The sequence below is a fragment of the Geodermatophilus sp. URMC 65 genome, from assembly GCF_053502545.1.
On sequence record NZ_CP199954.1, the window covers coordinates 1,536,700 to 1,591,945 of the forward strand.

The following is a 55,246-nucleotide window of genomic DNA, read 5'->3' on the forward strand; positions in this document are numbered from 1 at the left end:
CGGCCAGTTCGGTGGGGACGAGCGGGTGCCAGCGGTAGAGCAGGTCGAACTCGATCGACATCCAGTTCTGCCGGTACCACTTCTCCCGGACGCCGATCCCCGGCTCCACGAACAGCTTGAAGTGGAACGGGGTGATGTGGTTGATGTAGTCCTCGATCACGATCTTGAGCAGGATGACGATCAGTGTGTTGCGAGCCGTCTGGAAGAGGCGCTCGTCGTCCCAGTCGGGGTGTTCCTCCGCGATGAGGTCGGCGAGGCGGTTGTGCTCGCGGAGGAACAGCGTGCTGAGCATCACGAAGCCGTAGTGGATGTTGCCCCGCGGGATGCCGAGGGCGAACAGGTTCCGCCCCGGCGCCCCCGTCAGGTCCAGCCCCACGGCCTTCCGGTCGAGCTCGGGGGAGGAGAGCGGGAGGTCCTTGAACTCCGGCTTGACCTGCCCGTCCGGGCCGAAGTAGTAGGGCGGGAACTCGCCGCCGTTGATCTGCTGGCTCTTGAGCCGCCCGCAGCAGTGGGTGCGCAGCAGGTCGGTCACGTCCTCGGTCTGGCCGTAGAGCTGGCTCAGGTCGATCTCGTGGGTGGAGGTGTTCCGCGTCACGTCGTTGGGGTCCGTGCGGAGGAACCCGTCGACGAACCACTGGGCGAAGTGCGAGAACAGCAGGGTCGACTTCGCCGACTCCCGCGGCTCCTTCCTGCAGAACAGCTCCGCGACCGACGCCTCCGGCTCCAGCCGATGCTGCAGCCGGTTGTCCGGCGGCAGGTGCCGGGCGCTGTACGTGCGGTCGGTGAGCGACTCCCACGACGTGTACGGGGTCTTCGTGCTCAGGATGTTCGGCCGCGTGTGCATCTTGTAGACCAGCCGGTTGATGAGCACCCGGTTGGTCGCCGACCGGACCCCGGGCAGCCATCGCAGCAGCGTCCACAGGGGCTCCAGATGGGTCACCGCCCAGAGTTCGGAGCCGTTGCGCCAGCCGTTCGTGCGCCAGTACGACCAGTTCGCTGCGGTCGCGGGAGCCGCCGGAACGCTCATCGCCTCAGTCCTCCACTCGTTGCCACGGCTGAAGTCGACTCCTGATCTCGAACGGAGACCGTCCTCGCACGCGGGTCCACGGAGTCTTCGAGTGTGGCGTCACCAGGCCGTCACCGGGTCGTCACCGTGTCCGCGTAGCGCACCGGGGCGGCCACTGCACCGTCCTCTGCCATGGAGGCGTCACCGCGGTCACCCCTGAGCTGGTCGACCAGGCGGCCCGGCGTCGCAGACGCGGGCGCGCGCGGCGGCGGTGCAGTACCGGCAGCGCGCGAACGAGCCGGCACTGGTCGGTCAGGGATCGACGTAGCGGTCGCGCTCGACGAGGAACTGGCCGGTGGCGGTGTTGGCGTCGACGAACTCCGGCAGCAGCGGGATGCGCACCGTCACGGTCACGCAGACGGAGAACTCCTCCCCACGCGCCAGCGTCGGCGCATAGCCACCCGCCGCGTCGCAGCCGGCACCGGCCGCGGCGTAGGCCACGCGGACGTCGGTGGCCTGCACCGACTGGTCGGCCACCGCCAACCGGGCCGCGGCCTCCGCTCGGGCGGCGCCGGTGACCGGATCCGGTGCGGTGCCCATCGCCCGCCCGGCCTCCCTGGCCGCGGCGGTCGAGGCGAACACTCCGCGCTGCACCGCCGAGAACCCGGCCACGATGTAGACCAGCGGCACGAACACCACGATCGCGATGAACGTGAACTCCACCAGCGCCGACCCGCGCTCCCCGGCGACCATGCCCAGCCGGGCCCGCAGCCACCTCACGCGCCCTCCTCGCTCGCGCTCGTCGGCCGCGTTCGGTGGACCTGCCCTGTCCATGGTGAGCTCGCAAGCTCGCTCACGGTGCCTCCTCCACCGCCCGGCCGGTGACCTCGACCGGCAGCAGCGCGCCCAGCCCGGCCAGCAGCGTGGGCACCGCGCCTGCGCAGCGGACCACCACCAGCGTCAGCCCGCTGGCGTCGACCTCCTGCACCGAGCTGCACACCAGCCCCTCGGCGGTCCGCGGCGAGGTCGCCCGCGTCACCACCGCCACCGTGCGGTCGGCACCGGCCGATGCGGGCACGTCGGCGTTCGCCGCGAACCGGGCGCCCTCCTGCGCGCTGGCGGTCACCACGTTGCGCACGTGCACGTACACCGCCACCTGCAGCACCGCCAGCAGCAGCACCACGACCAGCACCGACACGAACACGAACTCGACGACCGCAGCCCCCCGCTCGCCGCCGTCTGGTGAGGTGATGGAACGGCCCCGTCCCGGGGCCCGCCGCGAGCGGAGCGAGGGGTGGGGAGGACGGGGTCCTTCGTCAGCCACCGGCCGTGACGGAGGCCAGGGCGTTGGTGACCGCGGCGACGATCGCCTCGCGGAACGGGATGAGGATGGCCAGCACCAGCGCCGCCGTCATCACCGTGATCATCACCCAGCCCGGCACGTCACCGCGCTCGGGATCGTCCCCTCGCAGGCGGTCGGTCAGTGCGGCCAGCGCCGCCAGGACCCCCGTGAAGCTCGGCATGCTGCGTCCTTCCTGTCGTGTCCGCGGGCTCATCGCGCCAGCGAGACGATGCTGATCAAGCCGGGGTAGAGCGCGAACAGGACGGTCACCGGCAGCACCAGGAAGACGACCGGCACCATCATCGCGATCTCCTTGCGGCCGCCGGCCTCGAGCAGCCGGCGCTTGCCGGCCTCCCGGACGTCGGCCGCCTGCGACCGCAACACCTCCGCCAGCGGGGTGCCCCGCTCGAGGGCCACGAGCAGGCCGTCGACGAAGCGGGCCAGCGGGTCCAGTGAGGTGCGGTCGGCGAGGTGCTGGAGCGCGTCGGCCAGCGGCACGCCCGCGCGCGCCCGGCCCAGTGCCGCACCCAGCTCGCCGGCGAGCTCGCCGCCCGACAGCCGGGTCACCCGGGCGATCGCCGCGGTCGGGCTCTCCCCCGCCGTCACCGCCAGCGCCAGCAGCTCGGCGACCACGGGGAACTCCGCCAGCAGCAGCTCCTCCCGCCGCTGCACCTGCTGGGTCAGCCACCAGTCGCGGCCGAGGACGCCACCGACCAGCCCGGCCACGCACAGCAGCGCCACCGACAGCACGTTGACGTCCCCGGCCAGCAGGGAGCCGACCGTCGCCAGCAGCGCCGCGCCGAGCAGCCCGAGGCCGCCCCACACCACCTGCTCGACCCGGAAGTCCTCCACACCCGCGTCGCTGCCCAGCGCCTCCAGCCGCCGGCGCACCGCCGTCCGGCCGCCCAGCACCCGGTCGACGAAGCGGGCACCGTCGGCGACCACCGGGCCGAACAGCCGCCGGACGGCGGTGAGCAGCCCGGCCTCGGTCGCCGTGCCCAGCAGCCGGGACGGCGGCGGGGTGTCGTGCACGTAGGGCGCCAGCCGGTCGACCAGACGCACCGAGCGGAACGGCGGCGCGAAGGTGACCACGAGCAGCACGCCGGCCGCCGCGGCCAGCCCCAGCAGCATCCCCGCCAGCGAGGCACTCACTGCAGCACCCGCACGTCCTGCGGCAGCCGGCCGATCCGCAGCATCAGCCGGTACGAGGCCAGGCAGACCGCCGCACCACCCAGCAGGATCGCCGTCCCCAGCGGCGAGTCGTAGGCCTCCAGCGTCGCCGACTGGGTGGCCAGCAGGAGCAGCACCACCCACGGCGCGGCGACGGCCAGCCGCGCGGCCTGCACCACCCAGCCCTGCCGCGTCTCCAGCTCCGCGCGGGCACGGGCGTCCTCGCGCAGGAAGGAGGCCAGGGTGCGCAGCACGCGGCCCAGATCGCTGCCGCCGACCTCGCGCGCCACCCGCAGCGTCTCGACGATCCGGTCGCCGACCGGGTCGGCCAGGTCGTCCTTGAGCCGGTCGAGGCAGTCGCCGAACCGGCCGCTGGAGCGGTACTCGGCGGCGAACCGGGAGAATGGCGGGCGCAGCACCTCCGGCCCGCGGGTCGACAGGGCCGACAGCGCCTCGGGCAGCGAGAGCCCGGCCCGCACGGCGGAGACGAGGTTGTCGACGACCTCCGGCCAGACCTCGCGCAGGTCCGCCCGCCGCTTGACCGCCAGCCGGCGCACCTGGACGACGGGCAGGGCGGCGGCGAAGGCGCCGAAGAGCAGGCTCACCGTGACCGTGCCGGTGGTGAGCAGGACGACGACCGTGGCCAGCAATCCCAGCCCGGCCTGCAGGGCGGTCAGCTGGGCGGCGTTGATGCCCGTCAGCCCTGCCGCGGCCAACTGCTGCTGCCGCCGCGACGGCCTCCGGATGCGGTTCCGTCGCTGCGGGGCGCGCGGGCCGCTGCGCCAGATCAGCAGCAGGCCGACACCGAGCAGCAACCCGAGCAGGGCGCCGGTCACGGCGCCTCCTCGCTGGCGCTCGTCAGCCCCGTGCCCGACGGTGCTGTGTCCATGCGTGACCTCGCATGCTCGGTCACGCCCGCCACCGCGCGTCGTCGAGCAGGGCGGGCAGGTCGAAGCCGTGGGCGGCGAAGCGCTCGGGGTGCGGCGGGTAGCCGGTGCCGCGGACCAGCCGGCCCTCGCGGGTGGTGAAGACGTCGGCGAGCTCGACGACGCCGTCCTCGGCGCGACCCGGGACGGCGACGACCTCGCGCACCCGGCGCCGTCCGTCGGGGTCGCTGCCCACGTGCACGACCAGGTCGACGCTGGCGGCCACCGTGGGGACGACGAACGCGTGGCCGATGTTCTCCCCGGCCAGCAGCGGCAGGGTGCACATCTTCGTGACCGCCTCGCGGGCGCTGTTGGCGTGCAGCGTGCACATGCCCGGCAGCCCGGAGTTCAGCGCGATCAGCAGGTCCAGGCACTCCTCCTGCCGCACCTCGCCGACCACGATGCGGGAGGGCCGCATCCGCAGCGCCTCCTTCACCAGCCGGCGCAACGGGATCTCCCCGGCGCCCTCGAGGTTGGGCTGGCGGGTCTGCATCGCCACCACGTCGGGCAGCGGCACGCGGAGCTCGAAGACCTCCTCGCAGGTGATCACCCGCTCCCGCGCCGGGATCGCCGCGCACAGGCAGTTCAACAAGGTGGTCTTCCCGGCCTGGGTGCCGCCGGCGACCAGCACGTTGAGACCGGAGACCACGGCGGCCTCGAGGAACCGTGCGGCCTGCGGGGTCAGCGTGCCCAGCGCCACCAGCTCGTCGAGGGAGTGCGCCTGCAGCACGAACTTGCGGATGTTGACCGCCATGTGCCGCCGGGTGATGTCGGGGATCACCACGTGCAGCCGCGACCCGTCGGGCATCATCGCGTCGACGAACGGCGTGGACATGTCGATCCGCCGCCCCGAGGTGCGCAGCATCCGCTCCACCAGGTCGGCCAGCTCCCCGGGCGCCAGGATCGTCGTGGTCAGCTCCGACCGGCCGCGCCGCGCCACGAACACCCGGCCCGGCTCGTTGACCCAGACCTCCTCGACCTCCGGGTCGTCCAGCCAGCGCTGCAGCGGCCCGAACCCGGCCACCCGGCCCAGCACGTCACGCACCACCGCGTCCGGGTCACCGATCGGCGGCAGCGCCGAGGTCAGCGACCGCTCGGAGTAGTCGGCCACCACATCGCGCACCAGCAGCCGCACCGGACCGGGGTCGGTGAACGGGTCCAGCCCGCGGCGGCGGATCAGCTCCCGCACCTCGCCGTCGACGACCTCCAGTGCACTGGTCGGCACGGCACCCCCGTCGTCACACCCGGTCAGGACGACGACGGACAGTAGGCCGACGAGCCGGTCCCCGGGCCGGTGTCGCCACGATCTGTGGACGACGGACGCGCAGGCCCACCCGGACGGGTGTCACACCCCGTCCCCCGGCCGCCTGAGGGGTCGTCCCCGCAACCTCGACCGCTGCTTCCTCCTGTGAGCACCGGTGGAGCACGCACGGAGCACGTCTCCTCGCCCGCCACGTGCGGGACGGGCGTGGCTCGGTCCCCGACGAGGGGGCTGGGACGCTCGCCCCCCGCCCCGCATGGTGGGCAGGGGCCGAGGACGCGCAGCCTGGTGTCGGGCGCGGCGGACGGTCAGGTGAGCGGGCTACGGCGACGGGCCGGCTGTCGGCTCTCCGGTAGCGCCGCGGGCGACGGAACCGCCGATCCGCTCCGAGTACTCGACCATCGAGGGCAGCCCGTGCCGGAAGACCGTCGTTCGGTCCAGCGCCGCGGCGTCAGGCCCGAGACGATGCCGGGCAGCCAGGCGCCCGCGAGGAGTCGCCCTCCCTTCCCGCGGGAGGTCCGTGCGGGAGCACCAGCAGGGGGCCGCGACGGTCACCCGCTGCCGCGCAGCGGTGGGCCGAGAGGGCTGAGGACGGGTCCTGGGGCACCCACGACGGCTAGCCTGCCGGCGTGCCCGACTGGGAGGACGTCCGCGCACTCGCCCTCGCTCTCCCCGAGGTCGGCGAGCGGACCTCGCGCGGTCGCCTCGAGTGGCGGGTGCGCGATCGGCTGTTCGTCTGGGAGCGGCCATTGCGCCGGGCCGACCTCGCCCACCTCGGTGACCGGGCACCGGACGCGCCACCGCTGGGCGCGTGGGTGCCCGACCTCGGCGCGAAGGAGGCGCTCCTGACCGACGACCCGGACACCTACCTGACGACGCCGCACTTCGACGGCCACCCGATCGTGCTCGCCCGACTCGACCGCATCGACCCCGGCGAGCTCGAGGGGCTGGTCACCGAGGCGTGGCTGGCCCGGGCGCCCCGGCGGGTGGCGCGCGCGTGGCTCGACGACGCTCCACCGGCCCGGTGAAGCCGCCGACGGCAGGCGCCGGTCGGCTGTACCGCTCCCGGTATGACCTGGAGTTCGCCGAGGACTTCACCGGCACGGAGGTCGACCCGAGCCGTTGGGTGACCCACTACCTCCCTCACTGGACCACTCCCGAGCGGTCGGCGGCCCGGTACGACCCGCTCCCCGGGGTGCTCCGGCTGCGGATCGACGCCGACCAGCCCGCCTGGCGCCCCGACGACGGCGAGCTGCGGGTGTCGAACCTCCAGACCGGGTCCTTCTCCGGCGGGGTGGGCTCCGACCGCGGGACCCACCGCCACCGACCCGACCTCTCGGTCGCGACCGCCGTCCCCACCCGCCGGCTGTACACACCCAGCAGCGGGCTGGTCGAGGCACGGCTGCGGGCGACCCCCGACCCGACCTGCATGCTCGCGGCGTGGCTCGTGGGTCTGGAGGAGGCCGCACCGGACCAGTCCGGCGAGATCTGCATCGCCGAGCTGTACGGCTCCGCCGTCGGCCCGAGCGGCTCCACGGTGCACCTGGGCATCAAGGCCCACCACGACCCCCGGCTCGAGACGGACATGGCCGACGTCGCCCTCGACCTCGACGCCACCGACTGGCATTCCTACGCCGCGGCGTGGGACGCCGGTGAGACGCGGTTCTACGTCGACGATCAGCTCGTCCGGGTGGTCCCGCAGGGCCTCGCCTACCCGCTGGTGCTCATGGTCGACCTGTTCGAGTTCCCTGAGGGGGCCGACCGGGACCCGGCCGCCTACCCGAAGGTCGCCGAGGTCGGCCCCGTCCGCGGGTATCGACCGAGAGCCGATCGGTAGGGACGACGGGCCCACCCCGCCGACCTCCACCCCTGCCCGCATGGTGGACAGGGGCCGAGGACGCGCAACCCGGTGTCAGGCGCGGCGGACCGTCAGGTGCGGCGGCTGGGCCAGCGTCCGGGCCACCACGCAGTAGCGCTCGGTGAGCTGGCCCAGCTTCGCGAGGGTGGCGTCGTCGGCGTCGGTGTCCAGCTCGGCGTCCACGGTGATCGTGCCCATCCCGACCGGTGCCTCCATGGAGACGCCGAGCGTCCCGCGGGCGTCCATCTGGCCGCGCGCGGTCAGCCGGGCCGAGCGGATCTCGACCCCCATCGACGTGGCCACGCTGCGCATCGTCACCCCGGCGCACGCCAGGAGCGCCTGCAGCAGCATGTCGCCGGAGCAGGCGTCGCTGCCGTCGCCGCCGGTCGAGGTGTGCAGCCCGGCGCGGGCGGGGCCGGCCCAGGTCTGCACGGTGCAGGTGACGCCCGGGTCCGCGAAGGCGGCCTCGGCGTGCATGCTCACGCACGCCGATGCCGGGTCGTCGCGGTACTGCTGCTTGAGCGGTGCCTGCAGGTCCCGCAGCGCTGCGGCGTCCATCCCGGCCTCCCCAGTCGTCGAGGCCCCATGCTCGCGGCCGTGAGGGGCACCCGCCACGCGGGAGGACGGCTCAGTCGCCGGCAGCCTCGTCCAGGACGTCGCACAGGTCCACGACGTCGGCCTCGAGCTGCAGGCCGTCCACGGCCGTGGACTCCCCGGTCGCGGGATCGACCGTCAGGCGCAGCAGGATCGTGCCCTCCTCGACGTACATGAGGTGCGGCAGGCCGGCCTCGTCGGCCGCCGCCCGCTCGACGTCGTTGCCGGCCCAGAGCACCGCGGGCCCGTCGACCTCGAAGACCACCTGGGTGCCGTCGGACGTCACCAGGTCCCAGCTGCGACCGGAGACGTCCAGCTCGTCGACGGTGGCGCCGTCGGACTGCCGGGTGAGGTCGACCGTCCGGCCGCCGCGGAACTCGAGGAAGGTGCTGCCGTCGTCCAGGACCTGCTGCCGCAGCTCCGCCTCGCGGACGTCGCCGGCGGCGACCGTGACCACCGATCCGCAGGCCTCCACGTCGACCGCCTCGTAGAACTCCTCCGGGACGGGGACCCACCCCTCGTCGTCACCGGGTGGCTGGGCGTCCGCCGCAGAGGCCACGCCTCCGGACAGGACCATCACCGCCGCCGCCGTTCCCACCAGGACTCGTCGCACCGCGACCACCTCCTCGCCGAGTCGGCTCCTCGGCGGCGGAGGGTAGGGAGGGACGCGGCGGCCCGCGCGGGTCCTAGGGCGGTGGTGTGCGGGTACCCCCGCGTTCCGTCCCCGACCGTGCGGCGGCGGCTACCCGCCGGTGCCGGTCGTCGGTGCCCGCTGCCGGCGAGGACGGGGCCCGCGTCGCACGACCGCTCCTTCGGGGGGGGCGACCCCGGGGGGACAGCGTCCGGCCGGTCGGGGGGAGGCATCCCGTCGATCGGGGGACGGCTCCATCCAGCGGCGGAGTCCTCGGCCAGATGCTGGTCACGCAGGAACGGAACGGCACTCCGATCCGCTGCGGAAGGAGTGTCGACGCGGGCGATCAGCGATCGCTCCGCACATCTCCCACCACGAGCAGGGCCGATCCTGCCCTGCCCCGGAAGACCTGGAGGAACCATGGCCCTCTCCAAGCGACACCTGGTCCTGGCCGCCACCGCGACCACCCTGGGCATCGGCGGCGTGCTGCTGCCGGGCGCGAGCGCGATGGCTGCCACGCCCGAGCAGAGCGTCGCCGTCACGGCGCCGGCGACCGACAGCACCAGCACGACGACCGAGGCCCCCTCCGCGCAGCCGGACACCATCTGCTACGAGGAGTGGTACGTGGACGCCTACGGGAACTACTACTACTGGGTCTGCTGGTGAGGGGTCTCCCGGCCGTGGATGCCCGGGCGGCGTAGCCCCTGGCTGAGGCGGCCGGCCCGGGGACGGCTGCGACCCACGGGACGACCGGAAGGGTGCACCCGGTGCTCGTGCTCTGCGTGCGTCGCACGCAGAGCACGAGCACCGGCGGGCGGCAGCCGCAACGGTCCGGCACCCCTCCCTCAGCGGGAGCGGCCCGCCCGGCGCCACTCCTGCGGCGGGACGCCGTGCGCGGCGCGGAACCGCCGGATCAGGTAACCCGCATCGGCGTAGCCCACCCGGCCGGCCACCGCCTGCACCGTCAGGTCGGTCTCGGCGAGCAGCCGCCGGGCCTCGGCGAGCCGCCGCTCCGTGATCCACTGCTGCACCGTCCGCCCCGTGCGCCGGCCGACCACCGTCGTCAGGTGCCCGGCCGACAGCCCCACCGCGTCGGCCACCTCGCGCAACGAGATCGGTTCGGCGTACCGCCGCTCGATGACGTCGAAGACCGCGGCCAGCAGCGGGTCGTCGCGCAGCCGCAGGGAGCCCGGGACATCGGCCGCCAACCGGGCCAGCTCCACGAGCACCAGGGTCAGCCGGGCCAGCGCGGCCTCGGCGTACCCCTCCCGCCGCTCCTCCAGCTCGCGGTCGAGCTCGGCGAACCGTCGTGACCACGCAGGCCGGTCCGCCTCGGGCACCGACAGCCGCTGGACACCCCCGGCCCGGTGGCCGACGAACGGGAACAGCAGCGGGTGGGCCCGCCAGGACCCGAACGAGCCCGGGCTGCGCCGCTCCACCGCGTCCGGCGGGAAGAGGGCCGACCACACCACGGCCTCGGCGGCGTCCCCGCTCCACTCCGGGGTCACCACCTCCCCCGGTGCGACCACGAGGAGGTCCCCGGTCGTGACCTCCCACCACCGGCCGTCCAGGCACAGCCGCCCGGTGCCCCGCTCGACCAGGCTCAGCACGAGGAAGTCGTGCGCGTGCGCCCCGTGCAGCCGACCATCGACGGGCCCCTGGGTCCCGTCGTGGCGGGTGACGGTCACCGGTGGCCGCCCCGCGACCCGCTCGTACCCGTAGACCGGCGCACCGTCGACCCGGCGCCCGGACAGCGGCCGGCCGACGGGTCGCCGAGTTCCCGAAGATGGTCCCATCCCGACCGATGTACCGCCCTTGTCGTCCAGGTGCCAGCCGTCGAGAGTAGCGATGACGGCCAGAAGATCGTCCAGGACGAAGGGATCGGCATGGGTGGCACGACCGGCAGCACGGGCGCGCGGACGGCGGTGACCGGCGGCGAGCGCAGTTTCCTCCCCGGGACGAGGCACGAGTGGCTGCTGCCGCTCTACGACCCGCTGAACCGGCTGCTCGGCGTCCGGCAGATCCGCCGGCGGCTGCTCGACCAGGCCGGCCTCCGGCCCGGCCAGCGCGTCCTGGAGATCGGCTGCGGCACCGGCGACCTGCTGCTCGCGGCGAAGCGGGCCCAACCCGCGGCGGCCGTCGTCGGACTCGACCCCGACCTCGCCGCACTGGCCCGCGCCCACCGCAAGGCCCGCCGCCGCGGACTGGCCGTCCAGCTCGACCGTGGCTACGCCGACGAGCTGCCCTACGCCGACGACAGCGTGGACGTCGTCCTCTCGTCGTTCATGCTCCACCACGTGCCGGCCGACCAGCGGGAACCGGCGATGCGCGAGGTGCTCCGGGTGCTGCGGCCCGGGGGTGCGCTGCACCTGGTGGACGTCGGCGGGGAGGACGGCGCGGCCCACGGCCGGGGGCACCGCCACCGGCTGACCGGGGAGCACGCCGTCGACGACGTCCCGGGCCTGCTCCGCCGGGCCGGCTTCGCCGAGGTCGAGGAGACCCGCTCCGACGTCCACCGCTGGATCGGCCGGTACACCTCCTACCGCGCGACCGCCTGAGCCCGCCGGCGCGGGACCGGCGACCCCCCGGTCAGCGGCCGGCCAGCTCCACGACCGCGTCGACGAGGGCGTCGCCGTCCAGCAGCACGCGGTCGTTGTGGTCGGCGCCGGGGACCTCCACCAGCCGGTGCAGGCCGGCCGCCGCCGTGGCGACGGCGCGGCTCTGCGCCGGCGGGACGATCGAGTCGGCTCCCCCCAGCACCACCGTGGTCGGCACCCGGATCGCCGCGACCCGCTCCGCCACCGGGTACCGGTCGCGCAGCAGCGCGCGGACCGGCAGGAACGGGTAGTGCTCGGCGCCCACGGCGGCGAGGTCGACGAACGGCGAGCGCAGCACCAGCGCGGCCGGTGGGTGCTGGGTCGCCAGCTCGGTGACGACGGCGGCGCCCAGGCTCTCGCCGAAGTAGAGCAACCGGTCCGGCGGCACCCCGGCCTCCTCCAGCAGGTGGGCGCGGGCGGCGCGCACGTCCCGCGCCAGCCCCTCCTCGCTCGGACTGCCGGGGTTGCCGCCGTAGCCGCGGTAGTCGAACAGCAGCACCGCCAGCCCGCGCCCGGCCAGCGCCGCGGCCAGCGGCGCCCGCAGCCCGCGGTGCCCGCCGTTGCCGTTGGCCACCAGCACGGCGGCCGCCTCCGCGTCGCGGCCGGGCAGGAACCAGGCCCCGAGCCGCAGCCCGTCGGAGGTCTGCAGGACGACGTCCCTCCCACCGGGCAGCACCGCGGCCGCCGCGGGGACCGGGCCGTCGTCGGGGAAGTAGACGAGCCGCCGCTGCAGCCCCCACAGCAGACCGGTCAGCACGGCCAGGACGACGGCGACGACGAGCCCCGCGCGGACCAGGCGCCGCACCGGGCCCCGCGCGGCCACCTCACCTGCGGCCGGGCAGCACCGCGTCGACCAGGTGCGGACCCGGGGCGGCCAGCGCGGCGCGCAGCTGCTGGGCTAGCTCCTCGGCGGTCGTGGCCCGGGTCGCGGGCACGCCCATGCCGGTGGCCAGCGCGACGAAGTCCAGCGACGGCCCGCCCAGGTGCAGCAGCTCGCCGGCGCGCTTGCCGTCCTCGGCCGCCCCCACCCGCGACAGCTCGTGCTCCAGGATCGCGTAGGAGCCGTTGTCGCAGACGACGACGGTGACGTCGAGCTGCTCGCGGGCCATCGTCCACAGCGCCTGGATCGTGTACATCGCGCTGCCGTCGGCCTGCAGCGCGAGCACCGGCCGGTCCGGGCAGGCCACCGCGGCGCCCACGGCCATGGGCAGCCCGTCGCCGATCGCGCCGCCGGTCAGCGCCAGCCAGTCGTGCCGCGGCGCCCCGGCGGTCAGCTCCGCCAGCCCGACGCCGGAGGTCAGCACCTCGTCGACCACGACCGCCCGCTCCGGCAGCAGCGCCCCGACGACGGCCGACATCGCCCGCGGGGTCAGCTGGCCGGTCGGCAGCTCGGGCCGCGAGGCCTCCAGCACCTCGGCTCGCGCGTCCGGTGCCGCGACCTCGGCCAGCACCCGCACCGCCGCGACGCCGTCCTCCCCCGGCGCGGACAGCACGTGCACCGTGCAGTCCTCGGGCACCGGCGTCCCGGGCACGCCCGGGTAGCCGAAGAAGTGCACCGGCGACGCAGCCCCGGCCAGCACCAGGTGGCGGGTGCCGGCCAGCGCGGCGATCGCCATCTCCGGCGGGTAGGGCAGCTTGGGGAGGTCGGGCAGACCGGCACCGCGCACCGCCCGCGCCGAGAACGTCTCGGCCATCAGCCGCGCGCCGGTGCCCGCGGCGACCTGCCCGGCGGCCAGCAGCGCCTCCTCGCTGGCGACGACGTCCCCGCCGAGGAACAGCACGGTGGGCTCGCCGGAGTGCAGCACCGCGGCCACGTCGTCCACCACCGACGGCGGAACCTGCGGAGCCGGGCGCACCGGCTGCGGCGCGGCCGGCTCGGCGCCGTCCTCCCACGAGACGTCGGCGGGCAGCACCAGCGTGGCGATCCCGCGCCGGGCCGACTCGGCGACCGCCTCGGCGGCGTCGGCGGCGACGTCGGCCGGGGACAGCGAGCGGCGCAGCCAGCCCGACACCGCGCCGGCCAGGGCGTCGAGGTCGGACTCCAGCGGCGCGTCCAGCCGCTTGTGCGAGCGGGCGTGGTCGCCGACCACGTTGACCACCGGCGCGCGGCCGCGGCGGGCGTTGTGCAGGTTGGCCAGGCCGTTGCCCAGCCCGGGGCCCAGGTGCAGCAGCGTGGCCGCCGGCTTCCCGGCCATGCGCGCGTAGCCGTCGGCGGCGCCGGTCGCGACGCCCTCGAACAGCGTGAGCACGCCGCGCATCTCGGGGACGTCGTCGAGCGCCGCGACGAAGTGCATCTCCGACGTGCCGGGGTTGGCGAAGCAGACGTCGACGCCGGCGCCGACGAGGGTCCGGATGAGTGCGTGTGCGCCGTTCACCGGGTGGCGTGCACCTCGTCCACCTCGTAGTGCGTCATGGTCGCGCCGCCGGTGGCGAAGTTGGCGACGTCGTCGGCGGCCGCCTTGCCCTCCGAGGAGTTGAACGCGGCACCCATCTCCTGCTCCGACTCGAAGTCCAGCTCGGCCACCAGGTACGGCGCGGGCTGCGACGGGTCCAGCGGCTGCGGCGAGCCGATGGTGTACCGGACCAGGCCGGGCATCTTCGTGGCCAGCGGGATGTGCGTGTCGCGGTAGTACGCGTCGAACGCCGCCGGGTCGTCGGGCTGCCCGTAGCTGACGACGAGTCTGTGCACCATCTACCGACCTCCGCACACGCCGGGCTCCGCTGCCCGGGACCGCCTCCACCCTGTCAGGACAGGACGACCTCCCGCCACCGCGGGGCCCCGACCTCAGAAGGTGAGCACCAGCCGTCCGCGGACGCCGCCGCGCGCCAGCCGCCGGTGCGCCTCGGCGGCCTGCTCGGCGGGCAGCACGTCGGCCACGCGCAGGGTCAGCACGCCGTCCTCGGCCTGCTGGCGCAACCGGTCCAGCGCCGCCCGGTCCTCCGCCACCCGCCGCACCAGCGTGGGGTGCACCCGCAGGCCGCGCTCGCCGGTGCCCCGGTAGCCGCGCACGGTCGCCACCGCGCCGCCGTCGCGCACCGCGGGCAGCACCAGCGCGTCCTGCACCGCGCCGTCGGCCAGCCCGTCGACGCCCTCGGGGAAGTGCTCGCGGATCCGCGCGGCGACGTCGTCCCCCCGGCGGACGACCACGTCGGCACCCAGGTCGCGCACCAGCTGCTCGTCGGCCTCGGACGCGTCGGCTACCACGGTCAGCCCGTCCGCCGTGCCCAGCTGGACGACGTAACCGCCGAACGCACCGGCCGCGCCGGTCACCGCCAGCACCTGGCCCGGCTGCAGCCCCATGAGGTCCAGCGCCAGCCGCGCCGTGAGCCCGTTCATCGGGAGGGTCGAGGCCTCGGCGTCGGAGCTGCCGGCCGGCATGCGGACCACCGAGCCGGCCGGCAGCACCAGGTCCTCGCGGTAGGCGCCGTGCGCGCCCGAGGGGACGACGACCGCCATCACCCGGTCGCCCACCTGCAGGTCGGTGTCGGTGTCCGGGCCGATCTCGGCGAGCACCCCGGCGGCGTCCATCCCCGGCACGTAGGGGAACTGCTGCACCGGGTCGCGCCCGGCGTAGGCGCCCTCGCGCAGGTGCGTGTCGGTCGGGCTGACCGCCGCCGCGGTCACCCGCAGCCGCACCTGCCCCGGCCCCAGCGGTTCCGGCGGGACGTCGACGACGTGCAGGGCCTCCGGCCCACCGAACTCGGTCACCCCGACAGCTCTCATGCCGGAGAGCCAAGCCGACGCCGGCCGGCCCTGTTCGCGCGGGGGCCACCGGCGTGTCGGGAATGGTGGCCGCGGGCACATCGCTGAACACCCAGAGCACCGCACGCCCGCCCCCGACCCGAGAGGCCGAGCATGCCCACGCTGCTGCCGTCCCACCCCGTCTCGCTCGACCCGGCCCCGCGCCGGCGGCGTCGCCTCCGCCCGAAGCTGGTGGCGGCGGGGATCGGCCTGGCGCTGCTCGTGCCCGCCGGCTTCCAGGTGGCCGACTGGCTGCCCGACCAGCCGTTCGGCCAGGACGTCGTCGACACCAGCACCCCTCCGCTGCTGCTGGCCCTCGACGACCTCTCCGAGTACCACGCCGCGACCGGCACCTTCCAGGTCGTCGTCGAGCGCGAGGTGGACACCCGCTACGTCCCCTCGGTGATCAGCGGCGAGGCGGTGAGCTTCCTGGCGACCGGCACCGCCGACGCCTACGTCGACTTCGCGGGCCTGGACGCCGGCCGGGTCACCCTCTCCCCCGACGGCACGTCGGCGACCATCGCCCTGCCCGCCCCGCGGCTGGGCGAGGTGCGCATCGACCCGGGTGCGAGCCGCGTGCTCGACCGCGACCGCGGGCTGGTCGAGCGGGTCGGGGACGCCCTCGGCGACAACCCGGTCGACGACAGCGAGCTGTACGCGCTGGCCGAGGACCGGCTGGCCACCGCGGCCGCGCAGAGCGACCTGCGCGAGCGCGCCGAGGCCAACACCCGCGACATGCTGACCGGCCTGGCCCGCTCGCTGGGCGTCCAGCAGGTCGAGGTCACCTTCGACGAGCCGGCCGACGAGGAGGGCTGAGAGAGGACCTCGTCCCCCTCACCGTGGAAGGCCCCGTCCTCCCCACCCTTCGCAGGCTCAGGGCGGTGCCCGGAACGGGGCCGCGGTCGTGCAGGGGGCCGTCCTCAGCGCTTGAGCGCGTACTCCTTGAGCAGGCCCCGGCTGATGATCGTCTTCTGGATCTCGCTGGTGCCCTCGCCGATGAGCAGGAACGGCGCCTCGCGCATGAGCCGCTCGATCTCGTACTCCTTGGAGTAGCCGTAGCCGCCGTGGATCCGGAAGGACGCGGTGGTCACCTCGGCGCAGTACTCGCTGGCCAGCAGCTTGGCCATGCCGGCCTCGACGTCGTTGCGCGAGCCTGCGTCCTTGAGCCGGGCGGCCTTGACCATCAGCGCGTGCGCGGCCTCGACCTTGGTCGCCATCTCCGCGAGCTGGAACGCGATCGCCTGGTGCTGGGCGATCGGCTTGCCGAAGGTCTCCCGCTGCTGGGCGTAGGCGATGGCCAGCTCGAAGGCGCGGATCGAGATGCCGCACGCGCGCGCGGCGACGTTGACCCGGCCGACCTCGACGCCGTCCATCATCTGGGCGAAGCCCCGCCCGGGCACCCCGCCGAGGACGGCGTCGGCGCCGATCCGGAAGCCGTCGAACACCAGCTCGGTGGTGTCGACGCCCTTGTAGCCCATCTTGTCGATCTTGCCGGGGATGGTGAGCCCGGGGACGACCTCGCCGAAGCCGGCCGGCTTCTCGACCAGGAAGGTCGTCAGGTTCTGGTGCGCCTTCTCCGCGCCCTCGTCGGTGCGCACCAGCGCGGCGACCAGGGTCGAAGACCCGCCGTTGGTCAGCCACATCTTCTGGCCGTCGATGACGTAGCCGTCGCCGTCCCGCCGGGCCCGGGTGCGGATGCCCGCGACGTCGGAGCCCAGCCCCGGCTCGGACATCGAGAACGCGCCGCGGACCTCCCCGGTGGCCATGCGCGGCAGCAGGCGTTCCTTCTGCTCCTGCGTGCCGTGCTGGAGGAGCATGTACGCGACGATGAAGTGCGTGTTGATGACGCCGGAGACGCTCATCCACCCGCGGGCGATCTCCTCGACCACCAGCGCGTAGGTCAGCAGCGACTCCCCCAGACCGCCGTGCTCCTCGGGGATCATCAGCCCGAAGATGCCCAGCTCCTTCAAGCCCTCGACGATCTCGGTCGGGTAGGCGTCGGCGTGCTCGAGCTCCTGAGCGTGCGGGATGATCTCCTTGTCGACGAAGGCCCTGACCGTCGACAGGATCTCCTGCTGGATGTCGGTCAGGTCGGCGGTCTGCGCCAGGCGGGTCATCGCGTCGCTCCTCCGGGGACTCCGGTGTCCGGGTTACCGGTGAGTATGGGACAGGCGCCCGACGGCATCCGTGTGTGCCTGCTCACCCTCCGGCGCCCCACGCGTCTAGCGTTCGCACGACCAGTCCCGACCGCCGGAGGACGACGATGACGCAGGACGACGCCCACCGCGCCGGCCCCGACCCCACGCCGTCCCCCGGCGGTGAGGCCCCGCGGCAGCCCGGCCACCCGCCGCTGCCCTCCTACGGTGCGCCCGGCTCCGCGGGTGCCGGCGCGACCGCTGAGCACGGGGCTGCCGGCGAGCCCGGGTACGGCGCACAGCCCGGGTTCGGCGGTCCGCCGGGGTACGGTGGCCAGCCGCCCTACGGCCAGCCCGCGTACGGGCCGCCGCCCGGGTACGGCGGCCCGCCCGGCTACGGCGTGCCCGGCTACGGGTTCCCGCCGGGCTACGGCTACCCGCGGCCCACCAACACGCTGGCGATCCTGTCGCTGGTGATGGCGTTCGTCTTCAGCCCGGTCGGGCTGGTGCTCGGGATCGTGGCCCGCCGGCAGATCCGCCAGACCGGCGAGCAGGGCGACGGCCTGGCGCTGGCCGGGATCATCGTGGGCGGCATCGGCACCGCGCTGGCCGTGCTCGGCTTCCTGTTCTTCTTCCTCGCACTGGCCGCGGCCGGCTCGTCCGGCGCCTTCGCGCCCTGAGAGGGGGCCCCGCGCGTACGAGGGGGTCCTGCCTCAGGACTCCGGCGGGGTGAAGGTCGAGGTGCGCTGCAACCCGGCGGCGCGGCCCTTGCCGGCGATGACCAGCGCCATCTTGCGGCTGGCCTCGTCGATCATCTCGTCGCCGAGCATCGCCGAGCCCTTCTTGCCGCCGGCCTCCGAGGTCGCCCAGTCGTAGGCGTCGAGGATCAGCTCGGCGTGGTCGTAGTCCTCCTGGGACGGCGAGTAGATCTCGTTGGCCGCGTCGACCTGGCCCGGGTGCAGCACCCACTTGCCGTCGAACCCGAGGACGGCCGACCGCTTGGCGACCTCGCGGAACGCGTCCACGTCGCGCACCTGCAGGAACGGGCCGTCGATGGCCTGCACGCCGCGGGCGCGGGCGGCCATGAGGATCTGCATCAAGATGTAGTGGAACGGGTCGCCGGCGTAGTCCGGGTGCAGCGCGCCGACCACGAGTGACTTCATGTTGATGCTGGCCATGAAGTCGGCCGGGCCGAAGATGATCGTCTCGATCCGCGGGCTGGCGAACGCGATCTGGTTGACGTTGATGAGGCCCTGCGCGGTCTCGATCTGCGCCTCGATGCCGATCCGGCCGACCTCCAGGCCGTTGGCCTTCTCGAGCTGGGTCAGCAGCATGTCCAGCGCCTGCACCTGGGCGGCGTCGGCCACCTTCGGCAGCATGATGCAGTCGAGGTTCGCGCCGGCGCCGCCGACGACCTCGAGGACGTCGGTGAAGGTCCACTCCGTGGTCCAGTCGTTGACCCGGACGGTGCGGATCTTCTCCCCCCAGCCGCCCTCGTTGAGCGCCGCGACGATGTTCTTGCGGGCACCGGGCTTGGCCAGCGGCGCGCACGCGTCCTCCAGGTCGAGGAACACCTGGTCGGCGCCCAGCCCCTTGGCCTTCTCCAGGAACCGCGGGTTGCTGCCGGGGACGGCCAGGTTGGAACGACGGGATCGGAGCTCGGCCACGGTGCCTCCGCTGTGAGGGGTCGGTGTGCTACCGGAGAGTAGCGACGGGCTCGGGACGGCCTCAGGTGCCCGGCTCGGCCAGGCCCGCCGGACGGCTGGCCCGCACCACCAGGCCGACGCCGACGACGACCAGCGCCACCCCGGGCAGCGCGAGCAGCGGCGGCACCTGCTGCAGCAGCACCAGCGCGAACAGCAGCGCACCGGGCACCTCGATTAGGATCACCAGGCTGACCATCGTCGGGCCGACCGAGGACAGCAGCAGGTTGAACAGCGTGTGCCCGAGCAGCTGGGCGCAGACGGTGATGGCGGCGATGAGCACCCAGTCGCGGACGGCGAAGCCGACGAGCGGGTTGCCGACGGCGACCGCGGCCACCGCGATCGCCACCGCGCACACCGAGTAGCAGACCACCGCGTACGCCGAGGTCGACAGCCGCTGCCGCGCCCGCGCCCCGGCCAACACGTACCCGCCGGCGCAGAGCGCGCCGAGCAGCGCCAGCCCGTCACCGGCGAGGGCCTCCAGGCTCACCGTCACGTCCACGCCGGCGATCAGCGCGGCGCCGAGGACCGCGAGCACCAGGCCCGCCCACGTCGCCGCGGGCAGCCGCACCCCGCTGACCCGGGCGGCCAGCGCCGTCCAGACCGGGGTGGTGGTGACCAGCGCGGTGGAGGCGGCGACCGTCGTCATCGACAGGCTGGGCAGCCAGGCGGCGAAGTGCGCGGCGAGGAAGAGCCCGGCGACCACCGAGCTGGTCAGGTCTCTCGGCCGCAACCCGGCCAGCGCCGACCGCTCGCGCAGCAGCAGCACCGGCAGCAGGACCGCCGCGCCGCCGAGGTTGCGCCAGAAGGCCAGCGCCAGCATCGGCGCGGCCAGCAGCGTGGTCAGCGGCGCCGAGAGCGAGATGCCGATGACCGCGACCGCCATGATCCCGACGTCCCGCCCGCCGGGCCGGTGCAGCGCCCAGGCGCCGGCCCCGGCCCCGTCCAGAGGCTCGCGCCGAGCGGAGCGAGGCGTGAGGGGAACGGGGCCCTTCACCGTCAAGGGACCCGGATGCGGCCGCGGGCGACCGGCACCACCGCGCCGCGGACGGTCGCCGCGACCGCGCGGCCGGCGGAGGCGGTGACCGTGCAGGACAGCACCGAGGGCCGCCCCATCGCCTCACCCTGGTGCACGACGTAGGACGACGTCCCCTCGGGCGCGAGCAGGCCGGTGGCGACCAGCCAGACGCCGGCACCCAGGGCGGCCGAGCCGGTGGCCGGGTCCTCGCCCCAGGCCAGGTCGGCGGCGAAGACGCGGGCGCGGGCGGTGGCGGTCGCGCCGTCCCAGGAGAGCACCGAGACGCCCTCCCCCACGCCGTGCTCGCCGAGCAGTGCGGGGTCCGGCGCGGCGTCGTCCACCACCTCGGGGCGGACGGCGAGGAAGGCGAAGGGCAGGCCGCAGCCGGCGAGGTGCGCCGGCAGACCCACGGCGTCGGCGCCGGCCAACCCCAGGGCCTCGGCGAGCGCGGCCGGGTCGGGGCCGTCCTCGAGGGTGGGGCGGCCGCCGGACAGCGTCGCGCCGTCGTCGTCGACGACCACGTCGAGGACGCCGGCGCCGCACTCCTGGCGCAGCGTGCCGGCGGGCAGCCGACCCGCGCGGACCAGCGCGGACGCCGCCCCCACGCTCGGGTGCCCGGCGAAGGGCAGCTCGGCGTAGGGGGTGAAGATGCGCACCCGATAGCTGGCGCCCGGTTCGGTCGGCGCCGACAGGAACGACGTCTCGGACAGGTGGAACTCGTTGGCCAGGGCCTGGCACTGCTCGGTGGAGAGCCCGTCGGCGTCGAACACCACGGCCAGCGGGTTGCCGGCGAAGGCGCGCGGCGCGAAGACGTCGACGACCTCGTAGTCCAGCTCTCCGGGGGCGGCCACGGCTCGACGGTAGCCTCAGGACCCGTGACGACGGCGACCAGGGCGTACGTCTCCCGGCTCGCCGGGCTGCCCGTCTTCGACCCCAACGGCGACCGCGTCGGCAAGGTCCGGGACGTGGTCGTGGCGCTGCGCGTGGGGACGGCGGCGCCGCGCGTGCTGGGCCTGGTCGTGGAGGTGGTCGCCCGCCGCCGCATCTTCGTGCCGATGGGGCGGGTGACCGCGCTGGACCCCGGGGCGGTGGTGCTCTCGACCGGCACGCTGAACCTCAAGCGCTTCGAGCAGCGGCGCGGGGAGACCCTGGTGCTCGGCGAGCTGCTGGACCGCCGGGTGCAGATCGCGGAGTCCGGCCGGCCGGCCACCGTCGTCGACGCCGGCATCGAGCAGACCCGCACCGGTGACTGGGTGCTCTCCCGGCTCGCCGTCCAGGAGCCGGGCCGGCTGGGCCGGCGCGGGCAGCTGCACCAGCTGGCCTGGGACGAGGTGACCGGGCTGGCCCTGCCGCAGACCGGGCAGGGCGCCGAGACGCTGATCGCCACCTACCGCGAGCTCAACGCCGCCGACGTCGCCCACGCGCTGCAGGACCTGCCGATCAAGCGACGCCACGAGGTCGCCGAGGCCCTCGACGACGAGCGGCTGGCCGACGTGCTCGGCGAGCTGCCCGAGGCCGACCAGATCACCATCCTCGGCACGCTGGAGGAGAAGCGGGCGGCAGACGTCCTGGAGGTCATGGACCCCGACGACGCCGCGGACCTGCTGGCCGAGCTGTCCAACGTGGACCGCAACCGGCTGCTGGAGCTCATGGAGCCCGACGAGGCCGAGCCGGTGCGCCAGCTGCTGCAGTACTCCGAGGACACCGCCGGCGGGATCATGACCAGCGAGCCGGTGATCCTCACCCCGGACGCCACGATCGCCGAGGCGCTGGCGCGGGTACGCGAGCCCGAGCTGTCCCCGGCGCTGGCCAGCCAGGTGTACGTCTGCCGACCGCCGTCGGCCACCCCGACCGGCCGCTACCTGGGCCTGGCGCACATCCAGCGGCTGCTGCGCGAGCCGCCGTCCACCCTGGTCAGCGGGGTGCTCGACGACCTGGAGCCGCTGCGGCCCGAGGCGCCGCTGGCCGAGGTCACCCGCTACTTCGCCACCTACAACCTGGTCGCGGCGCCGGTCGTCGACGCCCAGGGCCGGCTGGTCGGCGCGGTGAGCGTGGACGACATCCTCGACCACCTGCTGCCCGAGGACTGGCGGGAGCGGGCGCGCCGTGGCTGACAGCCGGCGGCTCGACGTCCCTCGTGGCGCGGCCCGCGGCCTCGGGAGCTACCTGCGGCTGGACCCCGACGCGGTCGGCCGGTTCGCCGAGGCGATCGCGCGGTTCCTGGGCACCGGGCGCTTCCTCGCCGTCCAGACGGTCATCGTCATCGTCTGGATCGCCCTCAACGTCTTCGCCGTCCGGCTGCAGTGGGACCCCTATCCGTTCATCCTGCTCAACCTGGCCTTCTCCACCCAGGCCGCCTACGCCGCGCCGCTGATCCTGCTGGCCCAGAACCGGCAGGCCGACCGCGACCGGGTGCAGGCAGAGGAGGACCGCGCGCGGGCGGCGCAGACCCGCGCCGACACCGAGTACCTGGCCCGCGAGCTGGCCGCGCTGCGGGTCGCCATCGGCGAGCTGGCGACCCGCGACTTCATCCGCGGCGAGCTCAACCGGCTGACCGAGGAGAGCCCGGAGGACGCCGAGCGGCGGGAGCGGAAGGCCAGGAGGAAGCGGGAGGCCGCGGCCCGCGAGGCGACCGGCTGAAGCAGGACCACGGCCCCCTTGCAGGGTCCCGCCGCGAGCTCGCGAGCGGTGGGGGCGGAGGGTCCTCCCTCAGCCGGCGAGGCGCGCGGCGGCCCGGTCCAGCCGGCTGGTCACCTGGCGGGCGCCCGTGGCGGCGGCCAGCCCCTGCACCGGCAGGTCGACGTAGATGCTCTCGGCGCGGGCGACCTGGTAGGTCTCGTGCCAGACCCCGACCGCACCGGGGACGCGGCGGGCGCGCCGGTTGAAGGCGGTCCACGCGGGGCGGTGCCGGGCCTCGGGGGCCATGGCGTAGCGGTAGACGTCCTCGACGCTGCGCCAGTACTGGACCAGCACCGGCCCGCGCCAGCCCAGCGTCATGCGGTAGCCGAGGAAGCCCGAGTCGGGGTCCCGCGCGAGCTCGGCCAGCATCGGGCCCATGGCGGCCAGGGTGGGCAGCCAGGCGTCGGGGCGGTGCAACGCGTTGATGCGCATCCCGATCAGGAAGACGGTCAGGTCCCCCTCGTGGGTGTGGGTCCAGCGACCCCGGGCGATGCGTGCCATGACGTCCTCCTGGTTGGATAGTGTCGCTACCCAACACTAGGGAGTGTCACTATCCAGTGTCGAGGGGGATGCGTGCAGATCTCTGAACTGGCCCGCCGGGCCGGCGTCCCGGTCGCGACCGTGAAGTACTACCTGCGTGAGGGGCTCGTGCCGGCGGGCGAGCTGACCGGTGCGACCCGGGCGCGGTACGGCGAGGAGCACCTGGAGCGGCTGCGGCTGGTCCGCGCCCTGCTCGGGCCCGGTGGGCTGTCGATCGCCCGGGCCCGCGCGGTGCTGGCCGCCGTCGACAGCCCGGACACCTCGGTGCACGCGGCCCTGGGCGCCGCCCACCGGGCACTGCCCGGCGTGGGCCCCGAAGGGCCGGCCGACCCGGAGCAGGCCCGCGCCGTCCTGCGACGCCAGGGGTGGCGGGTGGCCGAGGACTCCCCCGCCCTCGGCGCGCTGGCCGCCGCTCTCGAGGCACTGCGCGCCGCCGGCGCCACCGCGGCCGACGAGCTGCTGGACCGCTACGCCGAGGCCGCCGGCCGGATCGGCGAGCGGGACGTCGCCGACGTGCCGACCGGCTCCGTGGCCGAGGCCGTCCGCTTCGTGGTGGTGAACACGGTGCTGCTCGAGCCGGTGCTGCTGGCGCTGCGTCGGCTGGCCCAGGAGGACGCCTCCCGCCGCCGCTTCCCGAACGACTGCTGAGCGGTCAGCCGAGCAGCGCGGCCAGGACGGCGAGACCACGGCCGGGCGGCCGGGCCGCCAGCCGCGCCGGGCGCCCGGCGAGGGCGTGCACGGCGCGCGGCTAGGGTTGTCGGTCCTCCTCTCTACGGTCTCCCCCCGAGGAGGACCTCACGTCCGGCGCCGACCCGTCGTCCACCGGGCATGGGGACGTGATGATGAGCAGGACGCACACCGTGGTGCCGTCGCCGATCGGTCCGCTGACCGTCGTCCGGGACGAGGACGGCGCGCTCGTGCGGCTGGCGATGTCGCCTCCGGGCGCGCTCGAGGCGGGAGCGATCGGCGAACGGGCCGACGCGGGGTTCGAGGACGTCGCGCGCCAGCTCGCCGAGTACTTCGCCGGCGAGCGGACCGCCTTCCACCTGCCCGTGCGGCCCGTCGGCAGCCCCTTCGAGCTGGCCGTGTGGGACCAGCTGACCCGCATCCCGTACGGCGAGACCCGCTCCTACGGGTACGTCGCCGAGGCGGTCGGCGAGCCGGGCGGCGCCCAGGCCGTCGGCGCGGCGAACGGGCGGAACCCGATCGCGGTCGTGGTGCCCTGCCACCGGGTGATCGGCGCCGACGGCAGGCTCGTCGGGTTCGGCGGGGGGCTCCCCCGCAAGCGCTTCCTGCTCGACCTGGAGCAGCGCGCGGACCGGCTGTTCTGACGTGGGGCGGCGCGTTAGCGGGTGAGCGATACCGGGCGATCGTGGCCGGCCCCCTGCAGGATCCCGCCGCGGGCCTGCGAGGAGCGGCGGTCAGGGAGGTCCTCCCTCAGCCGGCGAGGACGTGCACCAGCGCGCCGGTCGCCCCGGCCAGCACCAGGACGACGATGAACGGCGCCCGCAGCGCCAGTGCGAGCGCGGCGACGGCCAGCCCGGCCAGCCGCCCGTCGACCACCAGCGCCGGCCCGGACGTGGCCGCCTGGACGGCGACCAGCGCGGCCAGCAGCGCCGCGGGGACGAACTCCACGACGCGGGTCACCCACGGCCGCTCGACCCAGGCGGCCGGCACCGACAGCCCGGCCAGCTTGAGCAGGTAGCAGCCCGCGGCCGCGACGAGGACCACCGTCCACAGCGTCCCGCTGCTCACGAGTCCTCCTCGCCGGCGCTCGCCGGCCGCGTCCGCGGGGCCGCTCCGTCCCCGGGCGGGCTCGGGACCTCGCCCGCCTCCGGCCGCGGCCGCCCGGCCAGCGCCACCGCGACGACGGCGGCGACCACCTGCACCCCGGCCGGCACCACCGGCGTGAGCAGCAGCGCGACGACCGCGCCGCCGAGGGCGACGCGCCGCTGCACCGGGGCCTCGGGGGAACCGCGCCGCAGCCGCGGCCACAGCAGCGCCAGGAAGGCGGCGGGGACGACGGCGTCCAGCGCGGCCTGCGCCGTCCCCCCGAGCCCGGAGGCACCGAGCGCGCCGAGGACCGTCGTCAGGTTCCAGCCGAGGTAGATCGTCGCGCTGGTGGCCCAGAACGCCAGCCGGCCCAGCTCGCGGTCGGGCGCGGCGACGGCCATCGCTGTGGTCTCGTCGATCACCCAGTGCGCCGCGCCGACCCGGCGGAACACGCCCCTGGGGGCGAGCAGCGGGGCCAGCCGGACGCCGTAGACCGTGTTGCGGGTGCCCAGCAGCAGCGCGCTGCCGATCGCGGCGAGCCCGCTGCCCCCCGCACCGAGGACGCCGACCAGCGCGAACTGCGAGGCGCCGGTGAACATGAGCGCCGAGAGCACGAGCGCCTGCCAGACGTCGAGGCCGGCGGCGTCCGCGGCGGCGCCGAAGGCCACCCCGTACAGGCCCACCGCCAGGCCCAGCCCGACGGCGTCGCGGAGGGTGGCGGTGCGGGCGGCGGACACCCCAGCGAGGCTAGCCAGGCGGTCCGCGCCCTCCCGCATCCCCCGGACGGGAGACGGACGGCGTCCCGGGAGCACAGCCGCGGACCACGGGTCCCGATCAGGTCTCGTGCCCGCTCACCTTCCGTCCGACGTCCCGCCGCGGCGTCACCGGCCCGTCCTGGCCGACGACCGGCTGACCCGTGCGCGGCGGGAGTCGGCGCTGTGGGTGTCCGGGCTGGCGGTCGTCGTCGCTCCCGCCTGGTCCGGCTTCGACCTGCTGCTCGAGCCGCAGGCGCGCGGGCGTTCCTCGTCGTCCGGCTCGCCGGCGTCGTCCCCATGCTGGGGGCGCTCTGGGTGCTGTGGCGCCGCCCCCTGGGTCGCCGCCGGCCCGAGCTGCTGGCCTGCTCCGCGCTGGCCACCGTGCAGATCGAGGTCGCCTGGATGGTCCCGCGGGTCGAGCACGTGGAGTTCTACCTGCTCGGCTTCACCCTGGCGATCTACGCCAGCGGCTGCCTGTTGGTCACTCGGCCGCTGTGGACCGGCGTCCTGGTCGCCGTGTCCTGGTCGGCGCTCGGTGTCGCCGTCCTCACGACCCCACGTCGATGCGGGCAGAGGACCTGCTCGCGGCCGCCATCTACCTCGCCACCGCGTCGCTCATCGGGGTGGTCGCCCACGACCAGCGGCACCGGCTGACGACCCGGGAGTCCACCGTCCGCGTCCGGCTCGAGCAGGAACGGGAACGCACGCGGGCGCTGCTGGCCCGGCTCGAGCGGCTCAGCACGAGGACCCGCTCACCGGCCTGGCCAACCGCCGCCGGTGGGGACGCCGAGCTGGTGGCGGCCTGCGCCGCAGGCCGGGCGGCCGGGACGTCGGTGGCCGTCCTCCTCGTCGACGTCGACCGCTTCAAGGAGGTCAACGACCGGCACGGCCACGGCGGTGGGGACGAGGCACTGCGGCTGATCGCCGACGCGCTCACCTCCCGCGCACCGCCGCCCTCGCGCTGGACCCGTCCGGCGGGGGCCCGGGTTCGCTGACCCTGTCCCTGGGCGTCGCCGTCGCCTCGGGGCGGGACGCGGTGCCCGAGCGGCTCACCGTCGAGGCCGACGCGCACCTCTACCGCGCCAGGGCCACCCGCAACGCCGTCTGCGCAGGTCTGTGGACGTCGGCGCCCGTCGGGGCTGCGTAGCAGATCACCCTCCGGACGGCGGCCGGGCCGGATGACGGCCGTACAGTTGCAGCAGGCCCGTGAACGCAGGTCACCGCCGCTCCTCGGCGGACCGGACCGGATCCCCCGTCGAAGGAGACAGACGCACACCATGTCCGCCCCGCTGACCGGCGCGCCGGCGCTCGACGCCGTCAACGCCGCACTGGCCACCGTCCAGGACCCGGAGATCAACCGGCCGCTCCCCGAGCTCGGCATGGTCAAGGACGTCCGGATCGCCGAGGACGGCACCGTCCGGGTCGAGGTCTACCTGACCGTCGCCGGCTGCCCGATGCGCGAGACGATCACCAACCGGGTCACCCAGGCCGTCTCCGCCGTCCCCGGTGTCACCTCGGTGCAGGTGGGCCTGGACGTGATGAACGACGAGCAGCGCGCCGAGCTGCGCCGCACGGTGCGGGGCACCGACGCGGCCGACCCGGTGATCCCGTTCTCCCAGCCCGGTTCGCTGACCCGCGTCTACGCCGTCGCCTCGGGCAAGGGCGGCGTGGGCAAGTCGTCGGTCACGGTCAACCTGGCGGCGGCACTGGCCAGGCGTGGCCTGTCCGTGGGTGTGGTGGACGCCGACATCTACGGCCACTCGGTGCCGCGGATGCTCGGGGTCGACGACAAGCCCACCCAGGTCGACAACATGATCATGCCGCCGCAGGCCTACGGCGTGAAGGTCATCTCGATCGGCATGTTCACCCCGGGCAACACCCCGGTCGTGTGGCGCGGGCCGATGCTGCACCGCGCGCTGCAGCAGTTCCTCGCCGACGTGTGGTGGGGCGACCTCGACGTCCTGCTGCTGGACCTGCCGCCCGGCACCGGTGACGTGGCGATCTCCATCGCCCAGCTGCTGCCGAACGCCGAGATCCTCGTGGTCACCACGCCGCAGCTGGCCGCCGCCGAGGTCGCCGAGCGGGCCGGCGCGATCGCCACCCAGACCCACCAGCAGGTGGTCGGCGTCATCGAGAACATGTCGTGGCTGGAGCTGCCCGACGGCTCCCGCATGGAGGTCTTCGGCTCCGGCGGCGGCGAGGCGGTCTCCGACGCGCTCACCCGCACGCTCGGTGCGCGCGTGCCGCTGCTGGGCCAGATCCCGCTGGACACCCGGGTCCGCGAGGCCGGGGACGCCGGTGCGCCGGTCGTGCTCGCCGACCCCGACACCCCCGCCGCCCAGGCGCTGGGGAAGATCGCCGACGGCCTGGCCACCCGCCAGCGCGGCCTGTCGGGCATGTCGTTGGGGCTCACGCCCGTCCGCCACTGAGCCGACCTGCACGGAGGCCGGTGTCCCGTCGGGACACCGGCCTCCGTGCGTCTGTGGGACTAGGTCGCGTCGGGGTCGAACGGGGGCGGGGCGGAGTGGTCGCGGGTGCGGGCGGCAGCGGCCGCCACCGTGGTCGCGGCCGTGGCCCCGGAGGCACGCGGCGGCGCGTCGTCGTCGGCGAACAGCTGGTTCCGGATGAAGGTCCGCGGGTGGTACTGGCGCAGGTCGAGGTCGCGCAGCTTGGCGAGGTCGTCGCCCAGGGACTCGTCGACCTGGGCCCGCACGCCGGTGACCGCCTCACGCACCTTCTTCAGCCCGGCGGCGGCGTCCTTGGCCAGGTCCGGGAGCCGGTCGGGCCCGAAGATGAACAGCGCGGCGAGGGCGAGGACGACGATCTCGCCCCAGCCGATCGAGTCGAACACGCGCCGCTCCCCTCCTCGTGCGCCCGGTCCGGCCGTCGCGCGGGTCCAGCGTAGGCGGCGCGCCCGCCGCGGTCAGTGCCCCGATCTGAGGGGAACCGCCGGCAGCGCCCGACCCGGCCCCGTCCGGAGGCTCGCCGCGAGCTTGCGAGCGGTGAGGAGGACGGGGTCCTCCTCAGGCCTCGTCGAGCGTCGCCTGGACCGTCGTCGAGGAGCCGCCCCGCACCAGCTCGAGGCCGACCGTCTCCCCCGGGTCGTGGGCGTCGATGGCCACGACCAGCTCCTCGGAGCTGCCGACCGGCTCGCCGTCGACGGCGATGACGACGTCCTGCTCCCGGATGCCCGCCTCGGCCGCCGCGCTGCCCGGCTCGACGTTGACCACCAGCGCGCCGTCCCGCGTGCCGTCGGTGACCGAGCGGGCGTTCACGCCGAGGGAGGCGTGCACCGCCCGGCCCTGGGAGATGAGCTGCTCGGAGATGTCGCGCACGGTGTCGACCGGGATGGCGAAGCCGAGGCCGACGCTGCCGCCGCCGAGCGAGGCGATCGCGGTGTTGATGCCGATGACCTCGCCGGCGCCGTTGACCAGCGCGCCGCCGGAGTTGCCCGGGTTGATCGGGGCGTCGGTCTGCACCGCGCTGATCACGGCGTTGGTGTCGCTGCCCTCGCCGGCCAGCCGGACCGGCCGGTCCAGCGCGCTGACGATGCCGCTGGTCACCGTGCTGGCCAGGCCGAGCGGTGAGCCGATCGCGACGACCGGGTCGCCGACGACGACGCCGTCGGACCTGCCCAGCGCGGCGGTGAGCAGGCCGGGCTTCTCCACCTTGAGGACGGCGAGGTCGCTGGCCGGGTCGCGGCCGACGATGCGCGCCGCCGACCCGCTGCCGTCGGAGAAGACCGCGCGGATCTCGGCGCCCTCGACTCCGTCGGCACCGGAGATGACGTGGTTGTTGGTGACGATGTAGCCGTTCTCGCCCTCGATGACGACCCCGGAGCCGGTGGCACCGGCCTCGCCGATGCGGACCTCGACCGAGACGACGGCCGGGGTGACCCGCGAGGCGATGTCGGACACCGAGCCCGGCTCGCGGGCGATCCCCTCGTCGGTCTCGCTGAGCTGCGTGCCCGGCGCCAGCAACGGCGACTCGTCGGCGGTGCGGGTCAGCCAGTAGCCGGCGGCACCGCCGACCAGCCCGGTCAGCAGCACCGCGAGCAGGGCGAGGACCGTCAGCCGGATCGACACGTCGGCCAGCCGCAGCCGCCGGCGCCCCTTGGCGTCGACGACGACGGGGCCGGTCTGCTGCTCGGGCTCCTCGAACACGGCCGGGCCGGTGAGGCCGGCCGGGGCGTGCGGGTCGCGCCACGGGTCGGAGCGGGCGTCGGACTTCCACCACGGGCCGGTGGCGGTGCGCCGCCGTCCGGGCCGGCCGCCGGGCGGCTCCTGCAGGCCGCCCTGACCGGGCGCCGGGGCGAAGGCGCGCAGCACCGCCTCGGGCGGCGGGGGCGGCAGCGGGCGGGCCGGCGGGACCGGCCGGTCGCCGGCGAAGCCGCCCTGCACGGCGGCGGGCCGCCCGAAGGCGGCCTGCTGGGCGGGGGTGGGCGCAGGGGTCCGCGCCGGCGCGGGCTGCGGGCGGGACGGCGGGTCGAAGCCGCCGACGCCGTCCCGCGGCCGGGCGAAGGCCTCGTCGGGCGCGGTCGGCTCGGGGCGGCCGTCCCCGTCGGGCGTGCGGGGGACGTCGGGGCTCAGCGGGTCCTCCCCGGACGGGGTGCCGGCGCGGCTGGTCAGGGCGTCCCGCCCGGGGCCGTGGTGGGTGCGACGCCGCCGGTGCCGACGGTCGTGGCGCGGACAACCGGCGGGACGATCTCGGTGCGCTCCTCGAACGAGCCGCGGGCCACCGAGTCCGGTGGCGTGTGGGCACCGTCGGAGCTGTCGGTCGGCAGGTTCAGCGCGAGGGCGGTCACCCCGACGCCGAGGACGCCCAGCACGCCGACGAAGCCGCGGCGCAGCCAGCGGGCGTGCCCGGGCCGGTCGCTGGCGGCCGGGGCCGGGGCCAGCGGCACCGACCACGAGCCGGTGGCGCCGCTGACGGTGAGCTGGCCGGGGTCGGCGCTCATCGCGCCGAGCCCCCCACCGGTGCCCGGCACGTCGGCGGTGAAGGGGATGGCGCACAGCCGGGACAGCAGGTCGCCGGGGACGGCGACGTCGGACGAGGCGTGCAGCGCCTCCTTGGCCTCCCGCTGCGCCTGCACCGCCATCCGGCACTGGGCGCAGCCGGCCAGGTGGCGGGCCGCCCGGGCGGCCGGACCGCCGCCCAGCTCGCCGTCGACGAGAGCGGCGACGGCCTCCTGGGCCAGGTGGCTCTCCGGGATGTTCACCCCGCGCTCCCCTCCGCGACGGCGTCCTGGCTGCTCACCGGCCGGCGCGGGGCCAGGTGCGCGAGCGCCTCGCGCAGCTGGACGCGGCCGCGGTGGATGCGGCTGCGCACCGTGCCGAGCTTGATGCCCAGGGTCGCCGCGATCTCCTCGTAGGTCAGTCCCTCGATGTCGCAGAGGACGACGGCGACGCGGAACTCCGGGGAGAGCGCGTCGAGCGCCGCCTGCACCTGCGGGTCGAGGTGGGTGTCGGAGTAGACCTGCTCGGGGCTGGGCGCCGTCCCGGGCAGTCGCTCGGTGTCCTCGGGCAGGGCGTCGAACCGGATCCGCTGCCGGCGCCGCACCATGTCGAGGAAGAGGTTGGTGGTGATGCGGTGCAGCCAGCCCTCGAAGGTGCCCGGCGAGAAGTCGGCGAGCGAGCGGAAGACCCGGACGAAGGTCTCCTGGGTCAGGTCCTCGGCGTCCTGCGGGTTGCCCGAGAGCCGGTAGGCCAGCCGGTACACGCGGGCGGAGTGGTCGCGGACGACCTGCTCCCAGCTCGGTGCGACCCACACGTCGGTCGCGGCGGGGGCGGGGTCGGCAACGTCGGACACGGTCCCAGGATCGCAGACCGGAGCCGTCGTCGACCCCCCGACGTCGGTGGGTCGGGCGGGGGCGGCTCTCTCAGGGCGCACGACAGGTCCAACGGGCCGGGCTCCGGGCGGTGTTCCCGTTCACAGGGAGCTCACAGCTGCGCCGGCAGCGGGGCGGCGACCCCCTCGGCCACTACCCTCGGCCGGTGATGAGCGCTCCGAGGACGACGGGCGAGCGAGCATCGCAGCGAGCTGCCCGGAGGCCGGCGCACCGGCGACCGACGGCGTCGAGCGGGGAGCGGGACCAGCCCGGAGCCGAGCGGTGAGCACCGAGGCGCCCGGGCGGGACGGCGTGGCCTACGCCGACCGCTTCGCCGCCGAGACCCCCGCACTGGTGTCGGCCCGGACCCGCGCGGCGGGGCTGGCCGGCGCGCCGCCCGTGACGCCCGCGGTGGGCGCCACCCTCGCCGTCCTCGCCGCCGGGGCCGCGGCCCGCACCGTGGTGTCGATCGGCAGCGGCGGCGGCGTCGCCGGGCTGTGGCTGCTGGAGGGCATGCGGCCCGACGGCGTGCTGACCGTGCTCGACGGCGACGCCGAGTCGCTGCGCGCCACCCGCCGGGCGTTCGCCGACGCCGGCCACCCGCCCGGCCGCACCCGGATGATCTTCGGCACGACCGGGGAGGTCCTCCCCCGCCTCTCGCCGGGCGCCTACGACATGGTCGTCTGCACCGGGGCGCCCACCCAGTACGCCGCGCACCTGGGCGCGCTGGTCGAGCTGGTCCGGGTCGGCGGGACGGTGGTGTGCCACGGGCTCCTGGACGGCGACCGGATCGCGGACCCGCGCGCACGGGACGACCAGACGACGGCCTGGCGGGACGTCGCCCGCGCCGTCCGCGAGCACGACGACCTGACCTCCGCCGTCCTACCGATCGGGGCGGGCCTGCTCGCCGCCACCCGCCGCCGCTGACGGCCCCGTCCCGAGGCTCGCGCCGAGCCCAGGCGGCCCCGCGCTCAGAGGCTCGCCCCGAGCGTGCGAGGGGTGAGGAGAGCGGGGTCCTTCCCGAGGAGGACGGTGTCCTCTCTCAGCAGAACGGGTACTCCGCGACCGGCGCCCACGGCCCGCCGAGGTAGCGCCACAGGCCCAGGCCGCGCGCGCCGACCCGGTGGGGCACGAACTCCGCGGCCAGCCGGTCCCGCAGGGCGCGGGCGACCGCCGGCTCCACCTTGTTCTGCACCGTCACGTGCGGTGCGTGCCGCTGCCGGTCCTGCGGGGTGAGCCACGGGTCCCAGGCGGCCGCCAGCCCGGCGCGCAGCGCGGTCAGCTCCGGGGCCTCGAGCGTGTAGGCCACGCCGCGGCCGAGCAGCCGCAGACCGGTGACGGCGACGTCGAAGGCGGGCCGGCGCACCGCGTCGGCGAGGTCGGCCGACACCGCGTCGACCTGCTCGCCGGGCAGCGCGTGGAACAGCGTGACGTGCGCGGCGAGGTGGTTGCGCCCGGCGGGGAAGTGCGCCGCGCGGAGCCGGTCGAACCGCTCCTGCGCCGCCGGGGCCAGGAGCAGCGTGACGATCAGCGGAGGAAGGACCCCGTCCTCCTCACCCTCGCAGGCTCGGGGCGAGCCTCGGGACGGGGCCGTTCAGCGCTGGGCGCGGGCACCCTTGCCGAGGACCGTCACGCCGCCGGAGCTGACGTGGTAGCGCTCGCGGTCGGCGGCGAGGTCGACGCCGATGCGGGTCCAGTCCGGGACGACGACGTTCTTGTCGAGGATCGCCCGCCGCACGTAGGCGCCCTCTCCGACGTACACGCCGTCCATGAGCACGCTGTCCTCGACCCGCGCGCCCCGCTCGACGCGCACCCCGGGCGAGACCACGGAGTTGTGCACCGAGCCGCCGCCGATGATCGCACCGGCGCTGACCATCGACTCCTCGGCCCGTCCGCCGAGCACGAACTTCGCCGGCGGCTGCTGCGGCGGCAGGGTGAGGATCGGCCAGCGGTCGTTGTAGAGGTTGAAGACCGGGGTGACCGAGACCAGGTCCATGTGGGCGTCGAAGTAGGCGTCGATCGTCCCCACGTCGCGCCAGTAGCCGTGGTCGCGCTCGGTGGCGCCGGGGACGATGTTGGTGGAGAAGTCGTAGACCCAGGCGTCTCCGGCGTCGGAGAACATGGGCATGATCGAGCCGCCCATGTCGTGGACCGAGTGCTCGTCCTCGGCGTCCTTGCGGAGCGCCTCGAGCAGGGCATCGGTGGTGAACACGTAGTTGCCCATGGAGGCGAAGCTCTCCTCGGGCGAGTCCGGCAGCCCGGGCGGGTCGGCCGGCTTCTCCAGGAAGCCGCGCACCCGGCCCTCGCCGTCGGCGTCGATGACGCCGAACTCGGTGGCCTCGTGGCGGGGCACCCGCAGGCCGGCGATGGTGACGCCCGCACCGGTGCGCAGGTGCTGGTCGATCATCTGGCCCGGGTCCATCCGGTACACGTGGTCGGCACCGAAGACGACGACGATGTCCGGCCGCGCGTCGTAGATCAGGTTGAGGCTCTGGAAGATCGCGTCGGCGCTGCCGGTGTACCAGCGCGGGCCGAGGCGCTGCTGTGCCGGCACCGGGGTGATGTAGTTGCCCAGCATCTGCGAGAGCCGCCACGTCGTGGTGATGTGCCGGTCGAGGCTGTGGCTCTTGTACTGGGTGAGCACCGCGATCTGCCGGATCTCGGCGTTGACCAGGTTGGACAGGACGAAGTCGATGAGCCGGTAGTTACCGCCGAAGGGCACTGCCGGTTTGGCCCGGTCCTGCGTCAGGGGGGCCAACCGCTTGCCCTCACCGCCGGCCAGGACGATGCCGAGAACCCGAGGACCGCCACGCATGGGTCGCAACGTATCCGCTGTCAGCCGCGGGCGCTCCACCGCGGTGCGCGCCAATCACCCCTAGGGTGACCGGCGTGCGCATCGGCATGGTGACCCGGGAGTGGCCGCCGGACGTCTACGGCGGCGCAGGAGTACACGTGGAGCACCTCGCGGCGGCGCTCCGCGCGCTGCCCGACGGACCCGATCTCGACGTCCACTGCTTCGGCGGACCACGGGCGGACGCGACCGGCCACGAGGTCCCCACCGGCCTGCAGGGCGCCAACGGCGCACTTCAGGCGCTCGGGGTGGACGTGGAGATCGCCGGGGCGCTGGCCGGCGTCGACCTGGTGCACAGCCACACCTGGTACGCCAACGGCGCGGGTCTGTTCGCCTCGCTGGTGCACGGCACCCCGCACGTGGTGACGGCGCACTCGCTCGAGCCGCGCCGGCCGTGGAAGGCCGACCAGCTCGGCGGGGGCTACCGGCTCTCCTCCTGGGTGGAGCGCACGGCCTACCTCGCCGCCGACGGGGTCATCGCGGTCAGCAACGGCATGCGCGACGACGTGCTCGACGCCTACCCCGACCTCGACCCGGCCCGCGTGCACGTCGTGGGCAACGGGGTGGACGCCCAGGCCTACCGGCCGGTGCCCGACCCCGACGTCGTCCGCTCGCTCGGCGTGGACCCCGACCGCCCCTACGCGCTGTTCGTCGGCCGGATCACCCGCCAGAAGGGCGTCGTCCACCTGCTGCGGGCGGCCGAGCAGCTGCCCGACGACGCCGGGCTGGTGCTGTGCGCCGGCGCCGCCGACACGCCGGCCGAGCGGCAGCAGGTCGCCGACGCGGTGGCCGAGCTGCAGTCCCGACGGGACGGCGTGGTGTGGATCGAGGCGATGCTGCCGCGCGAGCAGCTGGTGCCGCTGATCACCGGCGCGACGGTGTTCGTCGTCCCCTCGGTGTACGAGCCGCTGGGCATCGTGAACCTGGAGGCGGCGGCGTGCGGCACCGCGGTCGTCGCCAGCGCCGTGGGCGGCATCCCCGAGGTGGTCGCCGACGGGGTGACCGGCCTGCTGGTCCCCTACGACCCCGACGACGTCCCCGCCTTCGAGGCGGGCCTCGCCGCGCGCGTCACCGAGCTGCTGCACGACCCGGAACGGGCCACCCGCATGGGCCAGGCCGGCCGGGAGAGGGTGCTGACCGAGTTCGGCTGGCCGGCGATCGCCAAGCAGACCGTGGACGTCTACAGCGCAGTGATCGCGGCCCGGAGGTGAGGAAGGACCCCCTGCCCCCGCCACTCGCAAGCTCGTGACGGGCCCCTGCAGGGGGCCACGGGCATCCCGGGCTGATCGGGCGCCGACGCGCCACGGGGGACGCGTCGGGAGGGGGAACCGTTGTCGCAGGCCGTCGCGCCCGTCGTCCAGGTCGGGCTGGTGGCCGCCCCCGGGGCCCCCGCCGAGCTGGCCGACTGGCTGGTCGAGGAGCTCGGCGGCGAGCTGGCCGCAGAGCACCCGCAGGTGCGCTGGGAGGTCCGGGCCGTCGAGGACGGGCTGGTGCAGCCCCCCGCCGACGACGACGAGATCGTCGCGGCCACCCGCCGGCGGCTGCTCGCCGAGGACTGGGACCTCGCCCTCGCGCTCACCGACGTCCCGTTGGAGGTCGACCGGCGGCCGGTGGTCGGCTCGGCCAGCCCGGTGCACGGCGTAGCGCTGCTCTCACTGCCGGCGCTGGGCGCGGTCGGGCTGCGCAGACGGGCACTGCAGACCGCGCTCGGGCTGGTGCGCACGCTGATGGGCACCAGCGAGGACGGCGACGCCGACGACCGCGCCGCGATGGGACGTCGGCTGCGCGAGCTGGCCACCGACCCGGCTGACGGCAGCGCCGGGGTGGCCTTCACCGCCCGCGTGCTCACCGGCAACCTGCGGCTGCTGCTCGGCATGGTGCGGGCCAACCGGCCGTGGCGGCTGGCCGTCCGGCTGTCCCGCGCGCTCACCGCGGCGATCGCGGCCGGCGTCTTCGCCCTCATCACCCGCGAAATCTGGGCGCTGGCCGACAACTCCGGCTGGCCGCGGCTGACGCTGATCGCCATCGGCTCGGTGGTCGCCGTCGTGGTCACCCTCGTCGTCGGGGCGGAGCTGTGGGAGCGACCACGCTCGCACCGGGTGCCCAAGCAGGTGCTGTTGTTCAACGTGGCGACCACCGCCACCGTCGTCATCGGCGTGCTGACCCTCTACGCCGTGCTGTTCGCGCTCGCCCTCGCCGGCGCGCTGCTGCTCGTGGTCGCTCCGCTGTTCGCCGAGGGCCTGGGACACCCCGTCCACTTGTCGGACTACCTGGAGCTGGCCTGGCTGACCTGCTCGCTGGCGACGGTGGGCGGCGCCCTCGGTGCGGGGCTGGAGTCCGACGACGCGGTGCGCGAGGCGGCCTACACCTACCGGTCGGAGCAGCCGGCGCACTGATCCGGTCCGGGACACACCCCAGCACCCCCCGTTGCCCCGGCGTGGCGGATGATCCTGTTCGTGTCATCGATCGCCGAGCGCTTCCGCGTCGCGCTGGAGGAGGTCCGCGAGCCCGATCTCGCCGTTCCCGAGCTGCTCCCGGTGCAGCTGTCGCGCGCCTGCGCCCGGACGCTCGGTGTGGACGCCGTGGGGCTGAGCGTGACCGCCGGCGAGGGGGGCCGGGCCCCCCTCGGGGCCAGCTCGCCGACCGCCGACCTCGCCGAGCGGCTGCAGTTCACCGCCGGCGACGGCCCCTGCGAGACCGCCCAGCAGCACCAGGAGCCGGTGTTCGCGGCGTTCGCCGACCTGCAGCGCCGCTGGCCGGCGTTCGCGCGGCTGCTGGCCCGGCACACGCCCTACCGGGCGGTGGTCGCCCTCCCGATCGGCGAGACACTGGCCGGTCCGGGCGCCATGGACCTGTTCTTCACCGACGAGAGCACCGTCCCCGAGCTCGACGTCTTCGAGGCCATGGCCGTGGGCGACCTGACCTGCGCGGCGCTCGGTGACGCCGCCGTCTGGGCACCGTGGTCACCGCGCGGGGGCCCGGCGTGGCTGCACGGTCCGGCGGCACGGGACCGCGGGCGGGTCTGGACCGCCATCGGCCGCGTCGCGATGGCCCGGCGGCTGAGCGCGCCGGCGGCCCTGGACGTGCTGCGCTCCACGGCCCGGGCCGCCGGCCGCACGGTCGACGACCTGGCCAGCGACGTCCTCGCCGGCCGGGTGGACCCCGCCGGCCTCGAGCAGCCGAACGGTCGTCCCCCGGCCTCCCACGACTGACCGGCGGGCTCACGCTGGGTCACGGCCCGGTTCCGGTCGGCCCCCTCGGTTGGGGGTCGGCTCCCCCCGGGGTCGGGCTGTCCCCGTCCGGTGACCGGTCGGCACACTGGCCCGGTGCCGCGGGGCGGCACCACGACGGCCGACCGGTCGCCAGGACACGACCGCGACGGCGCGGAGGGGGAGGCGACGCGTGATCACGGTGCTGCTCGCGGACGACCACGCGTTCGTCCGCGACTCCCTGGTCGAGCTGTTCAGCGCCAGCGGTGACCTCACCGTGGTCGCCGAGTGCGAGGACGGTGCGCAGGTGCTCGACGCCGCCCGGCGCACCCGGCCCGACGTCATCCTCCTGGACCTGGCCATGCCGCGGGTCACCGGCCTGCAGGCGGCCCGCGAGCTGCTCGACGAGCGCCCGGAGTCGCGGGTCGTCGTCCTCACCGGGTCGCTCACCCCGGCCCTGGTGCGGGAGGCCCGCGAGATCGGCGTCGTGGGTTACCTGCTCAAGGGCGAGGACCCCGGCGCGCTGCCCGGCCACGTGCGCACGGTCGCCGCCGGGGGCACCGTCTGGAGCGCCGCGGCCGCCGGCTACTGACCCTCCGCACCCGGGAGCAGTGCCCCCTCACCCGTCCGGGGGAACGGGCCCGTGAGGGAAAGCATCGGTACGATCACGCAGGGTGGTGACTCGCTGGTAGTGACCGGTCCCACTGGGGACCTCTCGCCCTTCAGGGGTGTAACGCCCCTGGTCAGGTGAGCAGATGTCGGGTCCCATGATCCTGCTCCCCCGCAGCGGCGGGCCGGGGCACGGGGACATCACGGGGGTTTCTGATGACGCTTGCCCATCTGGAGCGGTCGACCGACCTGGCGCGGGTCCTGGTGGTCGACGACCACCGCACCTTCGCCGAGCTCCTCTCGGGAGCCCTGGCCTCCGCCGGGATGGACGCGGTCGGCACCGCGCACTCGGCGGCGCAGGCGGTCGCCATGGCGCAGGAACTGCAGCCCGACATCGTGGTCATGGACATCGAGATGCCCCGCCAGGACGGGCTGGCCGCCACCCGCCGGATCCGCGAGGTCGCGCCGGACGCCGTCGTCGCCGTGGTGACCGCCCACCGCGACCCCGACTGGGTCGTCCGGGCCGCGCAGGCCGGCGCCTCGGCGTTCATCCCGAAGGACGGCTCGCTGGCCGAGATGATCGACGTCCTCTCCCGGGTGCAGCCAGGGCAGATGCTCGTCGCGCCGTCCACCTTCGCCGGTGGCGCGCCCCGCACCCCCTCGGCCGGGAGCCGGGGCATCGTGCCGCAGCTGACCCGGCGCGAGCAGGAGGTCCTCGACTGCCTCGGCCGCGGGATGCAGGTCAAGGCCATCGCCCGGGTCCTCGGCATCACGCTGGAGACCTGCCGCGGCTACGTGAAGTCGCTGCACGCCAAGCTCGGTGTCCGTTCCCAGCTGGAGGCGGTCGTCAAGGCCCAGCAGCTGGGGCTCCTCGGCGCCGCGGATGAGCGCTGAGCTCGGCTCCTCCCCCACTCCGGGACCCACTCCCGCCCGTCGCCGCACCGCCTGGGGCCGTGAGCTGGCCGCGTTCTGCGCGGTCGCGCTGTTCGTCCTGCTCGCCGTCTCGGCGGGCACGGTCTGGCTGAGCGAGCGGATCGCGCGGGACAACGCGCTCGAGGAGGCCGAGGGCATCGCCGAGCGGCTGGCCGAGCTGCTGGTGGCCCCCGTCCTCGCCGAGGCGCTGGCCGGGGTCCCCGGGCGGTGGGAGGAGCTCGACCGGGACGTGCGGAACCGGATGAGCGACGGGTCGGTGACCCGGATGGTCGTCTGGCGGGCGACCGGCGAGATCGTGTACTCCAGCGAGACCGGGCAGCAGGGCCGGGTCATCCCGCCCTCGGACGGCCTGCTGGCCGCGGTCGGGGGCGAGACCGTCGCCGAGGTGGACGAGGAGCCGGAGACCACGCCCGGCGACGGTCCGCAGACGCTGCTGGAGGTCTACACGCCGCTGACCGTCGCCGGTGAGCAGCTGGTCTTCGAGGCGTACTTCGCCTACGACGGCATCGACCGGCAGGCGGCGCGGCTGCGCGGTCAGATCATCCCGATGGCCATCGGCGCCCTCGTCGTCCTGCAGCTCGTGCAGGTGCCCATCGCGGCGTCGTTGGCCCGCCGCGTGCGGCGCCAGGAGGCCGAGCGCACCGCGCTGGTGCAGCGCAACGTCGAGGCCTCCGACCGCGAGCGGCGGGCCATCGCCGCCGACGTGCACGACGGGCCGGTGCAGGACCTCGCCGGGGTCAGCTACGCCCTCTCGGCCCTGCGCAACAGCGTCCCGGAGGAGCGGCAGCCCACCGTCGACAAGCTCGTGGGCGCGATCCGGCACGCCGTCCAGTCGCTGCGTCGGCTGATGGTCGACATCTACCCACCCGACCTCAGCGGGCCGGGTCTGGCCGTGGCGATCGCCGACGCCGCCGAGCCGCTGCGCGCCGCCGGCATCGAGGTGCTCATGGACGCCGCCCCGCTGCCGGAGACCGCGCCGGACGTGACCGCGGTGCTCTACCGCACGGCCAAGGAGGCGCTGGCCAACGTCGCCCACCACGCCCAGGCCAAGCGCACCTGGATCACCCTCGAGGAGACGGAGCTGCGCGGGGCACTCGCGGTGCGCCTGGAGATCGCCGACGACGGCGTCGGCTTCCCGGCGTCCACCGACAAGCGCGCCGAGGGCCACCTGGGGTTGACGCTGCTCCGGGACCGGGTGGTCGACCTCGATGGCATCGTCACGCTGGGTGACCGGCCCGGTGGCGGCGCGATGCTGACCGCTGTGGTGCCACTGCACCACGCACAGTGACGCCACGAGCCGCTGACCTGCGCAGACCCCCCAATTGCGGGAGCCCCCCGCCCCCCTCGATCCGGCTGTGACAGGGGCGGCGGACACGGGAGTGTTCCTCCAACGATCACCGCAGGTGAGTGAGGAGCACCCCCGATGGACACGCCCAGCCTGAATCGCCGCGACGTCCTCAAGGTGTCGCTGGCCGGGACCGCGGCCATGGCCCTGCCGTACCAGGCTGTGCTGTCGGCCAAGAGCGCCTCGGAGCTCGACGCCAAGAGGATGCCCCGGCCCTACGTCGCCGCCTTCACCGCCCCGCCGGTGCTGGCGCCGTACCGCTCCGACGACAAGCCCGGCAACAGCTACGGCGCCGTCCCGGGCACCGGCGCCCCGATCGTCGGCGCCGCCTACACCGGCACCGACTACTACAAGATCGAGCAGAAGCCGACCCAGGTCGAGTTCATCAAGGGCGTCAAGACGACGATGTGGGGCTACAACGGGCTGGTCCCGGGGCCCACCATCCGCGTCTACCAGGACAGCTACGTGAACACCGGCCAGAGCCGCCGGGTGGTCATGCAGCAGATCAACAACCTGCCGGCCAAGCACCCGACCATGGGCTACGTCCCCTGGACCTCCACCCACCTGCACGGCTCGCCGTCCAAGCCGCAGTTCGACGGCTACGCCGGCGACCTCACCGACCCGGGTGAGTGGAAGAACTACATGTACCCGAACAACTGCTCGCCGCGGACGCTCTGGTACCACGACCACGGCGTGCACCACACGGCCCAGAACGTGTACATGGGCCTGGCCGCCCAGTACCACCTGGTCGACGAGCAGCTCGAGCGCGACCTCGGCATCCCCCGGTACGACCGGGACAAGGCCCGGCTGGGCCGGCCGCAGTACGAGTTCCCGCTGATCATCAGCGACGTCATGTTCGCCGGCAACGGCCAGCTGATGTGGGACGACGACGGGGAGTCCGGCCTCTACGGGGACGTCATCCTGGTCAACGGGGTGCCGTGGCCGACGATGAAGGTCGAGCCGCGCAAGTACCGGTTCCGGGTGCTCAACGGCTCACTGGCCCGCGGCTACACGCTCAGGCTGAGCAACGGCAAGCCGTTCCAGGTCATCGCCACCGACGGCGGGTTCATGCACCGGCCGCAGACGGTCACCACGCTGACGATCGGCATGGCCGAGCGCTACGAGATCGTCATCGACTTCGCCGACCTGAAGGGCACGAGGGTCCAGCTGCTCAACGGCGGGGTCAAGAACGCCCGGGACTACGACCACACCGGCAAGGTGATGCAGTTCGAGGTCGGCACGACGGTCACGAGCACCGACGGCAACACCGTGCCGAGCACGCTCGGCACCCCGCACCCGGTGATGACGCTGGACCCGGCCTCGTCGAAGGCCACCCGCCGGATGCGGCTGGAGCGCAGCAACGGCCTGTGGGTGATCAACGGCGAGACCTGGGACGACGTGGTGAAGACGAAGTACGAGCACGTCTTCGCCAAGGTCGAGCCGCGCAGCACCGAGATCTGGGAGGTCGAGAACTCCTCCGGCGGCTGGTTCCACCCGCTGCACGTGCACCTGGTCGACTTCCAGGTCCTCAGCCGCAACGGCCGCCCGCCGCGGCCGGAGGAGCTGGGCCCCAAGGACGTCGTCTACGTCGGCGAGGGCGAGATCGTCCGCCTCCTCCTGCACTTCGAGCACGAGGAGGGGCGGTACATGATCCACTGCCACAACCTCTCGCACGAGGACCACGACATGATGACCCAGTACCAGGTGGGTCACCACGACATCGACTGCGACTCGATCAACACCTGCCCCCCGACCCGTGGCACGCCCGACGACTTCGAGTCCGCCGACCCGGACGAGGTCCTCAAGGCGTACGAGAAGGCCCTCGAGGAGCAGGCAAAGGCGGCGGAGGAGGCGGCGGAGGAGGCGGCCGAGCAGGCGGCCGAGACGACGCCGCCGGCCCCGGCGACCGACACCGGCACGACGGGCGGGACGACGCAGGTCGGCACCGTCACCACGACGGCGCCGGCCCCGGCCCCGGCCCCGGCCGCACCGACGACGTCCGCCCCGCCGGCAGCGCCCACGACGTCGGCTCCCGCCCGTCGTGGCGCCACCACCACGACCACGGCTCCGGCGCCGACCACGGCGACGGCCACCCCGACCCGCCGGCGGTCGCGGTGACCGCCGTCGCCCCGGCGCCGGCAGCCACCCGGGGGGTGCTGCGGTCCCGTCGCCGCACCGCCTGGTGGCAGCTGGCCGCGGCGCTCGGCCTGGCCACGGCCGGGGGGCTGCACGTGGCCGCCGCGGTCGACCACCTCTCGGCGGGCTCGTTGGCGGTCGGCTTCTTCCTGCTCACCGCGCTGGCCCAGGCGGGGTCGGCCGCCTGGCTGGTCCTCGGCGCGTGGGCCGGTACCGGCGCGGGCCGGCCGCTGGTGGCGACGGCGCTGCTCGGCACGGTCGGTCTGCTGGCCCTCTACGTCGTCGCGCACACGACCGGGCTGCTCGATGCCTTCGCGGTGCACGACACGTTCACCGGCGGGCACGAGCACGACGTCCCCGGCCGGGTGACCACGGCGGTCGACCCCGTGACCGGCGTCGAGTTCGCGCAGGGCATGCCGCTGGGCGCCTCCGGGCCGGTGGCGATGGACGGGCTCCCCGGGTCCACCGGCGGGCACGGCCCCGAGGCGGTCGGCACGGCCGTGGTCGCCGCCGAGCTGCTCACCGTGGCCGCGCTGGCCGCCCTGCTGCCGGCATCCTGGCGGGGCCGGGCGCTCAACGGGCTGCTGGTCCTGGGCGGGGCCGCATGGGCGCTGTGGCTCACCGGCGTCCTCGGGTGAGGACCGCCCCCCGAACTGCCGTCGCGGTCCCCGGTGACCCCCGCACCAGGGACCGCGGCGGCTCCCCCCGGCACCGGGCTCCCCGTGCCGGGGCGGCCCCCGGGCCGACCGCCGGAGCCGGCTCCGGCGGTCGGCCGTGGCGGCGGCTGCGCGGCGCCGTCCTCTGGCTCGCCGCCGGGGCGGCGCTGCTGCTCGTGGCCGCGACCTCCGGCCTGCTGCCGCTGCAGCCGATGCACGTCGACTCCGACAGCATGACGCCGACCGTCTCGCCCGGTGACCTGCTGCTCGTGCGGCACGGGCAGGGGCCGGTGCAGCGCGGCGACGTCGTCGCCGTGACCGACCCGCTCGGCGACGGGATGCTGGTCAAGCGGGCGGTCGCGCTGGGCGGTGACGAGGTGGCCATCGAGGACGGCGTGCTGGTCGTCGACGGGACGGTGGTCTGCGAGCCGGCGATCGACCCCGCCCGGCTCGACGGTGTCTGGTTCGGCCCGGTGACCGTGCCCGAGGGCGAGCTGTTCCTGCTCAGCGACAACCGCGACGGATCGGTGGACTCCCGCGCGTTCGGCCCGGTGCCGGTGTCCACCCTCGTCGGCACGGTGCCCGCACGGCTGTGGCCCGTCCCGGGCGCGCTCCCGTCGCCGTCCGACGGCTGCTGAGACCCGGCACGACGCGCCGACCAGCAGGAACACCCCGCAGGCACCCGGCGCTGTACCCGGCGTGGGAAGCCCCGCCACCTCCTCGTCCCCCGCCCACCCCGCCGCGTCGTCCCCCGCGTCCGCCCCCGCCTCTCCCGACCTGTCCCGCCTGCTGCAGGTGCGCCAGGTCTACGCCGAGCCCGCCGCCCTGGCCGCGCCCCGCGGACAGCAGGTCCTGGCCCGCTTCCCCGGTGCCGAGGTCGTCGAGGTCCCCTCGCACTGGAAGATCCCCGAGCTGCACGGCAACGAGGGCAACGTCGAGCGCTGGGTGCGCGTGAAGTCCGAGACGCTGGTGCTCGGCGTCAAGAAGTCGCTGACCGCCCGGCCCAACGGCCGCTCGGCGAACTGGATCGCCCCCTCGACGGCCAACGGCTGCGCCATGGCCTGCGCCTACTGCTACGTGCCGCGGCAGAAGGGCTACGCCAACCCGATCACCGTCTTCACCAACATCGAGCAGATCACCGGCTACCTGCGCCGGCACGTCGCCCGGCAGGGTCCCAAGACCGAGCCCGACCAGTGCGACCCGGAGGCCTGGGTCTACGACCTCGGCGAGAACAGCGACTGCTCGGTCGACGCGCTGGTCAGCGACAACGTCGCCGACCTGGTGGCGACCTTCGCCGAGCTGCCGACGGCGAAGGCCTCCTTCGCCACCAAGTACGTCAACCGGCAGCTGCTCGAGCTCGACCCGCGCGGCCGCACCCGCATCCGCTTCTCGGTGATGCCCGAGGACGACGCCAGGGTGCTCGACATCCGCACCAGCCGGGTCGCCGAGCGGATCGCCGCGGTGGACGACTTCGTCGAGGCCGGCTACGAGGTGCACCTCAACCTCTCCCCCGTGGTGCTCCGCGAGGGCTGGGAGGCCGACTGGGCGCAGCTGCTGCGCCGGCTGGACGACGAGCTCTCCACCGCGGCCAAGGCGCAGGCCGCCGCCGAGGTCATCCTGCTCACCCACAACCGGGACCTGCACCAGGTCAACCTCGGCTGGCACCCCAAGGCCGAGGAGCTGCTCTGGCGGCCGGACCTGCAGCAGCCCAAGCGCAGCCAGAACGGCAGCTGGAACGTGCGCTACCGCAACGACGTCAAGCGCGCCGGCGTGACCCGGGTGCAGGAGCTCGTCGCGGCGCACGCGCCGTGGCTGCGCATCCGTTACGCGTTCTAGCGCAACGGCTCGTGTCGATGTGTCGACACGCCGTGCTGGGTTGCTGACGCAACGTGTGCGACCCTGGGAGGCAACCCCGGGTTGGAGGTGAGGGGATGGCGCTCGACCACGAGGCCGCGGTGGCGGCGCCGTCCCTGCTGACCGCGCTGCCGGACACCGTGGTCGTCGCCGACGCCGCGGGCCGGATCACCTACGTCAACCCGCACGTCCGGGTGCTGCTGGGCTACGAGCCCAGCGCCGTCCTGGGCCGGCCGCTGGAGGTCCTCATGCCCCAGCGCTTCCGCCGCGGCCACGGCACCGACTACACCCGCTTCCTGGCCACCGGGCAGGGCGAGCTGGCCGGACGCACCACCCAGCTGCCGGCGATGCACGCCGACGGCCACGAGGTCACCGTCGACGTCACGCTCGCGATGGTGCCCCCGCCGGAGGGCGCCGGGCCGGAGGCGGCAGGGGTGGTCGCCGTCCTCCGCGACGCGAGCACCACGGTCCTGCTGGAGCGCCAGCTGATGGTCAGCCGCTACCTGGCGGCGACGCTGCGGGTCACCGCCGCGCTGACCGAGGCGCCCGACGCCGACGTCGCCTTCCGCGACCTGCTGCCGACCCTGTGCACCGAGCTGGACTGGGACGCCGCCACCCTGTGGGAGCCCGACGGCGCCAGCCGGTCGCTGAGCCACGTCGGCACCTGGACCGCCCCCGGCTCGGAGGCACCGGCGCTGCACGCGGCCTCCCACGCCCACCGGATCGGCCGCGGCGAGGTGCTGCCCGGACTGGTCTGGACCCGTCGCGAGCCCGTCGTCGTCGAGGACCTGTGGGCCCAGCCCCGCCTCACCCGTCTCGCGGCCGCGCGCGCCGACGGGCTGCGCACCGGCGTCGCCTTCCCCGTGGTGCGCGGCGAGGAGCTGCTCGCGGTGTGCGAGCTGTTCTCCCGCGAGCTGCGGCCGGTGCCGGCCGAGCTGCTCGACGTGCTGGCCCACGCCGGTCGCCAGATCGGCCAGTTCCTCGGCCGGCTGCGCGCCGAGTCCGAGGTCCGGCAGCTGGCCGACACGCTGCAGCGCAGCCTGCTGCCCTCGCACCTGCCGGCCATCCGCGGCGTCGACCTGGCCGCGCGCTACCGGCCGGGCGGCGGCGCCGGGCTGGTCGGCGGGGACACCTACGACGTCACGCCGCTGCCGGACGGCCGCTGGATGGTGCTCATCGCCGACGTCTGCGGCACCGGCGCCGAGGCCGCGGCGGTCACCGCGCTGACGCGGCACACCGCCCGGGCGGCGGCCAGCCCGGCGGCCGAGACGACCGCCGGCCCGGCCGAGGTGCTGCGCGCGGTGAACGCGGCGCTGCTGCGCGCCCGGACCGACGGCCCGCTGCGCTTCGTCACCGCCTGCTGCCTGGTGCTCTCCCCCGGCCCGGACGGCGTGTGCGCGACCGTCGGCGTGGCCGGGCACCCGCTGCCGGTGCTCGCCTGCCCCGACGGCCCGCGGGAGATCGGCGTGCCCGGCCGGCCGCTGGGCATCACCCCGGACCTCGACGTCCCGGTGGTCGAGGTGGAGCTGCCGCCGGGGTCGACGCTGGTGCTCTACACCGACGGGGTCACCGAGGCCCGTGACGACACCGGCGCCCAGTTCGGCGAGGACGGGCTGCGCCGGGTGCTGGCCGCGGGCTGCGGGGACGCGGAGGCGACCGTCGAGGCGATCACGGCCGCGGTCGAGGAGCGGCTGCGCCACTCCCGCTACGAGGCCGACGACCTCGCCGTCCTCGCCCTCGCCGTCCCGCACCGCTGATGCCCACGAGCGTGCAGACCTCGCGGCGCAGGGAGGTCCTCACCCGGTCTGGCCGGTGTCGGCGTGCGCGGCGCCCACCGGCTTGGACTCCGGTGAGCCACGCTGGCGCAGGTAGACGGCGAAGATCGCCATCGAGCCGACGGCCAGCATCTCGGACTGCCAGTTCTGGAAGGACCGGTTCCAGAAGTCGGCCTCGCCGAGGTAGCCGGCCCAGCTGACCGGGTCCTGCCGCTGGCCCAGCTGCTCGGAGTTGTAGGCGGCCCAGCCGGCCACCGAGCTCGCTGCCCAGGTGAGCAGGAACAGCACGGCCATGAGCAGGCCGAGCGAGCGGGAGAAGACCGCCGTCCGCCACCCGCCGGTGCGCGCCCACGCGGGAGAGCTCTCGTCGGCGTGCGGCCCGACCTGCTGCTCGCGGTCGGACTCCGTGCCCTCCTGGCCCGGCTCCTTGGACTCCGAGGAGCCCCGCTGGACCAGCCAGACGGTGGCGAAGACGTAGAGGAAGAACTGCAGGTACTCCGACTGCCAGTTCTCCATGACGTCGACGCCGAAGGATGACGAGGTGACGTAGTCGAGGAAGGACACGGTGGGCAGGCCGTTGGCCAGCTGCCGTGCGTTGTGGTCGGCCGTCCCGGCGATCGCCTGGCCGACGAGGGTGACGAGGAAGAGCCCGCCGAACGCCAGGGTCAGCGCGTTGGCGCGGAGGAAGCGGTGGCGGGGAGCGGTCATCGGCCCATCAGCCCCAGCGCCACGACGTAGGCGATCCCGAGCAGGATGACCGCCAGATAGCCGAGGAAGACCCCGCGGACGCCCTTCACGGCCCGTCCACCTCGCAGTCGTAGGGCAGCTCGCCGCGCGGCTGGCAGGCCGCGGCGGTCACCCGCCAGCCGGCCGGGGTGTCGGTCAGGAACACCGTGTCGCCGCTGAGCCGGACCTGCGCGTCGCTGCCCCAGACCTCCACGGCCTCGACCGCGCCACCGGGCAGCGGGAGCTGGCCGATGACGTCGGCGCACGGGGCCGACTCGTCGGACTCGAGGGTCTCCAGCGTCGACGGCGCGAGCAGCGCGCACCGGTCAGCGGGGGCTGCGCCCGGGTCCTCGAAGGCGCCGGCCACCCGGGCGACGTCGTCCTCCTCGAGACCGGCGCAGCCACTGAGGACTGCCGTCGCCAGGACCACTGCGGCGAGCCTGAGTGTCGTCGGGGTACCCACCCGCGCCCTCCCGTCCTCCCCCTCCGCCTCCGGTGGCGCTGACCGGGACGGCGGCCGCCTACCCCGGCCCGCTTCTGCGGCAAACGGCCGTCCCCCGAGCGGGGGAACGGGGGTTGCCCCCGGGCCGGCGGCCGGCCCGCCGTACCGTGGCGGCGTGGCGCGGGTGGCGGTGGTGGGCGCCGGCCTCGGCGCCCTGGCGGCCGCGGCCCGGCTGGCCGCCCTCGGCCACGCGGTGACGGTGCTGGAGCAGGCCCCGCAGGTCGGCGGCAAGCTCGGCTGGTACGCCCGCGACGGGCACGGCTTCGACACCGGGCCGAGCCTGGTGACCCTCCCCCGGCTCTACCGCGACCTGTTCGCGGCCACCGGCGGCCCGCTCGAGGACGCCGTCGACCTGGTGCGCCTGGACCCCGCCGTCGCCTACCGCTTCGCCGACGGGACACCGCTGTCCGTGCCGGGCGACGCCGCGACGATCCCCGGCGCGCTGGACGCCGCGCTGGGGACCGGGGCCGGGGCCCAGTGGTCGGCGCTGATGGCCCGGGCCGGCCGGATGTGGCGGGTCACCGAGCAGCCGTTCCTGCGCTCCCCGCTGGCCGGGGCGGCCACGCTGGCCCGCCTGGCCCGCAGCGGCTCCGACGTCGCGACGGTCGCACCGTGGCGCACGCTGCGCGGCCTGGGGACGGCGTACCTGCGCGATCCGCGGCTGCGCACGCTGCTCGACCGCTACGCCACCTACTCCGGCTCCGACCCGCGGCGCGCGCCGGCCGTGCTGGCGACCGTGCCGTACGTCGAGCAGCAGTTCGGGTCCTGGTACGTGCGCGGCGGGCTGCGCCGGCTGGCCGAGGCGGTGGCGGCGCGGGCGGTCGAGCGGGGCGCCGTCGTGCGCACCGGGACCGCCGTCGAGCGGGTGCTGGTCGAGGGCGGCCGCGCAGCCGGTGTGCGACTGGCCGGCGGTGAGGTGCTGCGGGCCGACGTCGTGGTCTCCGGTGCGGACGCCGCGGCGCTGTACGCCGACCTGCTGCCCGTCTCCCGCCCGACCCGGCGGGTGCGCCGCGACCTGGCCCGCAGCACGCCGTCCCTCTCGGGGTTCGTGCTGCTGCTGGCGCTGCGCGGGCGGACGCCGGGGCTGGCGCACCACACCGTGCTGTTCCCCGACGACTACGACGCCGAGTTCGACGCGGTCTTCGGCGTCGGGCGGCACCGCGGCGCCCCGCAGCCGGTCGCCGACCCGACCGTGTACGTGAGCGCGCCCGAAGACCCGGCGACCCGCCCCGACGACGACAGCGAGTCGTGGTTCGTGCTGGTCAACGCGCCGCGGCACGACCCGGTCGGCGGAGTGGACTGGGACGCCCCGGGGCTCGCCGACCGGTACGCGCAGCAGGTGCTCGAGGTGATGGCCCGCCGCGGGCTCGACGTCCGCGACCGGGTGCGCTGGTGCGTCATCCGGACGCCGGCCGACCTCGAGCGCGACACCCGCAGCGTCGGCGGCTCGATCTACGGGACGTCGAGCAACGGCGCCCGCGCGGCGTTCCTGCGCCCCGGCAACGCCTCGCCCGTGCCGGGGCTGTTCCTCGTCGGCGGCTCGGCGCACCCCGGCGGCGGCCTCCCGCTGGTCGCCCTGTCGGCGGAGATCGTCGCGGGGTTGGTCGGTCCCGCCTGACCCCGTCCCTGCTCAGCGGACCGGTCGGCCCAGGCACGTCCTGCCCCCTCTGCAACGGGACGCTCACCGGTCAGCTGATCTTGCCGATCGCGCAACGCTCTGCCAGGATTGTTCTACTTGAACTAGAACAATCTCGGAGGTCAGCGTGCGCCGCATCGTCCCTTTCACCGTCGGGTCGCCTCTACTGGCGACGGGGGCGGTGGCTCTCGCTGCGCTGGCCTGGCGCGACCGGCTGCCTGCTGGGATGGCCTCGCACGTGGGCCCGAGTGGCCTGGTCGACGACGTCACTGCGGCCGGGACGTTCGCCGCGACAGCGCTCGCGATCGGCACCGCCCTGGCCCTGCTGTGGGGCCTGCTGGCACGCAACGTGCGACGGAACCCGGCCGGGCTGCGGGTGCTGGCGGCCGCCTCCGTGGGGTCAGCCGCCGTGCTCGCCGCCGGCCCGGCGGTCCTGCTCGTCGCCAGCCTCGACCGCGGCAGCGTCCTGGGAGAGCCGGCACCCGGGTGGCTGCTCCCGGTGGTGGCCCTGGCACTGGGTGGGGGGAGCCTCCTGGGATGGGCGCTGGCACGGGTGCCGGCTCCGACCGAGGCGCAGGGGCCGCCACCGCCGGACGCGCCCCGGATCGAGCTGCCGGCAGGCGGCCGCGCCGTGTGGACCCGCGTGGTGGTGGCCCGCCCGATGCTGGTCGGCGCCGTGGCGCTCGCCGGTGTGGGCGTGGTGCTGTCCGCCACCGTCACCCCCGGCGCCGGCGTCCCGGCCCTGGTGGTCGCCGTCCTGCTGGCCCCGACGACCTCCGTCCGCGTCACCGTCGACCACACCGGCGTGGGCGTCCGCCCGACCGTCGTCCCGCGTCCCCGCGTGCACGTTCCGCTGGCCCGCGTGGTCCGCGCCGGGCGGTCCGACGTCCGGGCTCGGGAGATGGGCGGCTGGGGGCTGCGGATGCGCGGCGAGCGGACGGCGGTCGTCCTCCGGGGCGGCGAGGCGCTCGACCTGGGGCTCGCCGACGGTTCCCGCTTCCTCGTCACCGTCGACGACGCCGCGATCGCCGCCGCCCTGGTCAACACCCTCGCCGAGCGGAGCCGGGTGTGCTGATCGGGATCGACCCGGCCTCTCAGGTCCCGCTGGGCGACCAGGTGGCTGCGGCGGTCCGCCGGAACATCGCCACGGGGGCGATCGGCCCCGGCGACCGGCTGCCGGCGGCCCGCGACCTCGCCGCCTCGCTCGACGTCAACGTGCACACGGTGCTGCGCGGGTACCAGCTGCTGCGGGACGAGGGACTGATCGAGCTGCGCCGCGGACGCGGGGCGGTCGTCAGTGCGGCGGCGACGGCGGACGGAGCGGAGCTGGCCGAGGCCACCGGCCGGCTGGTCGCCGCGGCACGCCGGCTCGGCCTGGCGGAGGCGGACGTCCTGGAGACCGTGCAGCAGGCGCTGCGCCGGCCCACGACCACCCCCCACGGCTGACAGAGGCCCCTGCCCCTGCCCCCACCGCGGCCCCGTCCGGAGGCTCAGCTGCGGGCGGCGCCGTGGCCGAGCAGGGCGGCCAGGCCGAGCGCGCTGCGTGGGGCGTAGGCCGACCGCCACAGCCCGCCGTGCACCGCGGCGTACGCCTCGTCCTGCCACGGGTACGCGTGTGCCGGGCCACCGCCGGTGTGCAGGTCGTGCACCAGCAGCGCGGCCATGAGCACGTTGGACGTCGCGGGCTCGAACACCTCGACGCCGAACCGGTGCGCCCCCGCGTAGGCCGCCGCGAGGGCGCGGTTCTTCACCACCGAGCGGGTGCGGGTGGGCGGGGCGACGTTCATCGACACCGTCGTCCCGGCGGCCCGGGCCACCGTCGCCCGCCACCGCTGCAGCCGCTTGGCCAGCGCGTAGTTCGGACCCTGCTGCGCCACCAGGCTGTCGACCACGCCGGGGTCGCTGCCCGGCAGGTACGCCCGCTGCAGCAGCCGCCCGGCCGACAGGGTCCGCAGCGGCCGGCCCAGCAGCTTCGCCGTCCGCGATCGCCCGGCGTAGGCGCGCACCGACTGCGCCACCGCGTCCGGCGGGACGGCGAAGACGTCGGTCGGCGTGGCGAGGAAGGCCAGGGCGACGTAGTCGCGGGCCGCGGCCAGCCGGACGGTGAGCGCGTCGACCGCCGTCGACACCCGGACGTTGGTGGCGCCGTCGGCGTAGACGTAGTCGCCGAGCACCGGGCGCCCCGGCAGACCGGCCACCCAGTCGGCGACGGCGGGCACCTCGGTGATCAGGTCCGCCCCGCCATCGGGGTACAGCAGCGTGCCGGCGCCACGGTGGGCGGTGTCGAGCACCCGCTCCCACAGCGCCGGGCGGGGCAGGTCGACCCCGGCCACCCGGGCGCCCCAGCGCAGCAGCGCGGTCAGCGGCCCCATCTCGGCACCGGCACCGAGCACGACGACGGTGGTGTCCGGCAGCGCGAGCCACTCCGGGTGCGCGACGACGGTGCGCACCGCCTCGGCGGCCGAGGGCTCGAGGACGCCGCACTCGACCCAGGTGTCCAGCCGGCGCAGCAGCGCGTCGCCGCGCAGCCGCTCGCCGCGGAAGGGCAGCGACAGCTCCCCCTCCGGCTCGGCGGTGCCGGCGACCTCCGCGGTGGCGAGGGCGCGGCCGGCGGGCGCGCCGGCCAGGTCGCCCAGGCCGGTCTCCTCGCCGTCCGGGCCGGCCACCCGCATCCGCCGGTGCAGCGAGGCCAGGCCCGCGTCGGCGATCGCCAGTGCCGCCTCCCGTGAGACCAGCCCGGCCTCCACCAGCCGGCGGAAGTGCGGCAGGTACCCGGCTCGCCAGTTGGTCTCCCGTTCGGCCGCGCCGGCGCCGGCCGGGTCGACCGGGCGCAGCGCGTCGGCGACCACGGCCCGGCCGAGCGCCCCGGTGCTGCGCCGCCCGTCCGGCCCGGCCGGGAAGACGACGCCCTCCTCGGCCATCAGTCGACCACCACGGGCGCGTCCACCGGGGCGCCGGCCTCCAGCCAGCGCAGCAGGGTGCGGGCGCCGAAACCGGTGCCGCCCTTGACCACCTCGGCGTCGTCGGACCCGGCGCGGGCCGGCCCCGCGACGTCCAGGTGCGCCCACGGCAGGTCCCCGGCGAAGGGGCGCAGGAACAGCGCGGCGGTGGTGCCGCCCGGGTTGCCCGGTGCGTTGTTCGCGTCGGCGACGGTGCTCTCCAGCAGGTCGGCGTGCTCCTCGGCCAGCGGCATCCGCCACACCGCCTCGCCGGCGTGCCCGGCGGCGGTGCGCAGCGCGTCGGCCAGCCCGTCGGTGGTCGCGTACAACCCCGCGGTCCGGGTGCCGAGCGCGACCTTCATCGCCCCGGTCAGCGTGGCGACGTCGACCAGCACGGTGGCGCCGAGCTCCAGCCGCGCCCACGCCAGGCCGTCGGCGAGCACCATGCGGCCCTCGGCGTCGGTGTTGAGCACTTCCGTCGTCCGGCCGCCGACGTGCCGGACGACGTCGGCCGGGCGGTAGGACGAGCCGGAGACGGCGTTCTCCGCGGCCGGGACGACGGCGGTGACGGCGACCGGCAGCCCGAGGCGGGCGGCGGCGTCGACCGCGGCGAGGACGGCGGCGCCCCCGGCCATGTCGGTCTTCATCTCGCGCATGCCGGCGTTGGGCTTGATCGAGATGCCGCCGGTGTCGAAGGTGATGCCCTTGCCCACCAGCACGGGGTGGCCGGGCGTGGCACCCGGCGGCCGGTAGGACGCCACGATGACCCGCGGCGGGGACGCCGAGCCGCCGCCGACGGCGAGCACGCCGCCGAAGCCCCCGGCCCGCAGGTCGTCGGGATCGAGCACGTGCACGGAGACGTGGTCGAGGCCGGCGAGCCGCTCCCCCGCCTCGGCGGCGAGCCACGCCGGGTCCTTCGTGTTGCTGGGCGTGTTGACCAGGTCCCGGGCCCAGGCGACCGCGTGCCCGGTGACCTCGCCGGCCCGCGCGGCGGCGGTCACCGCGGGGTCGGCGCCGTCGGCGGCGACGACCGTGACCGTCTCCAGCCGCGGCGGGTGCGGCGTGGAGGTCTCCCGGAAGCGGTAACCGGCCAGCAGCGCGGCCTCGACGGCGGCGCGGACCTCCTCGGCGCCCGCGGGGGCCGCCGCGTCGTCCAGCGCCAGCACCAGCCGGCGCGCGCCGTGCTCGGCGAGGGTCTGCGCTCGCCGGACGGCGGTGGCCACGTAGCCGCGCAGGTCCGGCAGCGTCGCGTCGCCGACCCCGACGGCGACCACGCTGCGCGGGCGGCGACCGGGCACCGGCAGGTTGGTGATGTCGCCCGGGCGGCCGGTGTTGCCGGTGTCGGCCATCGCGCCGGCGAGGAGCCCCGCGTCGACCGGCGCGTCCGGCCCGGTCAGCCAGCCGGGCAGGGCGGTGCCGCTGCCGACCGGCACGGCGAGGACGTCGTCCTCACCCAGCGCCGGGAGGGTGGACAGGACCTCGACCCGCGGCAACGGTGCGGCCCCGGTCGCCGGCGTGCTGCCGGCGGCCGGGGCCGTGTCGCGCTGCGCGGGGCTGCCCGGGGGCAGGTGCGCTGCGGTGTTCAGCTGGTCGCGCCCTTCAGTGCCTCGGAGAGGGCCGCGGCCTCGTCGGGCGACAACTCGACGACGAGACGGCCGCCGCCTTCGAGCGGAACGCGCATGACCAGGCCGCGCCCTTCCTTGGTGACCTCGAGGGGACCTTCACCCGTGCGCGGCTTCATGGCCGCCATGCGTGCCTCCTTCGTCGGCCGTGCGCAGCCCGTGGGCTGCGCACGGCGTCGTCGATGCTGTGAGCGCCGCTCACATGATCCCGTATCCCCGGCGCAGGTCCAACCCGAGGGGAGAAGGACCACCCTTCCCCCCACGCCTCGCACGCTCGGCGCGGGCCCCTGGAGGGTGGCCGTTCCAGCACGTCACCAGGTTCGGGGCGGGACCCTGCAGGAGGGCCGTTCCAGCAGGTCACCGCGCGCGGAAGCAGGACGCCACGTGGTCGTCGACCATCCCGGTGGCCTGCATGAGGGCGTAGGCCGTCGTCGGGCCGACGAAGACGAAGCCGCGGCGCTTGAGCTCGCGGGCCATCGCGGTCGACTCCGGACTGGTCGCCGGGACGTCGGCCAGGGTCGTCGGGCGGGGCCGCGGGACCGTCGGCGCGAAGGACCACAGCAGCGCCGAGAGCCCCTCCGGGACCCGCTGCGCGGCGCGGGCGTTGGAGATGGCGGCAGCGATCTTGGCGCGGTTGCGGACGATGCCGGCGTCGGCGAGCAGCCGCGCCTCGTCGTCCGGGCCGAACGCCGCCACCGCGTCGACCGAGAAGCCGGCGAAGGCGGCGCGGAACGCCGGGCGCTTGCGCAGGATGGTGATCCAGGACAGCCCGGACTGGAACGCCTCGAGGCAGAGCCGCTCGAAGAGGGCGTCGTCGCCGTGCAACGGCGTCCCCCACTCCTCGTCGTGGTAGGTCACGTACTCCGGCGCGCTGTTCGCCCAGTCACAGCGGATGC

General features: G+C 75.3%; 61 protein-coding genes (2 of these 61 running past the window's edge). 28 read left to right on the plus strand and 33 right to left on the minus strand.

What is annotated here, in order from left to right; genetic code table 11:
- The 7 genes from ACWIX7_RS07390 to ACWIX7_RS07420 form a co-directional block, all read right to left on the minus strand.
- A protein-coding gene (locus ACWIX7_RS07390; protein WP_448620902.1) for a peroxidase family protein crosses the window boundary here: on the minus strand, positions 1-1,027 show its 5' portion. 587 nt of this gene lie to the left of the window's left edge; only the first 1,027 of its 1,614 coding nucleotides appear in the window; its start codon is at positions 1,025-1,027; its stop codon lies off the left edge, out of view.
- Positions 1,028-1,318: 291 nt separating this feature from the next.
- The gene (locus tag ACWIX7_RS07395; protein WP_448620903.1) at positions 1,319-1,786 is read right to left on the minus strand and encodes a hypothetical protein; all 468 of its coding nucleotides are present in this window, start codon (positions 1,784-1,786) and stop codon (positions 1,319-1,321) included.
- Between the two features lie 73 nt (positions 1,787-1,859).
- Positions 1,860-2,258, minus strand: coding sequence for a TadE/TadG family type IV pilus assembly protein (locus ACWIX7_RS07400; protein ID WP_448622138.1), 399 nt, complete (start codon positions 2,256-2,258; stop codon positions 1,860-1,862).
- A 64-nt stretch (positions 2,259-2,322) separates the two neighbouring features.
- Positions 2,323-2,529 (minus strand): hypothetical protein, encoded by a 207-nt coding sequence (locus tag ACWIX7_RS07405; protein ID WP_448620904.1) that lies wholly within the window; start codon positions 2,527-2,529, stop codon positions 2,323-2,325.
- A 29-nt stretch (positions 2,530-2,558) separates the two neighbouring features.
- The gene (locus ACWIX7_RS07410; protein ID WP_448620905.1) at positions 2,559-3,500 is read right to left on the minus strand and encodes a type II secretion system F family protein; all 942 of its coding nucleotides are present in this window, start codon (positions 3,498-3,500) and stop codon (positions 2,559-2,561) included.
- Complete coding sequence (locus ACWIX7_RS07415) at positions 3,497-4,354, minus strand: type II secretion system F family protein (RefSeq protein WP_448620906.1); 858 nt, start codon at positions 4,352-4,354, stop codon at positions 3,497-3,499. The genes ACWIX7_RS07410 and ACWIX7_RS07415 overlap by 4 nt, the downstream gene beginning before the upstream one ends.
- Positions 4,355-4,427: 73 nt before the next feature.
- A complete protein-coding gene (locus ACWIX7_RS07420) occupies positions 4,428-5,669 on the minus strand; it encodes a CpaF family protein (protein WP_448620907.1) in 1,242 nt (413 codons plus the stop codon).
- 665 nt (positions 5,670-6,334) lie between these two features.
- Here ACWIX7_RS07420 and ACWIX7_RS07425 point away from each other — a divergent pair.
- Both ACWIX7_RS07425 and ACWIX7_RS07430 read left to right on the plus strand, forming a co-directional pair.
- Positions 6,335-6,733: an MmcQ/YjbR family DNA-binding protein gene (locus ACWIX7_RS07425; RefSeq protein WP_448620908.1), complete on the plus strand. Its 399-nt coding sequence runs from the start codon at positions 6,335-6,337 to the stop codon at positions 6,731-6,733.
- Positions 6,703-7,542, plus strand: a complete 840-nt coding sequence (locus ACWIX7_RS07430) for a glycoside hydrolase family 16 protein (protein WP_448620909.1) — start codon at positions 6,703-6,705, stop codon at positions 7,540-7,542. Before ACWIX7_RS07425 ends, ACWIX7_RS07430 begins: the two co-directional genes overlap by 31 nt.
- Positions 7,543-7,617: 75 nt before the next feature.
- Here ACWIX7_RS07430 and ACWIX7_RS07435 read toward each other — a convergent pair whose 3' ends face one another.
- Positions 7,618-8,121 (minus strand): OsmC family protein, encoded by a 504-nt coding sequence (locus ACWIX7_RS07435; protein WP_448620910.1) that lies wholly within the window; start codon positions 8,119-8,121, stop codon positions 7,618-7,620.
- Between the two features lie 70 nt (positions 8,122-8,191).
- Positions 8,192-8,770 carry a hypothetical protein gene (locus ACWIX7_RS07440; protein ID WP_448620911.1) on the minus strand — a complete coding sequence of 193 codons (579 nt, stop codon included), beginning with the start codon at positions 8,768-8,770 and terminating at the stop codon, positions 8,192-8,194.
- Between the two features lie 438 nt (positions 8,771-9,208).
- Here ACWIX7_RS07440 and ACWIX7_RS07445 point away from each other — a divergent pair, with 438 nt between their 5' ends.
- Positions 9,209-9,454, plus strand: coding sequence for a hypothetical protein (locus ACWIX7_RS07445; protein ID WP_448620912.1), 246 nt, complete (start codon positions 9,209-9,211; stop codon positions 9,452-9,454).
- A 179-nt stretch (positions 9,455-9,633) separates the two neighbouring features.
- Here ACWIX7_RS07445 and ACWIX7_RS07450 read toward each other — a convergent pair whose 3' ends face one another.
- Positions 9,634-10,476, minus strand: coding sequence for a helix-turn-helix domain-containing protein (locus ACWIX7_RS07450; protein WP_448620913.1), 843 nt, complete (start codon positions 10,474-10,476; stop codon positions 9,634-9,636).
- Between the two features lie 198 nt (positions 10,477-10,674).
- Between ACWIX7_RS07450 and ACWIX7_RS07455 the strand changes: the two genes are divergently transcribed.
- On the plus strand, positions 10,675-11,346 hold the full coding sequence (locus ACWIX7_RS07455; protein WP_448620914.1) for a class I SAM-dependent methyltransferase: 672 nt from the start codon (positions 10,675-10,677) through the stop codon (positions 11,344-11,346).
- A 31-nt stretch (positions 11,347-11,377) separates the two neighbouring features.
- Here ACWIX7_RS07455 and ACWIX7_RS07460 read toward each other — a convergent pair whose 3' ends face one another.
- The 4 genes from ACWIX7_RS07460 to ACWIX7_RS07475 form a co-directional block, all read right to left on the minus strand.
- Positions 11,378-12,208 (minus strand): alpha/beta hydrolase, encoded by an 831-nt coding sequence (locus tag ACWIX7_RS07460; RefSeq protein WP_448620915.1) that lies wholly within the window; start codon positions 12,206-12,208, stop codon positions 11,378-11,380.
- 1 nt (position 12,209) lies between these two features.
- Positions 12,210-13,760 (minus strand): acetolactate synthase large subunit, encoded by a 1,551-nt coding sequence (locus ACWIX7_RS07465; RefSeq protein WP_448620916.1) that lies wholly within the window; start codon positions 13,758-13,760, stop codon positions 12,210-12,212.
- Entirely contained in the window at positions 13,757-14,077 is a 321-nt protein-coding gene (locus ACWIX7_RS07470) for an EthD family reductase (RefSeq protein ID WP_448620917.1), read from the minus strand. Before ACWIX7_RS07470 ends, ACWIX7_RS07465 begins: the two co-directional genes overlap by 4 nt.
- A gap of 93 nt (positions 14,078-14,170) precedes the next feature.
- Positions 14,171-15,109, minus strand: a complete 939-nt coding sequence (locus ACWIX7_RS07475) for an NADP-dependent oxidoreductase (protein WP_448620918.1) — start codon at positions 15,107-15,109, stop codon at positions 14,171-14,173.
- A 132-nt stretch (positions 15,110-15,241) separates the two neighbouring features.
- On the opposite strand from ACWIX7_RS07475, the gene ACWIX7_RS07480 reads away from it, so the two are divergent.
- The gene (locus ACWIX7_RS07480; RefSeq protein ID WP_448620919.1) at positions 15,242-15,943 is read left to right on the plus strand and encodes a DUF4230 domain-containing protein; all 702 of its coding nucleotides are present in this window, start codon (positions 15,242-15,244) and stop codon (positions 15,941-15,943) included.
- Positions 15,944-16,047: 104 nt separating this feature from the next.
- Here ACWIX7_RS07480 and ACWIX7_RS07485 read toward each other — a convergent pair whose 3' ends face one another.
- Positions 16,048-17,244 (minus strand): acyl-CoA dehydrogenase family protein, encoded by a 1,197-nt coding sequence (locus ACWIX7_RS07485; protein WP_448620920.1) that lies wholly within the window; start codon positions 17,242-17,244, stop codon positions 16,048-16,050.
- A gap of 146 nt (positions 17,245-17,390) precedes the next feature.
- On the opposite strand from ACWIX7_RS07485, the gene ACWIX7_RS07490 reads away from it, so the two are divergent.
- Entirely contained in the window at positions 17,391-17,942 is a 552-nt protein-coding gene (locus tag ACWIX7_RS07490; protein ID WP_448620921.1) for a DUF4190 domain-containing protein, read from the plus strand.
- Positions 17,943-17,975: 33 nt separating this feature from the next.
- Here the strand turns inward: ACWIX7_RS07490 and ACWIX7_RS07495 are convergent, their stop codons facing one another.
- From ACWIX7_RS07495 to ACWIX7_RS07505, 3 genes are all read right to left on the minus strand, one after another.
- Positions 17,976-18,929: an HpcH/HpaI aldolase/citrate lyase family protein gene (locus ACWIX7_RS07495; protein WP_448620922.1), complete on the minus strand. Its 954-nt coding sequence runs from the start codon at positions 18,927-18,929 to the stop codon at positions 17,976-17,978.
- A gap of 61 nt (positions 18,930-18,990) precedes the next feature.
- Positions 18,991-19,851, minus strand: a complete 861-nt coding sequence (locus tag ACWIX7_RS07500; protein WP_448620923.1) for a DMT family transporter — start codon at positions 19,849-19,851, stop codon at positions 18,991-18,993.
- 113 nt (positions 19,852-19,964) lie between these two features.
- Positions 19,965-20,834: a PhzF family phenazine biosynthesis protein gene (locus ACWIX7_RS07505; protein ID WP_448620924.1), complete on the minus strand. Its 870-nt coding sequence runs from the start codon at positions 20,832-20,834 to the stop codon at positions 19,965-19,967.
- A 24-nt stretch (positions 20,835-20,858) separates the two neighbouring features.
- On the opposite strand from ACWIX7_RS07505, the gene ACWIX7_RS07510 reads away from it, so the two are divergent.
- On the plus strand, positions 20,859-22,097 hold the full coding sequence (locus tag ACWIX7_RS07510) for a magnesium transporter MgtE N-terminal domain-containing protein (protein ID WP_448620925.1): 1,239 nt from the start codon (positions 20,859-20,861) through the stop codon (positions 22,095-22,097).
- Positions 22,090-22,623: a DUF1003 domain-containing protein gene (locus ACWIX7_RS07515; protein WP_448620926.1), complete on the plus strand. Its 534-nt coding sequence runs from the start codon at positions 22,090-22,092 to the stop codon at positions 22,621-22,623. The genes ACWIX7_RS07510 and ACWIX7_RS07515 overlap by 8 nt, the downstream gene beginning before the upstream one ends.
- Positions 22,624-22,692: 69 nt before the next feature.
- Here ACWIX7_RS07515 and ACWIX7_RS07520 read toward each other — a convergent pair whose 3' ends face one another.
- Positions 22,693-23,163, minus strand: a complete 471-nt coding sequence (locus ACWIX7_RS07520; protein ID WP_448620927.1) for a DUF4188 domain-containing protein — start codon at positions 23,161-23,163, stop codon at positions 22,693-22,695.
- Positions 23,164-23,235: 72 nt separating this feature from the next.
- On the opposite strand from ACWIX7_RS07520, the gene ACWIX7_RS07525 reads away from it, so the two are divergent.
- Entirely contained in the window at positions 23,236-23,850 is a 615-nt protein-coding gene (locus ACWIX7_RS07525) for a MerR family transcriptional regulator (protein ID WP_448620928.1), read from the plus strand.
- A 194-nt stretch (positions 23,851-24,044) separates the two neighbouring features.
- Positions 24,045-24,533 (plus strand): methylated-DNA--[protein]-cysteine S-methyltransferase, encoded by a 489-nt coding sequence (locus ACWIX7_RS07530; RefSeq protein WP_448620929.1) that lies wholly within the window; start codon positions 24,045-24,047, stop codon positions 24,531-24,533.
- Positions 24,534-24,639: 106 nt separating this feature from the next.
- Here the strand turns inward: ACWIX7_RS07530 and ACWIX7_RS07535 are convergent, their stop codons facing one another.
- Complete coding sequence (locus tag ACWIX7_RS07535; protein ID WP_448620930.1) at positions 24,640-24,957, minus strand: AzlD domain-containing protein; 318 nt, start codon at positions 24,955-24,957, stop codon at positions 24,640-24,642.
- Complete coding sequence (locus tag ACWIX7_RS07540; protein ID WP_448620931.1) at positions 24,954-25,712, minus strand: AzlC family ABC transporter permease; 759 nt, start codon at positions 25,710-25,712, stop codon at positions 24,954-24,956. Before ACWIX7_RS07540 ends, ACWIX7_RS07535 begins: the two co-directional genes overlap by 4 nt.
- Positions 25,713-26,027: 315 nt before the next feature.
- Between ACWIX7_RS07540 and ACWIX7_RS07545 the strand changes: the two genes are divergently transcribed.
- The 3 genes from ACWIX7_RS07545 (at position 26,028) to ACWIX7_RS07555 (ending at position 28,159) form a co-directional block, all read left to right on the plus strand.
- Positions 26,028-26,384 (plus strand): hypothetical protein, encoded by a 357-nt coding sequence (locus ACWIX7_RS07545; protein ID WP_448620932.1) that lies wholly within the window; start codon positions 26,028-26,030, stop codon positions 26,382-26,384.
- Positions 26,294-26,725, plus strand: coding sequence for a diguanylate cyclase domain-containing protein (locus ACWIX7_RS07550; RefSeq protein ID WP_448620933.1), 432 nt, complete (start codon positions 26,294-26,296; stop codon positions 26,723-26,725). Before ACWIX7_RS07545 ends, ACWIX7_RS07550 begins: the two co-directional genes overlap by 91 nt.
- A 282-nt stretch (positions 26,726-27,007) precedes the next feature.
- On the plus strand, positions 27,008-28,159 hold the full coding sequence (locus ACWIX7_RS07555; RefSeq protein ID WP_448620934.1) for an Mrp/NBP35 family ATP-binding protein: 1,152 nt from the start codon (positions 27,008-27,010) through the stop codon (positions 28,157-28,159).
- A gap of 59 nt (positions 28,160-28,218) precedes the next feature.
- Here the strand turns inward: ACWIX7_RS07555 and ACWIX7_RS07560 are convergent, their stop codons facing one another.
- The 4 genes from ACWIX7_RS07560 to sigE all read right to left on the minus strand — a co-directional run bounded on the left by ACWIX7_RS07560 (position 28,219) and on the right by sigE (position 31,538).
- Complete coding sequence (locus ACWIX7_RS07560; protein ID WP_448620935.1) at positions 28,219-28,581, minus strand: twin-arginine translocase TatA/TatE family subunit; 363 nt, start codon at positions 28,579-28,581, stop codon at positions 28,219-28,221.
- A gap of 172 nt (positions 28,582-28,753) precedes the next feature.
- A complete protein-coding gene (locus tag ACWIX7_RS07565; RefSeq protein WP_448620936.1) occupies positions 28,754-30,130 on the minus strand; it encodes a S1C family serine protease in 1,377 nt (458 codons plus the stop codon).
- Positions 30,131-30,354: 224 nt separating this feature from the next.
- Entirely contained in the window at positions 30,355-30,948 is a 594-nt protein-coding gene (locus tag ACWIX7_RS07570; protein WP_448620937.1) for an anti-sigma factor family protein, read from the minus strand.
- A complete protein-coding gene (gene sigE / locus ACWIX7_RS07575; protein WP_448620938.1) occupies positions 30,945-31,538 on the minus strand; it encodes an RNA polymerase sigma factor SigE in 594 nt (197 codons plus the stop codon). Before sigE ends, ACWIX7_RS07570 begins: the two co-directional genes overlap by 4 nt.
- A gap of 301 nt (positions 31,539-31,839) precedes the next feature.
- Here sigE and ACWIX7_RS07580 point away from each other — a divergent pair, with 301 nt between their 5' ends.
- Positions 31,840-32,484 (plus strand): O-methyltransferase, encoded by a 645-nt coding sequence (locus ACWIX7_RS07580; protein ID WP_448620939.1) that lies wholly within the window; start codon positions 31,840-31,842, stop codon positions 32,482-32,484.
- 115 nt (positions 32,485-32,599) lie between these two features.
- On the opposite strand, the gene ACWIX7_RS07585 is transcribed toward ACWIX7_RS07580, so the two are convergent.
- On the minus strand, positions 32,600-33,088 hold the full coding sequence (locus ACWIX7_RS07585; RefSeq protein ID WP_448622139.1) for a 2'-5' RNA ligase family protein: 489 nt from the start codon (positions 33,086-33,088) through the stop codon (positions 32,600-32,602).
- Between the two features lie 63 nt (positions 33,089-33,151).
- Positions 33,152-34,372, minus strand: coding sequence for a glucose-1-phosphate adenylyltransferase (gene glgC, locus ACWIX7_RS07590; protein ID WP_448620940.1), 1,221 nt, complete (start codon positions 34,370-34,372; stop codon positions 33,152-33,154).
- Positions 34,373-34,446: 74 nt separating this feature from the next.
- On the opposite strand from glgC, the gene glgA reads away from it, so the two are divergent.
- From glgA to ACWIX7_RS07645, 11 genes are all read left to right on the plus strand, one after another.
- Positions 34,447-35,619 carry a glycogen synthase gene (gene glgA, locus ACWIX7_RS07595; protein ID WP_448620941.1) on the plus strand — a complete coding sequence of 391 codons (1,173 nt, stop codon included), beginning with the start codon at positions 34,447-34,449 and terminating at the stop codon, positions 35,617-35,619.
- Positions 35,620-35,739: 120 nt separating this feature from the next.
- Positions 35,740-36,804: a hypothetical protein gene (locus ACWIX7_RS07600; RefSeq protein ID WP_448620942.1), complete on the plus strand. Its 1,065-nt coding sequence runs from the start codon at positions 35,740-35,742 to the stop codon at positions 36,802-36,804.
- 60 nt (positions 36,805-36,864) lie between these two features.
- Positions 36,865-37,620 carry an ANTAR domain-containing protein gene (locus ACWIX7_RS07605; protein ID WP_448620943.1) on the plus strand — a complete coding sequence of 252 codons (756 nt, stop codon included), beginning with the start codon at positions 36,865-36,867 and terminating at the stop codon, positions 37,618-37,620.
- Between the two features lie 190 nt (positions 37,621-37,810).
- Positions 37,811-38,209, plus strand: coding sequence for a response regulator (locus ACWIX7_RS07610; RefSeq protein ID WP_448620944.1), 399 nt, complete (start codon positions 37,811-37,813; stop codon positions 38,207-38,209).
- Between the two features lie 233 nt (positions 38,210-38,442).
- On the plus strand, positions 38,443-39,120 hold the full coding sequence (locus ACWIX7_RS07615) for a response regulator (protein ID WP_448620945.1): 678 nt from the start codon (positions 38,443-38,445) through the stop codon (positions 39,118-39,120).
- Positions 39,110-40,447: a sensor histidine kinase gene (locus ACWIX7_RS07620; protein WP_448620946.1), complete on the plus strand. Its 1,338-nt coding sequence runs from the start codon at positions 39,110-39,112 to the stop codon at positions 40,445-40,447. Before ACWIX7_RS07615 ends, ACWIX7_RS07620 begins: the two co-directional genes overlap by 11 nt.
- 135 nt (positions 40,448-40,582) lie before the next feature.
- Positions 40,583-42,622 (plus strand): multicopper oxidase domain-containing protein, encoded by a 2,040-nt coding sequence (locus ACWIX7_RS07625; protein WP_448620947.1) that lies wholly within the window; start codon positions 40,583-40,585, stop codon positions 42,620-42,622.
- The gene (locus ACWIX7_RS07630) at positions 42,619-43,278 is read left to right on the plus strand and encodes a hypothetical protein (RefSeq protein ID WP_448620948.1); all 660 of its coding nucleotides are present in this window, start codon (positions 42,619-42,621) and stop codon (positions 43,276-43,278) included. Before ACWIX7_RS07625 ends, ACWIX7_RS07630 begins: the two co-directional genes overlap by 4 nt.
- The gene (lepB, locus tag ACWIX7_RS07635) at positions 43,275-43,934 is read left to right on the plus strand and encodes a signal peptidase I (RefSeq protein WP_448620949.1); all 660 of its coding nucleotides are present in this window, start codon (positions 43,275-43,277) and stop codon (positions 43,932-43,934) included. Before ACWIX7_RS07630 ends, lepB begins: the two co-directional genes overlap by 4 nt.
- 61 nt (positions 43,935-43,995) lie before the next feature.
- On the plus strand, positions 43,996-45,132 hold the full coding sequence (locus ACWIX7_RS07640) for a spore photoproduct lyase family protein (protein ID WP_448620950.1): 1,137 nt from the start codon (positions 43,996-43,998) through the stop codon (positions 45,130-45,132).
- Between the two features lie 95 nt (positions 45,133-45,227).
- Positions 45,228-46,907: a SpoIIE family protein phosphatase gene (locus ACWIX7_RS07645; protein ID WP_448620951.1), complete on the plus strand. Its 1,680-nt coding sequence runs from the start codon at positions 45,228-45,230 to the stop codon at positions 46,905-46,907.
- Positions 46,908-46,946: 39 nt separating this feature from the next.
- Here the strand turns inward: ACWIX7_RS07645 and ACWIX7_RS07650 are convergent, their stop codons facing one another.
- Both ACWIX7_RS07650 and ACWIX7_RS07655 read right to left on the minus strand, forming a co-directional pair.
- Positions 46,947-47,633, minus strand: a complete 687-nt coding sequence (locus ACWIX7_RS07650; RefSeq protein ID WP_448620952.1) for a DUF6766 family protein — start codon at positions 47,631-47,633, stop codon at positions 46,947-46,949.
- An 85-nt stretch (positions 47,634-47,718) separates the two neighbouring features.
- Positions 47,719-48,081 carry a hypothetical protein gene (locus ACWIX7_RS07655; protein WP_448620953.1) on the minus strand — a complete coding sequence of 121 codons (363 nt, stop codon included), beginning with the start codon at positions 48,079-48,081 and terminating at the stop codon, positions 47,719-47,721.
- Between the two features lie 187 nt (positions 48,082-48,268).
- Between ACWIX7_RS07655 and ACWIX7_RS07660 the strand changes: the two genes are divergently transcribed.
- The 3 genes from ACWIX7_RS07660 to ACWIX7_RS07670 all read left to right on the plus strand — a co-directional run bounded on the left by ACWIX7_RS07660 (position 48,269) and on the right by ACWIX7_RS07670 (position 51,235).
- On the plus strand, positions 48,269-49,771 hold the full coding sequence (locus tag ACWIX7_RS07660) for a phytoene desaturase family protein (protein ID WP_448620954.1): 1,503 nt from the start codon (positions 48,269-48,271) through the stop codon (positions 49,769-49,771).
- Between the two features lie 145 nt (positions 49,772-49,916).
- Positions 49,917-50,864: a hypothetical protein gene (locus ACWIX7_RS07665; RefSeq protein ID WP_448620955.1), complete on the plus strand. Its 948-nt coding sequence runs from the start codon at positions 49,917-49,919 to the stop codon at positions 50,862-50,864.
- Positions 50,858-51,235 carry a GntR family transcriptional regulator gene (locus ACWIX7_RS07670; protein WP_448620956.1) on the plus strand — a complete coding sequence of 126 codons (378 nt, stop codon included), beginning with the start codon at positions 50,858-50,860 and terminating at the stop codon, positions 51,233-51,235. Before ACWIX7_RS07665 ends, ACWIX7_RS07670 begins: the two co-directional genes overlap by 7 nt.
- A gap of 44 nt (positions 51,236-51,279) precedes the next feature.
- On the opposite strand, the gene ACWIX7_RS07675 is transcribed toward ACWIX7_RS07670, so the two are convergent.
- The 4 genes from ACWIX7_RS07675 to ACWIX7_RS07690 form a co-directional block, all read right to left on the minus strand.
- Positions 51,280-52,710, minus strand: coding sequence for a hypothetical protein (locus ACWIX7_RS07675; protein WP_448620957.1), 1,431 nt, complete (start codon positions 52,708-52,710; stop codon positions 51,280-51,282).
- A complete protein-coding gene (locus tag ACWIX7_RS07680) occupies positions 52,710-54,221 on the minus strand; it encodes a leucyl aminopeptidase family protein (RefSeq protein ID WP_448620958.1) in 1,512 nt (503 codons plus the stop codon). Before ACWIX7_RS07680 ends, ACWIX7_RS07675 begins: the two co-directional genes overlap by 1 nt.
- Before the next feature lie 89 nt (positions 54,222-54,310).
- Positions 54,311-54,478, minus strand: a complete 168-nt coding sequence (locus ACWIX7_RS07685; RefSeq protein WP_012947303.1) for a DUF3117 domain-containing protein — start codon at positions 54,476-54,478, stop codon at positions 54,311-54,313.
- Positions 54,479-54,707: 229 nt separating this feature from the next.
- On the minus strand, positions 54,708-55,246 hold the 3' portion of the coding sequence (locus tag ACWIX7_RS07690; RefSeq protein ID WP_448620959.1) for a DNA-3-methyladenine glycosylase I. 10 nt of this gene lie beyond the right edge of the window; the window shows 539 of its 549 coding nt (coding positions 11-549); the start codon falls outside the window, past its right edge; the stop codon is at positions 54,708-54,710.

Excerpts from the sequence above, each read along its gene's own strand:
- ACWIX7_RS07615 (WP_448620945.1), top strand. The coding sequence starts at position 38,443 with ATGACGCTTGCCCATCTGGAGCGGTCGACCGACCTGGCGCGGGTCCTG.
- ACWIX7_RS07530 (WP_448620929.1), top strand. The coding sequence starts at position 24,045 with ATGAGCAGGACGCACACCGTGGTGCCGTCGCCGATCGGTCCGCTGACC.
- ACWIX7_RS07650 (WP_448620952.1), bottom strand. The coding sequence starts at position 47,633 with ATGACCGCTCCCCGCCACCGCTTCCTCCGCGCCAACGCGCTGACCCTG.
- ACWIX7_RS07645 (WP_448620951.1), top strand. The coding sequence starts at position 45,228 with ATGGCGCTCGACCACGAGGCCGCGGTGGCGGCGCCGTCCCTGCTGACC.
- ACWIX7_RS07405 (WP_448620904.1), bottom strand. The coding sequence starts at position 2,529 with ATGCCGAGCTTCACGGGGGTCCTGGCGGCGCTGGCCGCACTGACCGAC.
- ACWIX7_RS07470 (WP_448620917.1), bottom strand. The coding sequence starts at position 14,077 with ATGGTGCACAGACTCGTCGTCAGCTACGGGCAGCCCGACGACCCGGCG.
- ACWIX7_RS07475 (WP_448620918.1), bottom strand. The coding sequence starts at position 15,109 with ATGAGAGCTGTCGGGGTGACCGAGTTCGGTGGGCCGGAGGCCCTGCAC.
- ACWIX7_RS07675 (WP_448620957.1), bottom strand. The coding sequence starts at position 52,710 with ATGGCCGAGGAGGGCGTCGTCTTCCCGGCCGGGCCGGACGGGCGGCGC.
- ACWIX7_RS07625 (WP_448620947.1), top strand. The coding sequence starts at position 40,583 with ATGGACACGCCCAGCCTGAATCGCCGCGACGTCCTCAAGGTGTCGCTG.
- ACWIX7_RS07455 (WP_448620914.1), top strand. The coding sequence starts at position 10,675 with ATGGGTGGCACGACCGGCAGCACGGGCGCGCGGACGGCGGTGACCGGC.
- ACWIX7_RS07490 (WP_448620921.1), top strand. The coding sequence starts at position 17,391 with ATGACGCAGGACGACGCCCACCGCGCCGGCCCCGACCCCACGCCGTCC.
- ACWIX7_RS07550 (WP_448620933.1), top strand. The coding sequence starts at position 26,294 with ATGCGGGCAGAGGACCTGCTCGCGGCCGCCATCTACCTCGCCACCGCG.
- ACWIX7_RS07435 (WP_448620910.1), bottom strand. The coding sequence starts at position 8,121 with ATGGACGCCGCAGCGCTGCGGGACCTGCAGGCACCGCTCAAGCAGCAG.
- glgC (WP_448620940.1), bottom strand. The coding sequence starts at position 34,372 with ATGCGTGGCGGTCCTCGGGTTCTCGGCATCGTCCTGGCCGGCGGTGAG.
- ACWIX7_RS07685 (WP_012947303.1), bottom strand. The coding sequence starts at position 54,478 with ATGGCGGCCATGAAGCCGCGCACGGGTGAAGGTCCCCTCGAGGTCACC.
- ACWIX7_RS07500 (WP_448620923.1), bottom strand. The coding sequence starts at position 19,851 with ATGGCGGTCGCGGTCATCGGCATCTCGCTCTCGGCGCCGCTGACCACG.
- ACWIX7_RS07545 (WP_448620932.1), top strand. The coding sequence starts at position 26,028 with ATGCTGGGGGCGCTCTGGGTGCTGTGGCGCCGCCCCCTGGGTCGCCGC.
- ACWIX7_RS07445 (WP_448620912.1), top strand. The coding sequence starts at position 9,209 with ATGGCCCTCTCCAAGCGACACCTGGTCCTGGCCGCCACCGCGACCACC.
- ACWIX7_RS07620 (WP_448620946.1), top strand. The coding sequence starts at position 39,110 with ATGAGCGCTGAGCTCGGCTCCTCCCCCACTCCGGGACCCACTCCCGCC.
- ACWIX7_RS07485 (WP_448620920.1), bottom strand. The coding sequence starts at position 17,244 with ATGACCCGCCTGGCGCAGACCGCCGACCTGACCGACATCCAGCAGGAG.
- ACWIX7_RS07480 (WP_448620919.1), top strand. The coding sequence starts at position 15,242 with ATGCCCACGCTGCTGCCGTCCCACCCCGTCTCGCTCGACCCGGCCCCG.
- ACWIX7_RS07555 (WP_448620934.1), top strand. The coding sequence starts at position 27,008 with ATGTCCGCCCCGCTGACCGGCGCGCCGGCGCTCGACGCCGTCAACGCC.
- ACWIX7_RS07520 (WP_448620927.1), bottom strand. The coding sequence starts at position 23,163 with ATGGCACGCATCGCCCGGGGTCGCTGGACCCACACCCACGAGGGGGAC.